Origin of the sequence: Methylobacterium sp. ME121 (genome assembly GCF_000974725.1) — a bacterium.
In the GTDB taxonomy this organism is placed as follows: domain Bacteria; phylum Pseudomonadota; class Alphaproteobacteria; order Rhizobiales; family Beijerinckiaceae; genus Methylobacterium; species Methylobacterium radiotolerans.
In genome coordinates this window covers 1-55,006 of sequence record NZ_BBUX01000037.1, presented here as the reverse complement: position 1 = coordinate 55,006, position 55,006 = coordinate 1, and the positions used below count along the sequence as shown (strand labels likewise).

Here is a 55,006-nt window from a genome sequence, read left to right as displayed (position 1 = left end):
GGGGGAGGCCCATGTCGGGGGCATGCCGAGTCCGGATCCAGCCCGCCCGGCGCGCGAATCGACGGCCACGATTCGGTCCCAGGGCCGGCAAGATCCGGATGGCCCATCCTCGGCCTGATCAATTATGACTGAGTACTGGTCGGACGGTAATTACCGTGCACTTGAGATGCGCCTCCCTCTCGGAGGGCGGGCCGCAGTCGCGGTTTCGGTAAAGCCGTGAGAGCTTCAGACGAGGTGTGGTCGCGAGGGCTGGCCGACTAGTTTTCGTGTGTGGTCAATAGCAAGGAGTTTGAGGTTAGCGTATCAAGTCGCCAAGCTCTTCGATGTCAGACCTACATCCAACGATCGGCCGTCTCGAAGATTTTGGAAGAGTCATAGTCCCCGCTAAGATGTCTCCCGCTACGCCGAGGATTTGGCTAGCTCGATGTAGCCAAACGCGTTCAGGTGTGAGCAGAATACACCGATCATCGTTCGCTAATATTACATGCTCTGGGCGTCTAGATATTAATCTTGATCTGATTGCGAAAGCCCAAGCTCGCGGCGGCGTGACTGTGAGCAGCAGCGCAAATGGATTATCTTCGTTGTAATTGAAAATATGAACTGATTTGATGACATTGTAGGGTATAAATTTTCTTGCATCCTTGGTTAGTGGTGCAAAATTCCAGATCGGGTCATCGGATAAGTTGCAAGCAACAGGTTCAATTTGAATTTTTAATTTAGGGTCGTAAGTCGCCCCATTCTGAAAAGGAAACCGGTTAGGTTTAATTGATCGCCAGATTCGAGTCATTCTGATTTATCCCAAAATATAAATCTTTCAGACCGCCTCAGAAAGATAGTTTCATCATGGCTTTTGCTTTGCGTAAGCGAGATTTTTGGCAGGGACCAGCCTAAAGCGGTGAGTGACTAGCACGCGCTCATACATAGAATGGGGTTAAGACGCCATATGACTCCAGAGCTGAAGCGACGGCTACTGGTCGAATCGTGCAACGCACGTTCACAGACGTATCGGAACGTTAAGTCGAGTTGCTGTGCGGCAACACCTCTGCAAGCGTTCAACGCTCAAGAAGCTTAGTGCCGCGTCCCGGTTTTCTCGCTAAGCATTATGGCAAAGGTCACAACTAGAGCCATGCCCGCTCACGTGGCGACGGCCAAGTTAATTTCGTGCCCGGCGGCAGCGATGCAGATGCTGCACTCATCGACCGTGAACCGAGTGAAGGCCTGCCGGATGGTGTACCACAGCTCGGGGATAGTCCGGGCCACCGCAGTTCGGAGCAGGCCCTTCAACTTAGCGAAGATCTGCTTGATCGAATTGAAGTCCGGCTGTTGGGCGGGAGGTAGAGCAGCCTCGCCCTCACGGCCTCTATGGCCTTCCGCGGAAGACTCACGGGGTTAGCCAGGAACAGCTTCTCTGTTGCGCAGGTCGTTCACGGTGGGTGCCTCTCCACACGCGAACCCGTCCCCATGATGCAGCTTGTCATCCCGGGACGGGATGGCGCCGCAGGAAACCGAGCAGGATCGCGTTGAACCGCGCGGGCTGTCGGAATGCAGTCAGTACGCCCGACGCGATCATCGTCTGCTTACTGGATCTCGCTTGGGCCAACTGAATGGCTGTGATAGGCGCGAAGCCGAACGGCCGATTTTGCAATCATTGTCGACTCGGCATGACGTCGTCGGGCCGAAAGCGGAATGGCTGCTGTTAGGCTCAGATTGCGGGCAAGCGGACGTTCAGCGCGGCTAATTTAATGGGCTCAGAGTGCCGTCCTCAGGACCATCCACATCATACCACTGAAGGTCTGCATCAAGTTGCGAATCGGGCGTGACGCTGCTGATGCTGGCGCAAGCTGACGCCCAGTTTTTGCACCCCGGCGCAATGATGTGCTCTGAGGCGCAAAGTTCTGCTTAGATATATCTCAAGTTAGCCAAGTGGCAACAAATTAAACCTGAAGATATTTCGATTGATCGTCTTCCCTTTTTTGCAACCCGGCTCCCGGACCTGATCATCAAGGACTACGCCGTGCTGGCAGGCCGGTGGCCCGTCGTTTCCGAGGCAAAACCGGCTACCTGCGCGCACGCGCCTTCGGCGCAAGCCTAGGCATCGCTAGGACCCGCAGGCATCGAATGTTTCGAGACTGGCAAGCACCACTCATCGCGCCGCCGCCATCTCGGCAGCCTCGGCCTCACCTCTGCGGCCACCGACAAAAATACAGGTTGCGGCGCCCGGCGGCCTCGCACGAGTCGATATCACGTCGGCACTCCGTTCCGGTCCAAGACCCGCTTCACGGTCGAGCGCGCCGCCTCGATGGCCACTGTGGCGGCGCCGAGCGTCCGCGGTTCGGTCGGCCTATTCAGGGCATGGCGGGCAATGCTCCCGGCGAGGTCGTCCACCTCGCCCGCCATCGCCTCCAGGCGCGCACGGTCGGTCTCGCGGCGCGCCTCCGAACGAAGCTCCAGCAGCCTCCCTATGGCCACCTCGATCCGCTCCCGGCGGATGCGTCCGAGGCGCTGCCGCAGCCACGCGGCGGTCGAACCCAGTCCACCACCGAGGATGGCGACGAGGTAGATCCAGCTCTCGTAGCGCTCGATGAAGGTCTCCTGCTCGCGCTCGTAGTAGTCGATGGCACCCGGATGGCTGGGCAGGCGAGCGCTGGTTGCGTCGGCGGTGTCCTCGTAATCGGGGTGGGTGACGTCCTCGGCCGCCGGCACGGTCTCTGCGAGCGCCGTGCGCATCTCGAACAGGTGCTGGGTCACTTCCGCGGCCACGCTGCGCGACAGGCCGGAACGGGCCATCAGCCGGTAGGACGAGCCCACGGTCGCGACGTCCTCGCCGGGGAGGCGCGGGTTGCCGCCGTACAGGGCCGCAGGGACCGTGACCGCTTGCAGGCGCGGCCACCGGGCCAAAAGGGCGGCGGTGTCGGGAAACCCGATCAGCGCGACCTCGCCGGCTTCACTTGCCTCCCCCACGAGGCCGACGATCCGTCTCGCGGACGGGAGGGTGGGCGTCGTCACCAGCGCCATGGCGTCGATCCGACCGTCGCGGAAGGCGGCCGCGACGTCGGACTTCTCCACGGGAACCAACGCGACGGACTTTCCGCCCACGACACCGGTCGGAGGATTGGTCAGGAGTTCAAGCCCATCGTGGGCGAGGAGATCCCGCAGCAGCGTGCGATCCGCCGTCCGCGCGGCCAGCATGCCCAGCCGCTTCCCCGCGAGGTCCGGGATGGCCTTGATGCCGGACGCTCCGGGAGCCACGACGAAGGCCGCGAGCTCGCGCAGGATGGCGAGCGTGAGGCCGTTCCCCGGCAGCGCGACGTCGGGCCTGACCACCGCGAGGTCGGCCTTGCCGCCCCGCAGTGCCTCGGCGCTTTCCTGCACGCCGCCGAACGCGACGACCTTCAGGCGGACGGCGAGCTTTCGACGGGCGAGTTCGTCGGCGTAGGCCTGCAAGAGGGCTGGCTCGGTTCCGCCGCTCGGGGCGACCGCGATGGTCAGAATCGTGGCCCGGGTCAAGTAGAAGCCAGTGGCGACGAGAAGGATGAGCAAGAGCGCCAAGCCGAGGGGCAGCCATGCCCCGCGACCATCCGGAAACGCTAACTTGCGCACGACTGCCCCCCAACCTCGCCGGGTCGACCGGCAGTAGCGCCCAGTTGGGCGGCGGGCCTCCCGATTTCGAGGGGACGGAAAGTCGGCACCAGAAATCCTAACGACACACTTACGGAATCGACGTCGCTTCCCGCTCGAACCCTAACGCATTCGGGCCCAGCTTAGGGTCGCGGTTCAACGAGGACCGCGCGAACCCCAGACACACGATGTCTCCCACCATCCACGTTGCCGCCATCCATGCCGAGGCCCCCGCCTCGGACGCGGCCCGGTTCATCGTAGGCCAGGACCCGGAAGGGCACTGGGTCGCCATCGAGACCCACGGGCGGGCCGGCGGCATCTTCCGCAGCCGGAAGGCCGCCGTCGACTACGCCGAGGACGAGACCGACCACCGGCCTGACGCGGTGTTCCTGTCCGGGGAACGCGTCGAGTTCCGCATCTGAGAACGTGCCCGGCCCACTGGAGCGGCCGGGCCGCGCTTCCCATATCACTCCCGTAACAGATCCCAGGGGTCACCCGTGTCCACCCGTTCCGTCCGAGCCCGCCACTTCCGGCACCTGGGTTCCGGGCGCCGCAGCGCAGACGCCGTCCGGACATCGGACCTCGTCCTCGCGGTCGCGGGTGTCGCCACGCTCGGCGGCTTCTGCCTCCTGCTCGCCGCCGACGTCCTTGGCGACCTAGTGGGCATCTGACGCCCTTCGAACGGCGGGCGATGCGGTCGGCAGGTCCTTAACGGGATACTGATACAGCGACCCCGTCCGCCTTCTCGAACCCTTATGCGAGAGCGTGCAGGCTCCGGGACCTTCCGTGTTCCCAGAACTTGCCATGCTCGCCCTCCGCACCGCCAGCATCGACCCAGACGCGCAGGGGCGGCGGCTCGCGCAAGCGCGCATCGCAGGCAACCTCGCCGACGTCGACCTTTCGTCCGTGATGACCTTGGAGGATGCCGAGGACGTATCCGACGCGACCGTGAGGGCGCTCGGCTGGGCGCAGATCGGCTACGCCCTCGTCGGCACGCATCCCGCGGTGGCGCGCACTCTCCGGCTGGGCGGGCCGGTCGTCGGACCGCTCCTGCGCGAGGCCATCCTGGACGACGGCGGGACGCTCCGGCTGCCGCGCGGCGCGCTCGGCGCCAGCGTCGGCCTCACCTTCATGATCGGTCGCTCGTTCCCATTCACCGACGAGGAGGCGACGACCGCGCGCAACGCCCTCGGCGCCTGCGCCGCCTGCCGGCTCGACCTGCACATCGTCGGGCGGCGCACCGCGCTGCCGACGGTGCTCGACGAGCGGGCGGCGACAGCGGACCTCGGGCTGGAGGTCGCCCACGTGGCCGGACCATGGATCGACGGCTGGATGAGCGCGGACATCGCCGCCGGAGAGGCGAGCCTCGCCATCGACGGGAACGTGGTCGCCCGTGGCCACGGGCGCGACGTCATGGGCGACCCGCTCAACGCGGTCGCGTGGCTGGCACGCCACCTCGCCGACCGCGGCTCGGGCCTGAACGGCGGCGACCTCGTGTCGGTCGGCAGTTGCTGCGGCCTCGCGCAGGTGTTGCCCGGCCAAATACTGACGGCCAGGCTTGGCGGGCTCGGCCCAATCTCGCTCAGGCTTTGCTGAGCATCCGGTCGCCGACGACGGCGTGCAGCGCGGCGGCGTCGCGGGCGCCGCGCAGGGCCGCCGCGGTCTCAGGGTCCCGCAGCCACCGCGCCACGCAGGCCAGGGCGTTCAGGTGCCGCCCCTCGCTGCCGGCGGGGAGCAGCAGCAGGAAGACGAGGTCGATCGGGCGGTCGTCCACCGCGTCGAACTCCATCGGATCGCGCAGCCGCGCCAGCAGGCCGAACGGTCGGTCGATGCCTTCCAGCCTCGCATGGGGCAGCGCCACGCCGTCCCCTACGCCGGTCGAACCCAGTTCCTCCCGCCTGGCGAGGGGGGCGAGGATCACGTCGACGGCGAGGCCGAGCCGGTCCGCGGCCCGCGCGGCCAGGCTCTCCAGCAGGGCTTTCTTGGATGGGGCGCGCAGGCCCGCCAGGACGTCCTCGGGCGCGAGGATCTCGTCGATGGTCATGGTGCCGGCCGGCGGGGCGTCGAGAGCGGCATCAGTGCGTCGTCTCCGTCGTTCGCGGCCCGGCATCGTTCGCGGCGCGCGGCTTGAGGTTTGGCTCGTCGTCCGGGGCCCGGAGGCGATAGCCGACGCCGGTCTCGGTGAGAAGGATGCGCGGCCGCTCGGGGTCGGCCTCAAGCTTCTGGCGGAGCTGGCGCACGTAGACGCGGAGGTATTGCGGCTCGGACGAGACCGCGACCTCGTGCATGAGTTGCGCGTGGGTGAGCACCTTGCCGGCATGGAGCACGAGCACGCGGAGGAAGTCGTACTCGCGCGGGGTGAGCTTCACCTCGACGTCGTCGACCCTCACAACCCTGCGGACGAGGTCCACGCTCAGGCCGTCAATTCGGAACACCGGACGCTCGCCGCGCTGGGCGAGTTGGTGGCGCAGCGCCGCCCGGAGTCGGGCCAGGAGCTCGGCCATGCCGAACGGCTTGGTCACGTAGTCGTCTGCGCCAAGGTCCAGCGCCTCGACCTTGCCGGCCTCGTCGTCCCGGCTCGACAGGACCACCACCGGCAAGCCGGGATGGCTCGCCCGGATCGTCCGCAGGAGGTCGTGGCCGCGCATGTCCGGCAGGCCGAGGTCGAGCAGGACGAGGTCCACGCCCTCCCGCCCCAGCACGTCCAGGGCGGTCGCCCCGTTCGGCGCCTCCAGGATGGCGTAGCCCTGGGTCGAGAGGCCCATGCGCAGCAGCTTACGGATCGGCGGCTCGTCGTCGATCACGAGGACGGTCGGGCTCATGCGGCGATGTCCTTTGACGACCGAGCGGGGACGGGCAGTGTCACGGTGAAGACCGCGCCCAGCCGGTCGTGCCGGTTGCCCGCGGTGACGGTGCCGCCCATCGCCTCGACGAAGCCGCGCGAGATGGCCAGGCCCAGCCCGGTACCGGCTCGGACGCGGTCGCTCTTGCGCACCCGGTAGAACTTGTCGAACAGGCGCTCGACGTCCGCCTCCGGGATGCCGTTGCCCTCGTCGAGGATCTCGATGCGGACGGACCGTCCGTCCTGGCGGGCCCGCACCGTCACGGTCGTGTCCTCGGGCGCGTACTTCGCGGCGTTGTCGAGGAGGTTCACGAGCACCTGCTCGAACAGGACCGGGTCGAGGCGCAGGGTCGGCAGGTTAGGCGCGAGGTCGACCGCGATCCTATGGCCGCACAGCACCTTCTCGACCCGGCGCAGCGCCGTGTCGACGGTCTCGGCCACATCCTGCGGGGCGAGGTTTGGCGCGACCGCGCCTGCCTCCAGGCGGGTCATGTCGAGGAGGTTCACGATGAAGCGGTTCAACCGCTCCGATTCCTCGATGATCGTACCGAGCAGCTCCGCCTTGGCCGCGCCGTCAAGCGCGGTGTCGAGGTCGCGCAGCGTGCTGGCCGCGCCGAGCACCGACGCCAGCGGCGTGCGCAGGTCGTGGCTGATCGAGGTCAGCAGCGCCTGCCGCAGTCGGTCGGTCTCGGCGGCGCGCTCGGCCCGGTCGAGATCCTCCACGAGGCTCACCCGCTCGATGGCGAGCGCCCCCATGTCGGCGAGGGCATCGAACATGCGGCGGCCCTCCGGCGTGAGGATCGGCCCGGTCCCGTCCGCGTCGAGGCCGACCACACCGACGGTGCCGCGCCCGGTCCGCATCGGCAGGAACAGGCGCTTGGCGCCGGGCAGCGTGTCGGCGCCCCGGCCCGCGGGGCGGTCGTTGTCGAAAGCCCACTGCGCCGCCGCGACGTCGGCCTCGTCCAACATGTCCTCCGGCGGGTAGCCGGCCCGCACCGTCACCGCCTTGCCCTCGGGTAGGAGGAGCACGACGCGCACCTTCAGGATCGCCGCGACCTGGGACGAGGTCGCCCAGAGCACGTCGTCGAGGGTGCCGCAGGCGGCGAGCTTGCGCGAGAATCCGAACAGCCGCTCCGTCGCCCGCGCCCGTCCCTGGCTCACCATGGCGGTCAGCCTCGCCCGGGCGGCGAGGTTGGAGACGAGCACGGCCACCAGGGTGAAGAGCAGGAACGCGGCGACGTTGGTCGGGTCGGCGATGGTGAGGGTGTAGACCGGCGGCAGGAAGAAGAAATTGTAGGCGAGCGAGGCGGCCACCACCGCGGCGAGCGCCGGGCCCAGGCCCCATTTGACCGCGACCCCAACCACGGCGGTGAGCAGGAACAGGTCGGCGTTCTCGACGCCCGCGTAGGGTTGGGCCACGACCGCCGCACCGAGGCCGGCCCCCACCGCGGCCAGAGCAACGAGGTAGGGCCGGGCGTCGAACGCCGTGCGCGGTGCGGCGGTCGCGACGGCGCGACGTGTCGGCTTCTCCGGCTCCACGGCCTCACCGGGCACCACGTGCACGCAGATGTTGCCCCCGTCCCGGACGAGGTCGTGCACCACCGAGCCGTTGACGAGTTCGAACAGGCGGGAGCGCTCCGACTTGCCGACCACGACGTGGTTGACGTTGGCCGAGCGGGCGTAGGCCAGGATGTCGTCGGCGGTCCGGCGGCCGCCGGGGAGCGTGACGGCGTCGCCCCCGAGCTTGTCGGCGAGCCGCAGGGCCTCGGCGATCCGGTCGCGCTGGGCCTCGCTCAAGGAGGCGGCGCGGGTGCCCTCCACGGCGAGCGCGGTCCACGGGGCGTGCAGGCGGTCGGCGAGACGCTTCGTGTAGCGGACGAGGCCGGAGGACCGGGGATCCTCGCTGACGCAGACCAGCACGCGCTCGCCCGCCGCCCAGGGGCCAGCGATGGCGTTGGCCCGCATGTGGCTCAGGAGTTCGTCGTCCACCCGGTCGGCCGTACGCCGCAGCGCCAGTTCCCGCAGGGCCGTCAGGTTGCCCCGGGAGAAGTAGTGCTTCAGCGCGCGCTCGGCGTTGGTCGGGACGTAGACCTTCCCGGCCTTCAGGCGCTCGATCAGGTCGTCGGGGTTAAGGTCCACCACCTCGATGTCGTCGGCCCGGTCCAGGACCCCGTCAGGCACGGTCTCACGCACCCGGATGCGGGTGATCGAGGCGACGACGTCGTTCAGGCTCTCGACGTGCTGGATGTTGAGCGTCGTCAGGACGTCGATGCCGGCATCGAGCAGTTCCTCGACGTCCTGGTAGCGCTTCGGATGGCGGGAGCCCGGCGCGTTGGTGTGGGCGAGCTCGTCGACGAGGGCGAGCGCCGGCCGGCGGGCGAGCAGGGCGTCGAGGTCCATCTCTTCAAGGACGGTGCCGTGATACGGCACGGGCCGCCGGGGGATCACCTCGAAGCCGTCGAGCAGGGCCTCGGTCTCGGCCCTTCCGTGTGTCTCGACGACGCCGATCACCACGTCGGCCCCGGCCTTCAGCCTGGCACGTCCGATCGTCAGCATCTCGTAGGTCTTGCCGACGCCGGGGGCGGCCCCGAGGAAGACCTTGAGTCGGCCGCGGGTCCGTTCCTCCCGGCGCGCCGCTTCGAGCAGCGCGTCGGGCGAGGGGCGGTTCGGGTCGCGGCCGTTCTCGGACATGCTCGTTCCTCAGCGCTTGGCGAGGTCGTCCAGGGCGAGGTTGAGCGCCAGGACGTTGACGCGCGGCTCGCCGAGCAGGCCGAGCGTGCGGCCCTGGATCTGACCGGCGACGAGGTCGCGCAGCTTGTCCTCCGGGACGTTGCGGGCCTTGGCGACGCGCGGCACCTGGAACAGGGCTGCGTCGGGTGAGATGTCCGGGTCGAGGCCGGAGCCGCTGGTCGTCACGAGGTCGACCGGAACGGGCTGGCCGGGGTTCTCGGCCTTCAGCGTGTCGAGGTCGCCCTTGACCCGCTCGGCCAGCGCCGCGCTCGTCGGGCCGAGGTTCGAGCCGGAGGAATTCGCCGCGTTGTAGGGCGCCGGGACGGTCTTGGTGGCGTCGGCCGGGTCCGCCGCCGTGGTCGCCGAGGGGCGGCCGTGGAAGTAGTTGGCCCCGGTGAAGTTCTGGCCGATCAGGCTGGAGCCGACGACCTTGCCGTCGCGCTCGATCAGGCTGCCGGCGGCCTTGGCCGGGAAGATGGCCCCCGCGATGCCGGTCATCGCCAGCGGGTAGGCGAGGCCGGTGACCGCCGTCATGGCGACGAGGAGGACGAGGGCGGGGCGAAGCTGGTTCAACATGGCGAGGGCTTTCGTTGGACGGCTCCCCTCCCCACGAGGGAGAGGGAGAGGACGCAGACGTTACGCGAGGTGCAGGGCGCTGACGGCGAGGTCGATGGCCTTGATGCCGACGAACGGCACCAGGACGCCGCCGAGGCCGTAGATCAGCAGGTTCCGGCGCAGCAGCGCGGCGGCGCCGACGGCCCGGTAGGTGACACCCTTCAGGGCCAGCGGGATCAGCGCCACGATGATGAGCGCGTTGAAGATGATGGCCGACAGGATCGCGCTCTGCGGCGAGGCCAGGTGCATGACGTTCAGCGCCTGGAGCTGCGGGTAGAGCGTCAGGAACATCGCCGGGATGATGGCGAAGTATTTCGCCACGTCGTTGGCGATGGAGAAGGTCGTCAGCGCGCCGCGGGTCATCAGCAACTGCTTGCCGATGCCGACGATCTCGATGAGCTTCGTCGGGTCGCTGTCGAGGTCGACCATGTTCCCGGCCTCGCGGGCGGCCACCGTACCGGTGTTCATGGCGACGCCGACATCGGCCTGGGCGAGCGCCGGGGCGTCGTTGGTGCCGTCGCCACACATGGCGACCAGCTTGCCCTGGGACTGCTCCTTGCGGATCAGCGCGAGCTTGTCCTCCGGGGTGGCCTGGGCGAGGAAGTCGTCCACCCCCGCCTCGGCCGCGATGGCGGCGGCGGTCATCGGGTTGTCGCCGGTGATCATCACCGTGCGGATGCCCATCTGGCGCAGTTCCGCGAAGCGCTCGCGGATGCCGCCCTTCACGATGTCCTTGAGGTAGACGACACCGAGTAGGCGGCCGTCCTTGGACACGGCGAGCGGGGTGCCGCCGGCCTTGGCGATGGTTTCCGCGATGGCACGGATCTCGGTCACGACGCCGGTCTCCGCCTCGGGACGGACGGCCAGGGCCACGTTCGAGCCCCGGCTCGCCATCGGCTGGCCCGAGACCGAGGCGATGACCGCATCGACCGCGCCCTTGCGGATCGACGTGCCCTGCAGGTCCACCCCCGACATCCGCGACTGCGCGGTGAACGGCACGAAGGTGGCGTTCAGGCTCGCCATGTCCCGGGCGCGGATGCCGTACTTCTCCTTCGCGAGGACCACGATGGAGCGGCCCTCCGGCGTCTCGTCCGCGAGCGAGGCGAGTTGCGCCGCGTCGGCCAAGTCCTGCTCGGTGACACCGCGGACGGGACGGAACTCGGTGGCCTGCCGGTTGCCGAGCGTGATCGTGCCGGTCTTGTCCAGCAACAGCGTGTCGACGTCACCCGCCGCCTCGACGGCGCGGCCGGACATGGCGAGCACGTTGAAGCGCACCAGCCGGTCCATGCCGGCGATGCCGATGGCCGAGAGCAGCGCGCCGATGGTCGTGGGGATCAGCGTCACGAACAGGGCGACCAGCACGATCACGGGGATCGACCCGCCCGCGTAGCTGGCGAAGCTCGGGATCGAGGCCACCGCGAAGACGAACACGAGGGTCAATCCGGCGAGCAGGATGTTCAGGGCGATCTCGTTCGGCGTCTTCTGCCGCGACGCACCCTCGACCAGAGCGATCATGCGATCGACGAAAGTCGAGCCGGCGGCCGCGGTGATCCGGACCTTGATCTCGTCGGACAGCACCTGTGTCCCGCCGGTCACCGCAGAGCGGTCACCGCCGGACTCGCGGATCACCGGAGCGGACTCGCCGGTGATGGCGGCTTCGTTGACCGAGGCGACGCCCTCGATCACCTCGCCGTCGGAGGGGATCAGGTCGCCGGCCTCGACGAGCACCACGTCGCCGACCTTCAGCGAGGTGCCGGGCACGCTCTCGTAGCTGCGACCCTGGCCGGTGAGCCGCTTGGCGGTCATCTCGGTGCGGGTGCGCCGCAGGCTGTCGGCCTGGGCCTTGCCGCGGCCTTCCGCCAGCGCCTCCGCGAAGTTAGCGAAGATCAGGGTGAACCACAGCCAGAGGATGATCTGGCCTGAGAAGAGGAGGTCGCTGCCGCCGGTGAGGAGGTCGCGGGCGAACAGGATGGTCGTGAGGACGGCCACGACCTCGACGACGAACATGACCGGGTTCCGGATCATGGCGCGGGGGTCGAGCTTCCTGACGGAGCCGACGAGGGCCGGCCCGACGAGGGCGGCGCTGAACAGGGATGAGGTCTGGCGGGACATGGTCTGAGGTGTCCGGAGAGGGGCGGTGGGGCCCGGCCGCGAGGGCCGGGCCTGCCTTGGTTCAGGGAGCGGTCGCACCGGAGGTCAGGACGAAGGCGGCGGCGAGGGCGAGGCCGCCGAGCATCACGACGCCGAGCAACGCCATCACGAGGTCGGAGGTCCGCAGGGGCTGGGCACCGCCGCGGTCGTGCCGCAGCGGGGGGCGGTGCAGCGCGAGGTGGTGGCGCGGCACACGACGGGCGTGGAGGGCGCGAGGCATGCCTCAGCCCCCCGTCGCGAAGGTCTGGCCGGCCACGGCCGCGAAGTGCTCGACGATGGGTCCGAGCGCCAGGGACGGGAAGAAGGTCAGGCCGCCCATGATCAACACCACGCCGACCAGCAGCCCGATGAACAGGCCGCCATGGGTCGGGAAGGTGCCCGCGGAGGCCGGAACCGTCTTCTTGGCTGCGAGCGAGCCCGCGATGGCGAGCACCGGGATCTTCACGAAGAACCGGCCGACCAGCATGCCGATCGCCAGGGTGCTGTTGTAGAACAGGGTGTTGGCCGTCAGCCCGCCGAAGGCCGAGCCGTTGTTCGCGGCCGCCGACGTGTAGGCATAGAGGATCTCCGAGAACCCGTGCGGGCCGGCATTGGCCGGACCGGCAAGGCCCGCGGACACCACCGTGGCGAGCGCGGTGAAGCCCAGCATCATCAGCGGCAGGCAGAGGATGCCGAGCATCGCCATCTTCACCTCCTTCGCCTCGATCTTCTTGCCGAGGTATTCGGGCGTGCGGCCGACCATCAGGCCCGCCACAAAGATCGCCACGATCACGAAGATCAGCATGCCGTAGAGACCGGCGCCGACACCGCCGATAATGACTTCGCCGAGCTGCATGTTGATGAGCGGGATCAGGCCGCCGAGCGCCGTGAACGAGTCGTGCATGGCGTTGACGGCGCCGCATGAGGCCGCGGTGGTGATCACCGCGAACAGTGCCGAGGCCGCGATGCCGAAGCGGGTCTCCTTGCCCTCCATGTTGCCGCCCGTGAGCCCGAGCTGGGACAGGACGCCGGTCGCGTTGGCTTCCGCCCAGTAGGTGACGGCGACGCCGGCCACGAAGAGCAGGCCCATCGCCGCGAGGATAGCCCAGCCCTGGCGCTCATCCCCGACCATGCGGCCGAAGACGTTGGTGAGCGCCGCCCCGATCACGAAGATCGAGATCATCTGGAGGTAGTTCGACAGGGCGGTGGGGTTCTCGAAGGGATGCGCGGCGTTGGCGTTGAAGAAGCCGCCGCCGTTGGTGCCGAGCGACTTGATCGCCACCTGGCTCGCCACCGGACCGACCGCAATGGTCTGCTTGGCGCCCTCCAGCGTCGTGGCGTCCACATAGCCGCCGAGGGTCTGCGGCATGCCCTGCGAGACCAGGAACAGCGTGAAGACGATGCAGATCGGCAGCAGCACGTAGAGGGTGGCGCGGGTCATATCGACCCAGAAAGAGCCCAGCGTCTTTGTGGAGGCACGGGCGAACCCGCGGATCAGCGCCACGGCGACCGCGATGCCGGAGGCCGCCGACACGAAATTCTGGTGCGTCAGCCCAAGCATCTGGGAGAGGTACGAGAGCGTGGTCTCGCCGCCGTAGGACTGCCAGTTCGTGTTGGTGACGAAGCTGGTCGAGGTGTTGAACGCGAGGTCCGGGGCGACCGCCGACTGTTCCGCCGGGTTGTACGGCAGCACCGCCTGCAGCCGGAGGATCGCGTACAGCAGCACGAAGCCGAGCAGGTTGAAGACGATCATCCCCCCGGCGTAGCCGAGCCAGGTCTGTTCCTGGCGGGCGTCGATGCCAGCCACGCGGTAGAGCCCGCGCTCGATGGGAGCGAGCACGGGCGAGAGGAAGGTGCGCTCGCCGTTGAAGACCCGGGTCATGTAGGCCCCGAGCGGCTTCACGAGCGCCAGAACGACCGCGCAGTACAGCGCGATCTGGATCCAGCCGTTGGTTGTCATGGGGGGAGGTCCGTCTGGCCGCTCAGAACCGCTCGGGGCGGACGAGGGCGTAGGTGAGGTAGACGAGGAGGCCGGCGGTCACGAGGGCGCCGAGGGCGAGGTCGAGGGTCATGGCGGCGTGCCTCAGAGGCGATCGCAGAGCGCGGTGTAGCCGGCGGTGAGCGCGAAGAAGGCGAGGCCTCCGGCGATGAAGACGATGTCGAGCATGGGGGTCGTGTCCGGTTCGGCGGGCCGGAAGCGGGGACGCCGCGACCGGTCTTTGCCGACCCTGAATGTGGACCGGAACCGCGTTAGGGTTCGAGACGGAGCCAGGGGCGATCTTATAAGGAAGCCGTTAGGATCGCTCCGATTCCGATCTACCCGCGCTTGCCGGACCAGCGCCTGGACGCCACGCGGCGCGCAATTCGTGGCAGGCTCCGGGCACGTCGATGTGCGCCGACCGATGGCATGCCGCGCGCCACAGGGCCCGGTCGACGCGGACCACGCCGGTGTCTCCGCCGGCGAAGCCGCTGAAGGGGATGCCGCAGGCGGTACAGCGACCGTCGATATGTCGGAGCACGACGGCGTCGGACGCGGTCCCCACCTCCGGCATCGGGGAGGCGGAGGGGAACCTGGGGATCGGGCACGGCAACCGGCCGCGCAGGCCTGGGCGGGAACCGGCGCTCAAGATGGGGGCAACACGTCGATGACGTTCAGGGCAAGCAGCCCGAAGCAGAAGGCCGTCCACGAACCGAGGACCAGGACCATCAGAGCGAAGACGCGGTCGTCCCTGCATTCCGCGGCGATGTGCCGAAAGACGATCATCTGGATGCTCCACGCGGGCGAAGGCCCGGTGGTGCGAGAGGTCTCGCTTACGCCGTTAGGGAACAAGACGGAGGCGGGCGCCGCGGTATAGGTAAGTCATAAGGCGCCGCGGTCGGGTTCCGGGACAGGTCCCTTGGCTCAGCGCTTACCCGCGAGGCGGTGGTCCCTGATCGCGCGCCGGGTCGCACGGCTCGTGCACAGCCGCCGGAATGCGTGCTGCGCCTCTTGCTCGGACGGCACGGCGGCGCGGGCCCGCAGCGTGGCGGCCAGGGCCTCCTCGCCGCGACAGGCATCGAGGGCGCCGAAATCCCTGTCGTCGTTCAGGTGATGGGTCATGTCCGCGCTCCGGTGATGAGGGTCATCCCAGGTGAGCACGGGACCGCGTAAGGATGCGAGATGCCTCGGATGGCATCTCCATCAGGGTTTCATCAGGAGTGCGGGTGCCGATCCTGTCCCGGGAATCAGCTTCCCCGCGGCGCGAAGATGATCAGGCCGCTGCCGAGCAGGCATATCATTCCCCCGACGACGTCCCACCTATCCGGCCGGTGACCCTCGAAGCCCCATAGCCAGAGGATGGCCGCGACGACGTAGATCCCGCCGTAGGCTGCGTAGGCGCGACCGGCGGCCTTGCTCTCCACGAGGGTCAGCAAGTAGGCGAACAGCGCCAGCGAGGCCATGCCTGGGATGAGCCACAGCGGTGACCTGTCGAGGCGGAGCCAAGCCCAGAATGCGAAGCAGCCGGCGATCTCGGCCAGGGCGGCCGCTGCGAAGGCGGGGTAGGTGAGCATGGCCGCGTGTTCGCACGGGCGGGCAACACAACCAAGCCGGGGCGCCGGGCCCCTGTCCTGATGACTTCCTAATCCTGCGAGCCCGCTTGGCGTCTCGTTCCCTTATGCGGGTCGCCTTATCGTCGACGCCAAGGCTTACCGCCCCCCCACCTCACCGCGGCCTGGCCGATCCCGAGGTTCTTCATGTCCCTATCCCGCCTCGACCGGGCCGAGCCGTCCGATGCCGCCAACGCCGGAGCGGACCGGTTCGGGGGCTCGCTGACGGCCCTGGTGACGCCGTTCGCCGACGGAGGACGGAGGCTCGACGAGCGCGCCTTCGCCGGGCTCGTCGAATGGCAGGTCGCGGAGGGCACCGAAGGCCTGGTGGTCGCCGGCACCACTGGCGAGGCGCCCACGCTGACGGCGGGCGAGCACGACCGGCTGCTCCGCATCGCCGTAGAGGCCGCCGCCGGGCGCGTTCCGGTCATCGCCGGCACCGGCACGAACTGCACCCGCAGCAGCATCGAGCTCACGCGGGCCGCCCAAGCCGCGGGCGCCGATGCCGCGCTCGTGGTCACGCCCTACTACAACAAGCCGATGCAGGAGGGGCTCTACCGCCACTTCGCCGCCATCGCCGGCTCGGTCGACCTCCCGATCCTGCTGTACACCGTGCCGTGCCGGACGGGCGTCGACATCGCCGCCGACACGCTCGCGCGGCTGGCGGCGATCCCGAACGTCGTCGGGATCAAGGACGCGACGGGCGACTTGGCACGGCCGACGGCGACCGCCCGGTCGATTGGGACCGTCTTCCTTCAGCTCTCGGGCCACGACGCGACCGCCGCCGCCTTCAACCTCGCTGGCGGACGGGGCTGCATCTCCGTGGTGTCCAACGTCGCGCCGCGGCTGTGCGCCGACCTGCAGCGCGCCTGCCGGGATGGCGACTTCCGGGCCGCGGCGGCCATCCAGGCCCGGCTCGCGCCCCTGGTCTTGGCGCTGGAGCGCGAGACCAACCCGGGGCCGGTCAAGCTGGCCCTCTCCCTCCTGCAGGCGGACGTGTCCCCGGACATGCGCCTGCCGCTGGTCGCGCCCTCGACCGGGACGGCCGTGGCGGTCGCCGAGGCCCTCGAAGCGGTCCTCGGTTCGAGGCCGGAAGCCTCCGGCCTCGAACCCGAGCCGACGTCCCGCGCGGCCTGACGGCGCGCGTCCACCCTCGGCAGGTCGCCCATCCGTGAAGACTGCCCGCTTGCGGGCGAGGTGTCGCCGCCCGAGATCCACCTTGGCCGTGCCGATGACCGGTCCGTTGTCCGCCAGGGCTCGCCACCATGGACGCAGATGCTGGCCTCACCTCCTGAACCTTCCCGGACGCAGACGCCTGGCGTCGTCATGGCTGTCAACACGGTCGGTTCCCTCGGGCGCCCCTACGAGCGGAGACGCGGGGTCCGGTAGCATCGGCGTCTCGGTGGCTACGCCGGCCGGCGGGCGCCGCCGCCCGGGGACTGTCCCATCCGCGCCGCCCGGGCTGGCCGGCTCGATCAACCTGTTTGGGGAGGACGTCGAATGAGCGCCGATAGCGACAGCCTTATCGCCGCGGGTGCTGGCTCGGGGAACCTCTCGTCCGACGACCTTCGTCGGCGGATGCGATCAAAGCTGCCTGATCGAGACCTGAGGGGGCTGACCCGGCTCGACAAGCTCGAAGACGTCTATGTCGAATGCAGCCGCGACAGGATCCTGGAGGATACCTTCGCTCAATTCATGAAGTACCACCTCACCGAGAAGCGCCTGCGCCTCAAGGAGGCTGAGGTCTTCTTCATGATCGGTCCCAGCGGGGCGGGGAAGAGCCTCGCGATGGATCGGGTGTTGCGCGCACACCCGTCCCTTCAGGCGGAACGGCGGTCCTTCGGCGTCGTGCGGCCCCGCATCTCCATTTCCCTGAGCGGATACGTCCACCCCAGGATCCTCGCCGAAATGATCCTCGACGAGGCCGGAGCGCGCGTCGGCAAGATCGGGCGCGGCGACATCTGGTACAGGCTGCCGGAGGAGCTCCTGAAGCGGGAGGTCAGCGTCGTCCATATCGACGAGTTCAGCCATCTCATCCGGAAGGGCAAGACGCCCGAGATCGAGGAACTCGCGGATGCGATCAAGGGGGCATCGATCTCGCGGACCCATCCGGTCGCCTTCGTCCTGTCGGGGCTACCCAAGATCACGAGGCTTCCCATCAAGGACGAGTAGGTAGAACGGCGTAACTGGATCGTTGAGTTCCCCGATCTCCAGATGGAGAGCGAAAGGGTGCTCGTCGTGAAAATCCTCAATACGATGGCCAAGGCGGTCGAGATGAAGATCGGAGCCATGGCGAAGACGGACATGCCCGAACGGATTGCGCACGCCGCACGCTATCGTTTCGCCCGCATCTGCCAGGTCGTCGCCGCCGCGATCCATCAGGCCCTGCACGCCAAACCCGACGCGAAGGAACTCACGCGGGAACACTTCGCCCTCGCTTATGCGAACCGATCCCTCGCCCGTGGCCGCAACGATCGGAACCCTTTCCTCGTGGACGACTGGGATGCGCTGCAGCCCGGGTCGTTCCTCGGGGATACCAAGAACAAGGAGGACGACGACGAGGACGAGCGATGACCCGGGTCGCGGACGTCGAACCTCTGCAATGGGCTCTGCGGGTGCATCCGGGGGAGGTAGCTATCGGCTACGCCTCGCGCCTCGCCGCCCTCAACGGGTATGACCTTCCCACCCTCATGCGCGGCACCGGCGTGGATGTTCGAAGGCTCCACGTTGGCGACGAGGCGGCCGTCCGCCATGTTGCGGCGCTCGGTGCGCTCGATCCGGCCGAGACGGATGGCCTGGTTCGTACGACCCCTCGCAGAAACGGACCTTCGGATTCCAGGATTGGGAGCGAGAGACTCGCGCGGCGCTCACTGCTCACGGGGTTCGTTCGGTTCTGCCCCCACTGCATCGCCGGGGACATTTGCGACGGTCCTGGGGACGTGACGCCCACGGCGCTGACATGGCTGCGTGTCGAGTGGATGGTCGAGCAGATCCACTCTTGCCACGTGCACGCGATCCAGCTCGTCGAAACAGATCTCGTCGCAGGCTTTCCACTTGTGGACTTTTCGAGTGCTATTGCGACAGAGGTGCTGCCTCGGCTCGAACGATTGCGTGTCGAGGCCGTGCCCTCCAAGCCGAGCGACTTCGAGAAGTGGGTGCTCCGGCGCCTTTCCGGCATCATGAACCCGGATGACTGGCTCGACCGGATGCCCCTCTACGCCGCAGTCGATATCTGCGAGGCCCTTGGGATCGAGACGGTCGATAAGGAAGCACACCCTTACGAGTGTCTCGATCCAGCGGAAAGGGCGGCCGTCTCCCTCGCCGGCTTTCGGGTCGCGCAGGGGGCGGAGCCCGGCATCGAGCGCTTCCTCGATGGCCTCGTCTCACGGGCCAACCAGGCTGGCTACGTGGGGAGCAACAAGGTCTACGGGCAAATTTGGAGATCCGTCGGGCGGAACTCGGATCCTGCGTTCGACCCTTTCCGGGACATCGTGCGGCGGCATGCCCTCGACAACGTGCCGTTCGCGGCTGGCACCGTGGTGCTCGGGCAGGTCCTGGAGGCCCGGCGGCTGCACACCATGTCCTCCGCCGCGAGGGAGTCGCGGGTGTGCAACCAGACCCTACGCGGCATGTTTGCAAGACCCGGCGTGGCGCCGGCGCTTCCCGCCTCGGAGCGGACGCGGCTGATGATCGGCGCGGCCGAGTTCGAGGAGCGACTGCGCGAGTTCGGGGTTGCCCTGCCCGTCGCCGCGGTCGTGGCATCGACCGGCATCATCCATAGGCACTTGCTCGAACTCATCGTCCAGGGGGTGATCCCCGTGTTGTTCGGATCGCGCGACGTGGCCAACGCGCGTCACCGCATCGCCCGTGCGGACTTGGAAAGCTTCATCGGCCGCCTGGGCGAGGGAGCCGTGCCTGTCGAGCAGCCGACCCGCTTGCAGGTCAACCTGGGTCATGCGTGCCTGGTCGCATCGACCAACATCGTGGAACTCGTGAGCTTGGTCCTCGCAGGACGGCTCACGTGGAAGGGCCGCCTGGGTGGCGGTGCTCGATACACGGACCTGCTGGTGGACGCCGGCGAGGTGTTGAACGTCCTCAGGCAGGACAGGCCGCCCCCGACGCACATGACCAAGTTCGACGTGGGCGCCGAGATGCGGGGGATGAGCCATCAGCTGGTCGGCCGGATGATCCGGGCGGGCCACCTGAAGGTCGAGAAGGCATTCTGCCCGAGGGTCCGGCGGCGTATCCCCTTGATCACGCGCGAGAGCTTCGAGACGTTCCGCGGCAGGTACGTGACCCTCACGGAGCTCGGGCATACTCAGGACTTGCACTGGCGTATCGTGAGGCGGCACCTCGATACGTCCGGGTGCATGCCGACATATTCTTGGGACGGGCGGGGCAACGCCATCTACGCGTTGTCGAAAGACTTGGAGAAGGCATTGGCCACGCTCCCCGGCGGCGGTGCGCCGAAGGCGCCCTAGTGCATCGGGACCGGAGCCTCGGCCTCGTAGTCCGCCCAGGCAACATCCACGAACGAGAACTGCGTCCGGCCAAGTGCCATGGCGACCTCGCAGGCCACGGCGAGGCTCTCTCGGTCCTTCGCTGACGCCGCGGCGACCTTGTCCGCCGTGACCGGGCCGTCGCCGGAAATGATCCGGCGGAGCCGGGCAAGCTGCCGGCAGGCCTGTTCCACGGTGAAGCCGTCATCGGCGAGGCGCGCGGCCACCCCGGGTAGATAATCCGGGTCGACCGGAACCTCGACCTCGTCGAACACGAACCACCGCATGGCCGTGTCGAAGCTGGCCAAGTAATGCTTCTCTCGCTCCGCGCAGACCGACAGCTGCCTGATTGCGCTCTCCAACGCCGCCCTGCGCGTCGCGCACGGAACGGCGTTCCCGGTCACCACCGGCACGCCGAGCGGAAGGTTCTCGAACACCAAGTCGGCATTCCATCCGCCGTCCGCCTCGTAGACGTGAACGCCGGCGACGTTGGACAGCCGCCAGTGCGGGGATGCAGTCGCGGCCTGCATCGTCATGGTCGTTTCGACGGCCTCGCTTGCGTCGACCAGCCTTCCCTTGAGGTGCTCAAGCAGAGATGCGGCCAGGCGCCGGTTTGGCCGACTCCCATGAACGTAGGCCATCGGAAGATCCCCGGGCGGCTTTCCATCGGGCCGCTGCGGCGAATGTCGAGTGGACCGGTGCAAGCCACAAACCGAGATCGAACGTCGGGTGCCGCAATCATTCGCAGAGAGAGCAGAACTTTGCGGCGCTCAAGACCACAACTTTGCGCCGTTAGTGGTCCGCTACAGAGGGAACGGGGAGCAGATCATTGCACCGGAGCGCAGTTTTTGCGCTCCGGACCAATGATATGTTTTGCAACTCAAAGTTATTCTTAAAGCAGATCCAACTTAACCGGAGGATACGATCGTCAACCTGAGGCTGATTTAGGTCTTGCGTGCGCTGGATTTGATCGCCTTGACCTCCCCAAGGGCATCCTTGGCGAAGTCCCGCCCTGTGGCGGTAACCACCAAGCCGGCCCTAGCCGCGCGTGCCGTCAGATGGCGAACTCGACGTCCGGCACCACCGCGAGCCGCTCGGGCAACGGCGCCTCGAGCGTGAACCGCACCCAGCCGGGCGGTAGTCGATCCCGGCCTTGCCGCCCATCTCGGACGCGAGCGCCCGCTCGATCAGGCGTAAGCCCAACCCGGCGGTCGTCTCTCTGATCGAGGCCTCGGCCGGAAGTCTGTGACGCGCAGGGTCGCCGATCCGCATCGCGCCCGGCAGACGCACCCGTACCCGCATCATGCGCCGTTGCACAAAGGGCCCGAATTCCGCTCCTTGGTCATCCGGACGACCAAGCTTCGACCTTCCGCGGCAGGATCCCGTGCACGTCCGTCCCGCAGCCTTTTGAAGCTTGCAACTTGCGCGGACCTATATATGTACGTGTGAGCATATATGGGGACGGTGACGATGCTGGCTGAGGGGTCAATCGGCGCTCGACGGACGTCGCGGCAGGCATTCCTGTTCCCCGGGGCGGCGCTGTTCCTCGGCCAGGCCACCGATCAGCGGCTGCATCGCCACAGGGCGTTCGAGGTCGCCATCCCGCTGGAAGGCCATCTGCGCATCGAGACGGCGCGCGCCCCGGGCATCGGTCCCGAGGCAGGCGTCCTCGCGCCACTCGAACATCATCGCGTCATCGCGACCGGCAGGACCGCCTTCCTGTGGGTGGATCCTGAAACCCGTGCGGCCCGCGCCTTGGCGCAGGTCCGCCCCTCCGTGGACGGCAAGGGGCACGAGCGGTTGGTGTCACTGCTGCGCGAGATGGACCGTTCGGAGCCGACCCATGACGAGGCATGGGCGCTGCTCGACCTCTGGCGTTCGATCTGGCTCGACGGACTGCCGCAGTTGCCGCGGCTGGACCGCCGCGTGTCAGAGGTTGTCGATCTCATCGATTCCGCGCCGGTACCGCTGGCCAACCGCTACGAGGCTGCCGACCAGGTCGCCCTCTCTCCGAGTCGGTTCTCGGCGCTCTTCACCCAACAGGTCGGCATGCCGCTCAGGAAGTACCTCCTCTGGCGGCGCCTGCTCTTTGGCATTCGCCGCCTCGGCAACGGGGCTTCGGTGACGTCGGCCGCGGTCGAGGCCGGCTTCGCCGACGGCGCGCATTTCAGCCGGGTTTTCCGGGCGACCTTCGGATGCAAGCCCTCGTCGCTCGCGAACATGAGGGTCGTCGCGAGCGAAGCCCACCCGATCTCGCCGCGACCCCGACCGAGCTAGGACGCGGCCCCGTCTCGCGGGACCGTCGTATCGTTCAAGGAATTCCCGTCGCCCGGCCCAGATGTAGGTGCAACCAGCGCAAGACCGGGTCGAGGGCGAAAGCCCCCACGTCAGGTATCCGCATTTGCGCGGAGCTCTTGCAGAAACATGGAGATCATCGATGAGAGCCGTAGGCCCCCGTAAAAAGCACCTTCCCACCGCGCTCGTCGGACTGGTGCTGACGTGCCTCGTCGGATCGGTCATGCAGGTCGAGGCACAGGAGTTTCACGACACCCCGTCGGAGACGATCCGCGACCGCCAGGCATGCACCTCTGACGTCATGAATCTCTGCCGGGCCTTCATCCCGAACCGGACCGCCATCACCAACTGCCTGGTCGAGAACATCGACCATCTCAGTCCGGCCTGCCGCACCGTGATCGCGAGCCGTCGATGACCGCGGCACCACTCGACCAGCCCCTGGCCGGCGACGGGGTGGGCGGCGAGGCCGGTCACGGTCATCCGCCCTCGGTGGGCCGCCGCGTCTGCTTGCAGCGTCGACGCCCGACGTTATATGTACGAAAGGACACTTATTCGGCGGGTGGGATGGTTTCTCGACCCAGAGGGCCGGCCGAGGCGGGAACCCGTCCGCGCGGCCGCAGGACCAAAGACATGCCGGACGGTCGGCAGGCCCTTCTCCGTGCGGCGACCCTCGCGTTCTCCAACGACGGCTTCGACGGAGCCGACATCCGGAGCATTTCCATCGCTGCGGGGGTCAGCCCGAACCTGGTTCGCATCCATTTCGGCAGCAAGGCGGAGCTCTGGGAAGCCTGCCTCGACTTAATCGTGACGGCGACGACGCCTGTCATCGACGAGGTCGGAAAGCTTTCCAGGCAATCGGATAGGCCCCTTTACGAACGTCTGAGCAATCTCATCACCACGGTCGCGAACTTCTACGCGGTCCATCCGGAGGTAAGGGATTTCGTCTTCCACCACGGGTCGGACGCCCCCGAGCGAGCGGTGATGGTGACGGAGCGCCTCCTCAGGCCGGCCTACGAGGCCTGCCGTTCGTTGTTCGCAGCCGGCATCGAGGCCGGGATCGTGCGCAGCAGCCATCCGGCCCTGTTCTTCTCGCTGCTCAACGGTGCCGTGGGCCAGCCGCCCGCCTTCCCGGCGATGCTGAATCGGCTCGCGCCCGACATCGACGTCGAAGAGGCGCGCAGGCGCATGGCCAAGACCGTGGTCGCATCGCTGCTTCACCGGGCCGCCTGACCCGACCAGCCTTCTCCCGACGTCGATGGCGCCGGACCGAGCGACGGGACGCCGGCATCACCAGCCGGGTCCCGGCTGGCCAGCGGTCCCGGGCACGATGGTGAAGATTGAGAGAGCCGCCATGCCGCTCACCTTCGTTCGACGTCCATCCTCTCACGGAGGCCGACCACGCCTCCGCATAGGACGCTGGGCCTTCGGCTTCGCCCCCTCGCCGGAAGTCCAGCCAGCAGGCCGCGCGGGCAATAAGCCCGATCCCCGCGCGGCCTCCGACCTCGCCGACTTCCGGGGGGCGGTCCGCGGCAAGGAAAGCCTTCGCCGGTGCCGGTGGACCGAAATCCAGCCGCGGCAGGATCATCGGCTACCCCCGTGCCGAAGCCATCACTTGTTCGAAGAACTTCGAACCCATCGCCTTAAGCCGCGGTGGAGAACTTCGTCTCGGCTGCCGCCAGCGACGGCAAGTCAGTCGTATCGTTCAAGCGTTCAGGGCCGCCTGCCCGTAGCGTCCCTGCTCCGGCCCGAGGGCCGAAGCACCATCGGCCGGGGGGCTCAGTGAATGTGCCGGCTTCCCGGACGATGGCAGTGATGCAAGCCGCGGCACCGACCTTCAGCCTCTTCGGGGCCTTCTTCCCTGCGTGGCTCGTCTGCGCGGTCGCGGGGATCGTCGGCGCGTTGTCGCTCAGGGTGGCATTCTCCGTCATCCAACTCGACGACGGCATCCCGTTCAAGCTGCTGACCTACACCTGTGCGGCCTTGGCCATCGACTGTGGCCTCTGGCTGCTGCTGTTCGGCCCGTGAGCGATATGCGGCCGCATGGTTAAGGCACTCCTCGGCAGGCTCGTCGCCCTCGCGATCATCCTCACGGCGGTCGGCGTAGGCTGGAGCTACTACCGCGCGACGCAGCACAACCCGACCTCCGACGATGCGTCCATCGATGCGGACGTGGTCCACATGGCCGCCTCGGTCGGGGGACGGATCGTCGAGTTGCCGGTGCAGGAGAACCAACTGGTCCGGAAGGACGAGGTGGTGTTCCGCATCGACCCGGAGCCCTACCGCCTGCGCCTGGAGGCGGCCCTGGCCGAGGTGAAGGCCGGCGAGGGCCTGCTCGCGAGCCAGACCCGGGCCGTCGCCACCGAGCGGGCGAACGTGGAGATCGCCGATCAGCAGGTCGTGCGCGCCCGTTCAAACCTCGAACTGGCCACGAACACCCTGGCGCGGATCAAGCCGCTGCATCCGAAGGGGTACGTGTCGGATCAGCAGGTGGACGATGCCGCCACGGCCAAACGCAACGCCGAGACAAGCCTGACCCAGGCGATGCAGCAGGCCGCCGCCGCCCGCGGCGCGGTCGGTGACACGGAATCGGCGAAGGCCAACCTGGAGACCCGCAAGGCCACGGCGGCCCTGGCGGCGCGTGACCTCGCGAACACGGTCGTCAAGGCGCCCCACGAAGGCCGCGTCACCGGCCTCACCGTCAAGTCGGGGGAATTCGTCGCCCCCGGCCAGTCGCTCTTCACCCTGATCGTCACCGACGAGTGGTTCGCCGTCGCCAACTTCCGCGAGACCGAACTCAACCGCATCCGGGGCGGCGGGTGCGCGGTCGTGTACTCGATGATCGACCGGACTGTGCCCATCAAGGGACGCGTCGACAGCATCGGCTACGGCGTCTCGGGACAGGACCGGGTGAACCTGCCGCGTTCGGTCCCCATCGTCGTCCGTTCCGTCGACTGGGTCCACGTCGCCCAGCGGTTCCCCGTGCGCGTGAAGCTGGAGAACCCGCCGGAGGATCTCGCCCGGCTGGGCGCCAGCGCCATCGTCAGGATACCCCGCGATGGCGACTGCTGAAGCACGCGGCCCGTCGCCCCTCCTCGCCGAGTTGGCGCCTTTCCCAGGCCGCACCGGGATGGCCCTGCGGGTGACCGCGGTGTCCGTGCTCGTCGTCCTGGCATCGATGACCTTCAAGGTCCCCGAGACCGCGGTCAGCGTCTTCCTCGTCCTCTTCCTGCAGAAGCCCGACAGCGCGACCACCGTCCTGATGTGCATCGCCCTCTCGGTGCTGCTGCCCATCATCGTGGGGATCATCTTCGCCGTCGCGATCCTGACCCTGGACTTCCCCCAGGCGCGGGTCGCCGCGATGGTCCTGCTGTCGTTCGGCATCCTTTGGTTAGCCTCGGCGAGCAAGCTCGGCGCCCTGGGCAACACGATAGGCCTCGTCCTCGCCTACGGCATCGACCTGCTCGGCAAGGGCGCCAACGGCGAGCTCGTGACCCGGGGCCTGCTTTATGCCCTGCAGTTCTCGATGATGCCGCTCGCGGTGTTGATCGCCTTCAACCTGCCCTTCGGCCGGCATCCGGAGCGGCTCGCGAGGGAGGCGCTGGCGGAACGCCTCAGGCTCGCTGCCGCGTGCTTCGAGGACCCGGGCCGCGCGGATGCCATTCGCGTCGTGGACCTGGACGATGGCGCGATCCGGAAGCTGGTACGTCTGGCCGGTCTCCTGGGCCGTCTGAAGCGGACGTCGGCGGCGCGGCTGGGCGCCCTGATGCCCGTCAGTCGGGCGCTCCTGATCAGGCTTGCCGCCGGTGGGGGCGCCGGACAGCCCACGGACCGTCCCGACCTCGGCGCCCGGTGCCGGGACCTGGCGCAGACGGTCGAACACGGGCGACCGACGACAGGGGGCGCAAGGCCGGCCGTCCAGCCGGGAGACGCCCTCGGGGATCTGGTCACGGAAGCGGAGGAGGCTTTCGCGAGCGGCCGGGCCGCAGCGAAGCCGAAGGTCGCGAAATCGGGATTCCTCAAACCCGACGCGTTCTCGAACCCCGACCACGTCCGCTACGCGCTGAAGACGACGTTGGCGGCGATGGCCTGCTACCTCACCTACGCCATCCTCGACTGGCCGGGCATCCACACCTGCATGATCACGTGCTTCGTGGGGTCGCTGCTCACGGTCGGCGAGACCAACCGGAAGCTGGTCCTGCGCCTATCCGGCTGCCTGATCGGCGCGACGCTCGGCCTCGCGACCCTCGTGTACGTCCTGCCGCACATCGACGGCATCACCGGCCTGCTCGTCGTCGTCGCCGCCGTCGTCCTGCCGAGCGCGTGGGTCGTCGTCGGCAGCGAGCGGATTTCGTACATGGGCATCCAGATCGCCTTCGCGTTCTGCCTGTGCGTGCTGCAGGGCTTCGCGCTGAAGACGGATCTGACCGTCGCCCGCGACAGGATCATCGGCATCGTCTTCGGCGACCTCGTGATCTTCCTGGTGGCGACCCGGCTCTACCCCGTTTCGATCCTGCCGGAGGTGGAGGCGACGGTGCGCCGCTTCCTCGCCGGCATCCGCGGCCTCGTGGCGAGGGAGGAGACCGGTCCCGTCGGCCAGCGTTCCGACCCCGGCGCGCTGGAAGCCCTGGAGCGCCTGCGGGACCAGATCGACGCCCTGGCCTACGAGCCGGGCGACGGCCCCGAACGGGCGCGGCCCGCCACCGACATGCTCGACGCCGGGGAGCGTCTCTACGAGCGCGCGGCCCGCATCGGATCGCTCGCCGCGGAGCACCGCCCCCCCGCCATGGCCGGTGCCCGAGCCATGGCGGCTGCCGTGGACGGGGCGATGCACGAGGCGGACGACCCCGAAGCGCCCGCAAGGGGCGCCCCGGACGTGGCCGGGTTCGCCGAGGCGTGGCGGACGCTCCGTTCGGACGCAGCGAGGCGTCACGCACATGCTTAGGATACTCCGTCGCGCCTTCGGTCTGGCGACCGTCCTCCTCACGGCGGGATGCGCGACGTCGTCCCTGGACCTCGCCCCGGCGACGCCCGGCACGCCCTTCGTGCCGCCGGGCGCACCGGCGCCCATCGAGATGAGCGAGGTCGATTTCGGTCTCCCGGCCAGGCCTGCGCTCGCGGTCGTTCAACCGCCGCCGGCCACAGACCCCGTCCGGGTCCACACCTTGCCGGAACTCATCGACATCGCGCAGACCACGAACCCGACGACCCGCATCGCATGGGAGCAGGCCCGGCAGGCGGCTTTGGCGGTCGGCATCGTCAAGGCGAGCTACCTGCCGGTCGTCACCGCCACGGTCCTCGGCGGGTATCAGTATACCTCGTCGAGCCAGACGCTGCCGCTCACCGGCCGGACCGGCAACCTCGGGACCGAGGCTACCGGCACGGTCTCGACGGCAGCCTTGCAGTGGCTCCTGTTCGATTTCGGGCAGCGTGACGCGCTGGCGAAGGCGGCCGGCAAGCTGTCGCTCGCCTCGAACATCTCGTTCAACGCCGTCCACCAGAAGATCATCTATGACGTCGGGCGGCAGTTCTACGAGTTCGGCGCCGCCCGCGAGCGCGTCCGCATCGCGGGTGCGTCGCAGCGTGACGCGCGGGCCGTCCTCGACGCCGCCGAGAGCCGCCTGCACCAGGGCGTCGGGACCACCGTCGAGGTCGCGCAGGCCAAGCAGATGCTCGCCCAGGCCGACTTCGACCTGGTCCAGGGCCGGAACGCCGAGCGGGATTCCTACAACGGCCTCATCGGCGCGATGGGCGTGTCGCCGGTCACGCGGATCCGCGTCGAGGACGCTTCCGTCCATCCTCTGCCCCCATTGGTCGGTGCCCCCCTGGAAACGCTCGTCGGAACGGCCCTGCGCCACAGGCCGGACCTGCAGGTCGCGGTCGCGACCGCACAGGCCAGCCGCGCCGGCGTCGCCGCGGCGGAAGCCGACTTCCTGCCGAAGGTCTTCACGTCGGTCTCGGGGAACTCCGTGAACGGCCGGCTGAGCGTGACGTCGTTGCCCATCGTGGGGAACGTCGGGAGCTCCGCCCTTGGCACGTCGCCAGGAAGCAGCAACGTCACCGTGCTCGGCGGCGTTTCCGTGCCGATCTTCGACGGAGGCGTGCGGGCCGCGCGCCTCGAAGAGGCGAGGTCCCGGACCGCGCAGGCCGAGGACACGTTCATCCGCCTACAGCAGGACGCGGCGCGGGAAGTGGTCGTGTCGGTCGACGCGCTGAAGAGCGCGCTCGCCGCGTTCCGCGCCGCTACCACGCTCGTGGCAGCGTCCGCGGTCAGTTACGACGCGACCCTGTCTGCCTATCGCAGCGGCGCGGGGACGATCACGGCGGCGCTGGAGGCGCAGAGGGCTCTCTTGGCGGCCCGGAATGCGCGGGGCCAGGCCCATGGCACGGCGCAGATCGCCGCCGCCACGCTGGCTTTCGCCATGGGTAGCGCGACCAACGCCCGGGCTTTCTCACGATGACCGCGGCGCCGCCGTCCCGACGACGATCTGCACTTGGCGTGCCGCCGGGACCTGCTTACTGAATGAGCCTCTAGCTTTAAGCTTTAGCGATCTCGGATCGCAGCTCCGGGACGACCTGGAACAGATCGCCAACGAGGCCGTAATCGGCAACTTGGAAGATTGGCGCGTCCTCATCCTTGTTGATCGCGACGATGATCTTCGAGTCCTTCATGCCGGCCAGATGCTGGATCGCGCCGGAGATGCCGACCGCTACGTAGAGGTCCGGGGCCACGACCTTGCCGGTCTGGCCGACCTGCCAGTCGTTCGGCGCGTAGCCGGCATCCACGGCTGCGCGCGAGGCACCCACCGCCGCGCCGAGGCTGTCAGCTAGGGGCTCGATCAACTCATGGAACTTGTCCGACGATCCTAGCGAGCGGCCACCCGATACGATGATCCGCGCGGAGGCCAGCTCCGGGCGGTCGGACTTGGCGATCTCCTCGCCCTTGAAGCTCGAACGGGCCGCGTCAGGCGCGGCGGCGGAGACCGGCTCGATCGGGGCCGCGGCTCCACTTTCCTCGGCGGCCTTGAAGGCCGCGGTGCGCACCGTGATCACACGCTTGCCGGTCGGCGTCTGCACGGTCTGGATCGCATTGCCGGCGTAGATCGGCCGCTCGAAGGTGTCGGGTGCGATGACCTTGATGATGTCCGACACCTGCGCCACGTCGAGCAGGGCGGCCACGCGCGGCAGCACGTTCTTGCCCGTGGTCGAGGCCGAGGCGATGACCGTCTCGTAGGGGTCGGCGATCGACGCTATCAAAGCCCCGACCGGCTCGGCGAGATCGTGATCGTAGACCGCATCCTCGGCAACGAGCACCTTCTCGACGCCGTCGAGCTTGGCGGCCGCTTCCGCCACGGATTTCGATCCGGAACCGAGCACGAGGGCGTGGATCGGTGCGCCGATAGTCTTGGCGGCGGTCAGCGCCTTGAGCGTGCCGTCCTTGATCCGGCCGTTGCCGTGCTCGACGAAGAGAAGTGTGGTCATGTGCGTGCGAACCCCTGTGTGTGCGGGCCGCGCTCGACCGTAGCGGGAGCGCGGCCACGGTTGCGTAGACTTATATGACGCCGGCCTCGACCTTGAGTTTCTGTACCAGCTCGGCCGCGGAGCTGACTTTGACGCCGGCTGACCGGCCCGGCGGCTCAGCAGTCTTGAGCACCGTGAGCTTCGGCGTCACATCGACACCGAGCGCGTCGGGCGCGAGTTCTTCGAGCGGCTTCTTCTTCGCCTTCATGATGTTTGGCAGGGAGGCGTAGCGCGGCTCGTTCAGGCGTAGATCCGTCGTGACGATCGCCGGAAGCGTCAGTGTCACGGTCTGCAGGCCGCCATCGACCTCGCGGGTCACGTCGAGGCTGCCCTCGCCGAACTCGATCTTGTACGCGAAGGTGCCCTGCGGCCAGCCGAGCAGGGCGCCGAGCATCTGCCCGGTTTGGTTTGAATCGTCGTCGATCGCCTGTTTGCCGAGGATGACGAGTTCGGGATTCTCCTTTTCCACGACCCCCTTCAGGAGCTTGGCGACCGCGAGCGGCTCGCAGTTGACGTCGGTCTTCACCAGAATAGCCCGGTCGGCGCCCATGGCGAGCGCGGTGCGCAGAGTCTCCTGCGCAGCCTGCGGGCCGATCGAGATGGCCACGATCTCGGTGACCTGGCCTTTCTCCTTGAGCCGGATCGCCTCCTCGACGGCGATCTCGTCGAAGGGGTTCATCGACATCTTGACGTTAGCGAGTTCGACCCCGGAGCCGTCGGCCTTTACGCGGATCTTGACGTTGTAGTCTACAACCCGCTTGACGGGCACAAGAACCTTCATCCTGTCTCTCCTGAAGATCTTCGATGGCTGCACGCGCAGACCGGCGTCACCTCCAGCGCACGCATCACTGATCGAGAAGACCGGCGAGCTTCATCGCCACGCCCTGCGAGCCCTGGACCTTGAGGCGGCCGGTAGAGAATGCGATCGTCGGGCTCAGCTTGCCCCGCACCAGCTTAAGAAGGTTGTCGGAACTCAGCTTCATCACCGTATCGGCCTCGCCGCCCTCGCCGGTGGAGACGTTCACGCCGCCGCCGGTCGCGTCCACGAGGATGCTGCCGCCATCGGTGAGATCGAACCGGACCCGGTAGCCGAGGGCACTGAGCGCCTCCGACCGTTGCTCGATGCAATCGACCAGTTGCCCGAGATCCGCCATTGCTCTTCTCCGCATCGCCTCGAATGAATGCCCCCGCCCGGTTTTCGGCCGAGGAAGCTTCCCGTCAGAACATCGCCTCGTCGAGCGCCATCATCGCGCCCTTGCCGGACTTCACCGCCGCCAGCAGGCCCGCGACCTGGGGCAGGATGCGCTCCATGTAGAAGCGGGCCGTCGCGAGCTTAGCCTCGTAGAAGTCGCGCTCGTCCGTCCCGGCCTCGAGCGCGGTGTGGGAGACCTTGGCCGTGCGCAGCCACATGTAGCCCAACGCCACCAACCCGAAGAGACGCAGGTACTCGGTGGCGGCGGCACCCGCCTCCTCCGGATCCTTGAGGCCCCGCTGGGCGATGTGAGCGGTGGCGAGTTGTAGGGCGCCGAAGGCCTTCGACAGGGGCTGGGCGAGGGGGGCGAGGTCGTCGTCCTCGATCGCCTCGTCCAGGGCAGCGAGCACCGGGTGGAAGAAGCTGCGCAGGTAGCGGCCGGCATGGGCCGGGAGTTTGCGGCCGACGAGGTCGAGGGCCTGGATGCCGTTTGTGCCCTCGTAGATCATCGAGATCCGGGCGTCGCGGACGTACTGCTCCATGCCGTGGTCGCGGATGAAGCCGTGGCCGCCGTAGACCTGCATGCCGATGCTCGCCGATTCGAAGCCGAGATCGGTGAACAGCGCCTTCACGATGGGGGTCATCAGGGCGGAGAAATCCTCAGCCCGCCGCCGCTCGGCCGGATCGGGATGGTGCTCCATCACGTCGAGGCTTCGGGCGACCCAGGCGCCGAGCGCCCGGCAGCCCTCGTTGTACGCGCGGATCGTCATCAGCATCCGCCGCACGTCCGGGTGGACGAGGATCGGGTCGGCGGGCAGGTCCGGCCGCTTGGCGCCCGAGAGCGCGCGGCCCTGGAGGCGCTCCTTCGCGTAGGCGATGGCGCCCTGGTAGGCGGCCTCGCCCGCGCCGAGCCCCTGGATGCCGACCGACAGGCGCTCGCTGTTCATCATCGTGAACATCGCGCGCATGCCCTTGTGCGGCTCGCCCACGAGCCAACCCGTGGCGTCGTCGAACGACATCTGGCAGGTGGCCGAGGCCTTGATGCCCATCTTGTGCTCAAGGGCGCTACAGGTCACGCCATTGCGCTCGCCCGGCGAACCGTCCGCCCGCGGCAGGAACTTCGGCACGAGGAACAGGCTGATACCCTTCACGCCCTTGGGCGCGTCGGGGATCTTGGCCAGCACCAAGTGGATGATGTTCTCGGTGAGGTCGTGGTCGCCCGCCGAGATGAAGATCTTCGAGCCGGTGACGCGAAAGGACCCGTCGTCCTGCGGCACGGCCTTGGTCCGCAGGAGGCCGAGATCGGTGCCGCAATGGGGTTCGGTCAGGCACATCGTGCCGGACCACGTGCCGTCCACGAGCTTCGGCAGGTAGGCCGCCTTCAGCTCCTCCGAGGCGTGGCCCTCGATCGCCTGATAGGCCCCGTGGCTGAGGCCGGGATAGAGGCCGAAGGACAGGTTCGTGGAGCAGATCATCTCCTCGACGAGCTTGTTGATGCCCGCCGGCAGGCCCTGGCCGCCATAGGCGGGGTCCGCGCCCATGGCGGTCCAGCCGCCCTCCCGGAACGCCTTGTACGCCTCGGGAAAGCCCTTCGGCGTACGGACGACGCCGTTCTCCAGGCAGCAGCCCTCCTCGTCGCCGGAGGCGTTCAGCGGCAGCAGGCGCTCCGTGCAGAACTTGCCGGCCTCCTCCAGGATGGCGTCGGCGACGTCGGGGGTGAAGTCTTCCAGGCCCGGCAGGGGCTGGGCGTCGGCGTGCAACTCGTGCAGCACGAAGCGCATGTCGCGCAAGGGAGCCTTGTAGGTCTGCATCGGGTCAGTTCCTCACCGGCCGGCCGGTTTCGATCACGCTCTCGAACCGGTCGAGGGTCGCCTCCGTCCGCACGAGGCGCATGAAGCTGTCACGTTCGAGTTCGAGGATTGCATCCTCGTCCAGCGCATCCAGGATGTCGGCCTCGCCCCCGGAGAGCACTGAGGCCAGTTCCCCCGCCACGACGAGGTCGTGCTTGGTGGCGATGCCGCGACGGGCGAAGCCCTCCGCCGCCATGCGCATGGCGACCCCGCCCGCGGGGCCGGGCAGCGTCACAGTGACGGGCTTGGGTGCCTCGTAGCCCTCGATGAGCGACAGGGCCTTGGCCTTGGCGTCGGCGAGCAGCCGGTCGCGGTTCATGGTGATCCCGTCGCTCTCGCGCAGGAACAGGAGGTCGCGGGCCTCCTCCGCCGACTTGGCGACCGTGGCGGTCGAGATCGTCTCGAACACCTTGGCGGCGGCGGGCATCGGCCCCCTCGGCAGCTTCGGCGACGATTGCCAGCGGGCCAGCATCTCCTTGCAGCCGCCCCAGGCCGGCACGAGCCCGACGCCCGCCTCCACGAGGCCGATATAGCTCTCGGCATGGGCCTGCACGGCATCGCTGTGCAGAAGGATCTCGCAGCCGCCGCCAAGCGCCATGCCGGCGGGGGCGCTCACCACCGGGAAGGGCGCGTATTTCAGCTGACCGTAGGTCTGCTGACCGAGGCTGACCAGCTTCTCGATCTCGCCCCAGGCGGCGATGTTGGCGGCGAACAGGGCCAGCCCGAGATTCGCGCCGACCGAGAAGTTCGAGCCTTCGTTGTAGACGACGAGCGCCTTGTACTTATCCTTGATCAGCTTGATGGTCTTGCCGAGCAAGACCATGATCTGCTCGTCCAGCGCGTTCGACTGCGAGATGAACTCGAAGCAGACCACGCCGTCGCCGATATCCCACAGGGCGGCGGAGCCGTTCTTGAGGAGTGGCTTGGCGGACAGTTTGATGTCCTCCAACCGCAGAACGCCCTCGGGGCGGACGACATCCTTGTAGCCGCCCTCGGCCTGCAGCACCTGCCGACGGCCGTTCTCGACCCGGTAGAAGGTCTGGCCGTTGAGCCCGGCGAGGATCGGCGGGACGGCATGGCCGTCCTTCGCCAGCCGCTCGGCCACGTAGGCACCGCCGATCCTGTCGGTCAGCTCGAACGGCCCCCACTTCCAGTTGTAGCCCAGGCGCATGGCCTCATCGATGGCGGCGACCTCGTCGCTCGCCTCGCCGACGAGCCCGGCGGCATAGGCCAACGTCGGGCCGATCACCTTCCAGGCGTAGTCGCCGGCGCGGCCCTTCAGGTCGAGCACCGCGCGCGGGCCCTTGGCCTCCTTCAGCGCCGGCAAGTCGGCCTTCGCGGAGGGCCTGTACTCACCGGTCTTTAGGTCGATGGCTTCCTTGGTCTTCTGCCCGTCCTTCCGGTTCAGGCGGTAGAAGCCGCCCTTGCCCTTGCGGCCGGTGAAGCCCTCCGCGATCAGCTTCGTGACCACCGGCATCTCGCGATAGGTGGCGTGGAATGCGTCCTCCGGCGGCAGGGCCGCCCGCAGGCTCTTCGTGGTGTGCGGGATCAGGTCGAGCCCGACGAGATCGACGAGGCCGAACACGCCGGTCTTCGGGATGCCGAAGGGGCGGCCCATCACCGCGTCCGCCTCCTCCACCGGCACGTCGAGGTCGTCGGCCGCCGCGATGGCGTTCTGGATCCAGAAGATCCCGAGCCGGTTGGCGATGAAACCCGGCCGGTCCTTGCAGCGGACGATGCTCTTGCCGAGCTTGCGGTCGGCGAAGTCCGCCACGGTCTGGGCGAGCGCCGGATCGGTCTTCGGCCCCGTCACGATCTCCAGAAGCCGCATGTAGCGCGGCGGGTTGAAGAAGTGGGTGATGAGGAAGTCTCGCTGGAATGCCTCGGGCATCCCTTCGACCAGCGCGTCCAGCGGAATGGTCGAGGTGTTCGACGAGACCGCCGTGCCGGGCCGGCGCACGGCGTCGATCCGCTTGTAGAGCGCCTGTTTCGCGTCAAGCCGCTCGATCACCACCTCGATGATCCAATCGACCTCGCCGAGGCGGTCGAGATGGTCCTCGACGTTGAGCGTCTCCACGAGCTTGGCGGCCCGCGGGGACATGAAGGCGGCGGGCTCGGTCTTGAGCAGCTTCGCGATGGCGCCCTCGGCCAGCGCGTTCCGGCCGGCGGCGCCCTCGGGGACGATGTCCATGAGGAGCACCGGCATGCCGGCATTGGCGACATGGGCGGCGATGCCGGCGCCCATGACTCCGGCGCCGATGACGGCGACTTTGCGGATCCCGGTCATCAGATGCGCTCCAGAACGGTGGCGATGCCCTGGCCGCCGCCGATGCACTGGGTGGCCAGCGCGAAGCGACCGCCCTCGCGGGACAGGAGCGAGGCCGCCTTGCCGACGATGCGGGCCCCTGTGGCGCCGAGCGGATGGCCGAGCGCGATGGCGCCGCCGTCGATGTTGACGATCTTTTCGTCGAGGCCGAGGTCGCGCATGCAGGCGAGCGCCTGGGAGGCGAAGGCCTCGTTCAGCTCGACCACGCTTAGGGCGTCGGCGGCGATGCCCGCCCGGGCCAAGGCCTTGCGCGAGGCGACGACGGGACCCATGCCCATGATCTCCGGCTCGCAGCCCGCGACCGCGACCGAGGCGACCCGCGCCAGCGGCTTCAGCCCGTGACGGTTCGCGAAGCCTGCGCTGCACACCAGCACCGCCGAGGCGCCATCGGTCAGCGGCGAGGACGTGCCGGCGGTGACTGAGCCGTCCTGCTGGAAGGCGGGCTTGAGGCTGGCGAGACCTTCGGCGCTGGCATCCGCCCGGATGCAGCCGTCCGTCTCGACCGTGCCGCCCTTGGTGGCGATCGGGACGATCTCGGCGGCAAGCCGCCCTTCTCCCTGCGCCTTGGCCGCCTTGTGGTGGCTCGCCACCGCGAAGGCCTCCTGATCCGCACGGGAGATCTCCCAGCGGCGGGCGACGTTCTCGGCGGTGTCGCCCATGCCCATGTAGGCGCCGGGGCGCTTCTCATGGAGAGCCGGGTTCGGCATCGGGTTGAAGCCCATCATCGGCACGCGGCTCATGCTCTCCACACCCGCGCAGACGAAGGCCACGCCCGCGCCGAGGGCGATCTGCCCCGCCGCCATGTGGACCGACTGCATCGACGAGCCGCAGAAGCGGTTCACCGTGACGCCGCCGACGCCGAGGTCGAGATCGGCCATCAGGCCGATCAGGCGGGCGATGTTGAAGCCCTGCTCGCCCTCGGGGAAGGCGCAGCCGACGATCAGGTCCTCGATGTCCTTCGAGGGGATCCCGATGTCGGCGACCAGCTTGCGCACCACCTGCGCGGCGAGGTCGTCGGGACGGACCCGGGCGAGCGCTCCCTTCTTCGCGGGTGTGAAGGGCGAGCGGGCATAGCCCGCGATGACGATGTCGGTCATGTTTACCTCCCGGAAAGACTACGATGAGAGAGCGCCGGCGACGTCGCGGCTGCGGGCAGCCGCATCGCCTCCGCGAAGCCCTGGGCGCATGGGCTTGTGAAGTGCGGCCCGACCCACGCCTCCAGGGCGGGATGCAGTCCCGGGGATGCGGCCGGAAAGCCTGCCGGCGCCCGGCGGTGGCATCCCGCGGGCAGGCCGGCGCTGCGTCCGACTGAATCCTCGGTGCGCAGCAGTTCTTCGTCGCGAGACCGGCGACGGTTCTTGCGAGCCCTTGCTAGCGCGCGCGCCGCGTCTTGTCGGGCTCCGCGTCGTCGAGGCCGGCCAGAGCGTAAAGCCTGAGCTTCTCCAGTTCGCCGAGCGTCTCGATGAGCGCCTTCTGCTGATCGACGAGTTGATCGATCCGGCCCTGAACCTTCTTCAGAAGGTCGCGCCACTGCTCTCTCTGGGTCGGATCGGCCGCGTAGAGGTCGAGATATTCCTTGATCTCGCGGAGCGAGAAGCCCAACCGCTTGCCCCGTAGGATGAGGATCAACCGGACCTTGTCGCGATGGGCGAAGATGCGGGTATTCCCGGCGCGCTGCGGGGTCAGCAGCCCCTTGTCCTCGTAGAAGCGCACCGTCCTCGCCGTAACCCCCAATTCCGTGGCGAGTTGGGTCACGGTGTACAGCGTTTCGGACACAGACGGCCTTTTCGTGAAGAACGTCATCGTATGCCCCGAGGGTCCTTAGGGTCAACATCATGCCGAAGCCCGCCTGTTCATGGCCGCCAGCCCGGCCCGTTCGCGCTCCTCCGCGATCAGTTCCTTCTTCGACAGCTTGCCGACCGCGGTCTTCGGCAGGCTTGTCCGGATCTCGATTTCCCTGGGCATCTCGATCTTCGAGATACGCTCGGAGAGGAAGGCGCGAAGCTCATCGGGCGTCGTCGGGAACCCGGCGCGCAGCTTCACGAACGCCTTGGGACTTTCGCCGCGGTACGCATCCGGGATGCCGATCGCGACCACCTCTTCGACGGCCTCGTGCTCGTACAGTGCATCCTCGATCTGGCGCGGATAGACGTTGTATCCGCCACAGATGATGAGATCCTTGATCCTATCGACGAGGAACAGGAATCCCTCCGGATCGCGGTAGCCCACGTCCCCGGTCCTGAGCGCCCCGTCGACCAGAACCTCAGAGGAGTCGGCCGGACGGCGCCAGTAACCCGCCATGATCTGCGGGCCCCGGATGTAGACTTCGCCCTTTGCGCCAGCCGGCATCAGCCGATCGGGGCAGTTCGGATCCCGGATCTCGATGGTCGTGTCCACCAGTGGCAGGCCGACCGAACCCGCGCGACGCCGGGCGTCGAACGGATTGACGCTGACGACGGGCGAACTCTCCGTCAGCCCATAGCCTTCCGACAGCCGGCATCCCGTCAGCGCCTCGAAACGGGCCCCGACCTCGGCGGGCAGCGGCGCGCCGCCCGAGATGCACAGACGGATGGAGCGGAGATCGACGTCGGCCGTTTCCGCCGCCTTGTTGATCGCCGCGAAGATCGTCGGGACGGCCGGGAAGAACGTGGGCTTTGTTCGTGCGATCGTGGCGAGGAGTTCCTCGATCTTGAATTGCGGAACGAGGACGATCTGGGCGCCCATATCGAGGGCCAGATTCATCGCGACGGTCATCGCGAAGACGTGGAACAGCGGGATCACGGCGAGCGCTCGCTCTTGTCCGTCGCGCAGCCCTCCGCCCTGCATCAGGGGCGACAACTGACGAACGTTTCCGGCGAGATTGGCGTGGGTCAGCATCGCACCTTTGGGCACGCCGGTCGTCCCGCCGGTGTACTGCAGCAGCGCGACATCGTCCGGACGCGGTGCGGGACGTCGCTGGGTAGCGCTGCGGCCGGACAGCAGCTTCGAGAAGGAAACGTGCCGCGCATCGTCATGAACGCGGGCCTTTTCCGTCCGCTTGAACAGCCGATAGAGAACGCCGCGGCCGAAGGGCAAAGCATCCGCAAACGGACAGACGACCAGATGGCGAAGACCGGCCTCATCCGCCACGGCGGCGACGGGGCCATAGACCCGTTCTATGTCGGGCAAGACCATGATCGTCGTGTCCGAATCGAGGATCTGCGCTAGGCACTCCCGCGGGGTATAGAGTGGATTGTAGTTGACGACGGTTCCGCCGGACTTGAGAATGGCGAAGTAGAACACCACCGAATACGGCGAGTTCGGCAAGCACAGACCGACCTTAACGCCGTGTCCGACGCCGAGGCGGATGAGGCCCTCGGCCACGCGATCGGTCAGCTCGCCGACGTCACGATAGGTCCACTTCCGCCCGAAAAAATCGAGCGCCGGCCTGTCCGCGAAACGACGCACGGCCCGGTCGAATACCTCCGGCAACGTGTTCGGCTCACTGGCGGACAGACGTGGTGCCGAGGGTGCGGCTGCTTGCCTGCAACCGCCATCATCGTGGGTGGCCGACATGTTCCCCCCTTCCTGCGTCGCTCTCTTCGGAAGCGCTTCGTTCGAGCAGGTCTGGATTGACGTATACGTTAGTCTATATCCGCATAGGTAAACCAAACGCAAGCCCCCACCCCGGCATTCGATCGCGGCGGTGTCCGGTCGAACTTGGGTTCTGCCGCGCCCGACGGATGACGGGACGCCGGTGGTCGACCTTCGAGATCTCGCTGCCGACGAGGATCCGAGGCGCGGCCCGCCGTTCCGTGCCGAGATCGGCGGCCCTCACACCGCGCGCGCGAATATTTGCGCAACACGTCGTTGTGCGCTGCAGCGAGAGCGCCGTTGGTGCCCAAAGGCCACATCCATTGGCGATTACATTCGGCCGATCGAATTTCGGTGAGAAAGGGGCAATCCGTGCTTGCAACTTTTTGCAGCATTAGTCAGCATCATGACGTATAGGTTATGTTAGTGCCACAAGCCGGCGCGATGAGTCGGTCTCGGCACCTCGGCATCCGATCTTGCCAGCCGCCGTTTCTCCCGCCCGTGCCTGCTAAGCCTGGGCGCTCCGGAACGGACTCAAAATTCGAAATCCGCATCGGCTCAATCAGCGGATTCGTGTGGGGGAAACCATGAATTCACGCCTTCGCATCGGCTCGATTGCCGTCCTCACCGCGCTCTGCGCCGTTACGGAAGCATCTGCGGGCGCATTCGGCCTGCGGGAGCAGAGCACGCAGGCCCAGGGCCTGGGATTCGCGGGTGCGGCGGCCGGCTCCGGCGGCGTGTCGTCGATGTTCTGGAACCCGGCCGTCATCACGATGCGGCCTGGCTTCGTCACCGAGCAGAACCTCACGTATCTCGGTCCCTCTGCGACCATCACCCCGTCCACCGGCACCAACCCGGCCTTCGGGGGCCTCGGCGGCTCGGGCGATATCGGCCAGGGCGCGGTGCTCCCGGCGGGTGCAAGCTCTTACCAAATCAACGACCGCCTCTGGCTCGGCATCTCCACCGGCGCGCCGTTCGGCCTGACTACCAAGCCGAACGAGGTCTGGGCCGGCGAGGTCTACGGTCGCTCTTCGCGAATCTTCTCGCTGGTCTTCAACCCGGTCGTCGGCTTCAAGGTGAACGAGTGGCTCTCGGTCGCCGCCGGTCCGAACATCGAGTATTTCCGCCTAACCCTGCGCCAGGCCCTGCCGCTTCCCGGCCTGCCCCCGACGGCCTATCCCAGCTCCTTCCTGAAGGGTGAGTCCTGGGGTGTGGGCTTCACCGCGGGCGTGAACATCACGCCCTGGGAAGGGACGGCGCTCGGCATCGGCTACCGCTCCTCGGTGCATCACGACATCGACGGCTCGATCGGCGTGCCGATCCTCGCCCTGGCGCCGCTGGCCGGACAGGTGCGCGCAAACTTCAACACGCCGGAGAAGCTCAGCGTGGGCCTGACCCAGGCGGTGAGCCCGATCGCCCGCGTGTCCCTCGGCTTCGAGTGGGACAACTGGTCGAGGCTCGGCACCGTCGGCATCGTGTCGAAGACGCTGGGCGTACCGGTGAACTCCCTGCCGCTGAACTACAAGGACGGGTATTACTACTCGATCGGCGGTGAGTACGACGTGAACGCCGCCCTGACGGTGCGCGCCGGCTTCGGCTACGAGACTTCGCCGATCGACTTCAGCAACCGCTCGGTCCGCCTGCCGGACGGCGACCGCTACAGCCTGAACGTCGGTGCGAGCTACCGCTGGAACAATCAGCTGACGCTGAACGCCGCCTATTCTCACCTCTTCCTGGACCGCTCGCGTATCCTCGCGGGCATCGGGCGGGACTACAACGTTGGCAACATCGCCTTCGCGGGTGTGGTCGATTCGAGCGTCGACATCGTCTCGGTCGGCTTCCGCTACGCCTTCGGCGCCCCGCCGCCGCCGGCGCCCGTCCCGCTGGTCCGGAAGAACTGATCAGGTTTCCGCCCAGCATTTGTCTTGACGGTAAATCGCAGCCTTCCAGGCAGATCGTACGGGATTGTCCGCCGCAACGACCAGGATCTCGTCCAGCCGGGTCGTGTAGCGCGGCGAGCGCATCTCGAACTTGGTCGACCATGCCCGCGCCGGGGTGAACCCGGCCGCGGCTGGGACGACCGCCCCGCGCCCGAAGCGCCGGTTGCAGGCATCGAGCGCCGCCATCAGCGCGGCCCCCGCTCGCGGTCGAGCTGGCCGAGGCCGGGTATCGCTCGCTGGGAGGCGTGGAGAGGCAGGAGGTCCGTCGTGACCACTCCGGCCTTCGAATAACAAAAGCCGTCCCGCCAGGTCTTGCGGACGCCATGCAGTGCGGCCTTCACCAGCACCAAAGTGTCGTTCGACGATTCCGGCAGGGTCACCACCGTCGAGACCGACCGCTGCAGCCGAGTCCGGTCGTGCTCGGAGGTGCGGAAGAAGACCGTGACGTGGTCGGTTCCGAACCCCTCCCGGCGGAGCTTTTCCCCGAGCCGGGTCGCGTTGGCGGCGACCGCCTGCTCCATCGTTGCGTGATCCTCGACCCGGTCGGAGAAGCTCCGGTTCACGGCGCAGCCCTTCCGAGTCGCGGCGACCTCCTCCAGGTCGAGACAGGCCTCGCCGCGTAGCTGCCGCAACAGCCGCTCGCCGACCACTGTCATGGCCTTGCGCACCGCCCGGGGGTCGAGATCGCGCACGTCGGCGGCGCTCTCGCACCCCAGCGCCCCAAGCTTGCGGGCGTTCACCGGGCCAACGCCCCAGATGTCCTGCGTCAAGTTCTGGGCCATCCAGTGGTCGTGGGCGGGTCGGTCCGGTCGTAGCCCGAACGGCTCTGTCAACAAGTGGAGCGGGAATACGGGTATCGGCACCCGCCATGTCTGCTTTGGAGATGCCATCGAACCCCTGCGAACGACTGGCTTGGGCGCACAGCCGAACGACCGCTTTTGCGCCTGTCGGCTATCCGGCATGGCGTAATCTGGCCGAAAGCGGTCTGGCAGCTTTCGGTCGCGCGAGGCGCTAAACCGGACACCGCAGCGTTCTCGCTGCCGGCTACCGACGGATACCTTTTCTCGACATTTGAATTTCCGACGCAGTATTCCAAGAGAATCCGGCAGCCTCGGCGGGCGCAACACATGCATAGACCGCGTTTGTTGAAAAACTTTCCTTTTATCTGCATCGCTGAGCGCGCTACCTATCGTTGAATTCCGATTGGGCAAGCAATGTGGAACAGCGCAGCTAGAACTCATCCTTGCCGGTCAGCTCACAGAGAGAAGCTGGAACTGTCCGTCCGCTACAGATGCGCCTTCAGACAACAATCGCCGGCATCTTCTCCTGACACCGACCGAAGACAGAGATATGATTTTGTATAATAATTCTGCATATGTTTAACCGATACTATTATTTATTTTTGCACCAGGCCAGAAACATTCTGACACCTTCTCTTACTTGAGCTTCAATTTCGATTGAAGAAGGACGCTCACCTAGAAGCATTCGCTCTCGGATCTGTCCTGTCGTCACGGACACAAACAACTGAACGGCGGTCGAGACATCCTTGATCACGAGCACACGTCGAGCGACTTGATCGGTGAGATACGCCGTCACGACTTCACGGAACGCGTCGGTGCTCTCTCGATAAAGCGTTACGAGGTGGGGGAAGCGACCGGCTTCCGTGATGACAAGCCTGTAGAGTCCGAACTCACGCTCCGATGTCCAATGGTAGGCGGTGGTCAGGGCAAAGGTCGTCAGACCTTGCTCGGGGCTGATTGAGCCATCCATCAGCTCCTGTGCCAGTCCTTCGCGCGAGGCCTCCGTTAGGTGAACCACGACTGCCAGCAGCAACTCGTCCTTTGTGGCGTAGCGCGCGTAGATCGTCTTGGGCGAAACTCCTGCGGTACGGGCTACACGCGCGATATTTGCCCCCTCATAGCCGTATGTCAGAAACTCGGCAGTGACGATGTCCATCAGCCGATCCTGACGTGCCTGGATCGTTGCCGCGCGCGGGCGTCCGGGGCTGAGGGCACGCTTCCGCGACGCCAACGGCGACGCCTCTTTCTGGCTTGTCGTCACTGCATACCTCCCCGTGACATTCCTACTTGAAAAGGAACTTATTATTTCCTTTATGGTTCTACGACGGGGCGCATCCAGAGAGCCGCATCATGTCGCGTTTGACACTCCTAATCCTATTCCTCGTCGTCGGTACCAGTCTCAACGGCGCCGCTGCCGAGACAAGTATCACGGAAGCGACCTTGGCGTGTCGCAGCGACGTCCTGCGCCTGTGCGCTGAGGACGTGCCCAACCGTCCGGCGATCATCGCCTGCATGCATCAACACCGCGAGCAGTTGAGTGCTCGGTGCGGTGCCGTGTTCGATGAGGGGACGAGCGCGCCATCCTCCGCCGGGAGGTCACACGACTGACGCTCCGCGTCCTCCAGTGACTGCCGCCACCGGCGCTTGCCCCTTCGACGGAGTGTCATCCATGAAGGTCGTCGTCGACCTCAACCGCTGCCAAGCTTACGCGCAGTGCATCTACGCCGCTCCCGACCACTTCGCCCTGCATGGTGCAGAAGCGTTGGTCTACGACACGGCACCCGACGAAGCCGCTCGAGCCGAGATTGAGCGCGCGGTGCAGGCCTGCCCGGTGCGTGCCATTACTGCGACGAGCGACGTTCCGGCCCTTATGCCGCATAAAGTGGGCGACCGATGACAGCGCCCACCGAAGCTCCTCGCCAGATCGTCATCGTCGGCGCCTCGCTCGCGGGCCTGTCCGCGGCGCACGCACTGCGTGACGTGGGCTACGAAGGCAGGATTGTTCTGATCGGTGACGAGAACGAGCCGCCCTACGATCGTCCGCCGCTGTCGAAGCAGGTGCTCCGCGGCCTGTACAGCGCGGAAACATCCCTGCCGCAACGGGCCGATCTGAACGCCACGTTCCGCCTCGGGGTCGGTGCATTGGGGCTCGATACGCTCGCACATCGTATCTACCTCTCGGACGGCACACAGATCGTATACGACCGGCTGCTTATCGCGACCGGGACTCGGGCACGCCCGTGGCCGAACGGTGCGGAAGCAGCTTCCTCGAACGTGTACACGCTTCGCGGCCACGCGGACGCAGAGCATCTTGCGCGTGGCCTCGCCGGGAAACCGCGCCGCGTGCTCATCATCGGTGGCGGGTTTATCGGCTGTGAGATCGCGTCGTGCTGCCGCGATCTCGGCCTCGACGTGACCCTGGCGGTGCGCGGTGCGCTCCCGTTGGTTCATGCCCTGGGTTCCGTCACGGCCGCTTTCATGCGGGACGTAATCCGCGACCGCGGCGTGGACCTCCGACTGGAGACAGAAGTCGCGCGATTTCAACCCGACGCGGATAGCCGGGTCGTCGCGGCCATCCTGCGCAACGGCCAACGGATCGAGGCCGATTGCGTCGTCGCTGCCCTCGGCGCCCTGCGCAACACTGAGTGGCTGGCCGGTGCAGGCTTGGCGGTTTCGCCTAAAGGCGTCCGGGTGGACACCCACTGCCGCGTCCTCACCGCCACTCGGGCAGTTGTGCCGGATGTCTTCGCGGCCGGCGATATCGCTCACTGGCCGAGCGCCATCTACGGCAACCGCCTCCTCGCCGTCGAGCATTGGGGCAACGCGGTCGCTCAAGCGGAGACGGCAGCCCGGAACATGGTCGCCGGTGAAGCGGGACTAATCCCCTACGACCACCTGCCGGACTTCTGGTCGCAGCAGTTCGGCCTCAACATCAAGCTCGTTGGCCTGCCGACCGGGGCCAACCAATTCGCCGTCGTGCAGGGTTCGTTGCGGGATCGCCGGTTCATCGGCGTGTACGGCGCGCAGGGGCGAACTGTGGCCGCTGTCTCCGTAGACAGCGCCCGCTGGCTGCCCGCCTACCGGGCGGCGGTGGCGGAGGCGACGCCTTTCCCACCGATCGTCGGCGCTCTCGACCAAGCCGACATCCGGCCTCAACCGCTGGCCCGGGCCGTGTCCTGACCGCATCCCGCACCACCGTCCGACAGGAGCTCACCGTGAACGGCACGCTGTTCCAGCAGATCCTCGATCCGGCCAACCGCGCCGACCCGTACCCGCTCTACGCCGAGATGCGCCGGACGCCCGTGAGCCGCCAGGACGACGGCAGTTACGTCGTGAGCACTCACGCGGAACTCTACCGCCTCCTGCACGATCCGCGCATCAGCTCGGAGGATCTGCCCGATCCGCCTCTATTCCGCTGGACCGGGCATCCACTGAGCGATCTGTTCGTGCGCCCGGTCCGCAGCCGGATCACCGCGCGCCATCGTCCCTTCATCTTCCGCGATCCGCCAGACCACGACCTCCTGCGCCGGCAGGTCATGCGCGAGTTCGCACCTGCTCGCGTGCGGGCGATGCACCGTAAGGCGGAGCAGCTCACCCACGCCCTCCTCGACGGGCTGCGGGACCGGACCGACCTCGATCTGGTCGACGATTTCTCCTACCCCCTGCCAGTCACGGTGATCTGCGAGCTGCTCGGCGTCCCGCGCGAGGACGAGCCCCGGTTCCAAGGATGGGCGACTCAGCTCGCCACCGCCCTCGAACCGGACCGGCGTACGGACCGCGAGAACGCCGGCAGGACTGAGGAAGCGTTCACGGCGATCACCGACTACCTGCAGGGATTGATCAAAGAGAAGCGCCGGGCGCCGCAGGACGACCTGCTCTCCGGGCTCGCAGCCGAGCACGACGGCGAGCGGATGAACGACCACGACCTCGTGGCCACGGCCGTCCTCCTCCTGGTCGCGGGTCACGAGACGACCGTGAACTTGATTACCAACGGCGTCCTTACGCTGCTCCGCTTCCCCGAGCACCTGGAACGCCTGCGCCGAGAGCCGGAAGTCGCGCCGCGGCTGATCGAGGAGTTGCTGCGCTACGAGCCGCCCGTCCACTATCGCACGCGGCTGGCGCGCGCCGACATCGCGATCGGTGGAACCACGATCCCGGAAGGGGCGCCGGTGGTGCTCCTGCTCGCCTCCGGCAGCCGCGACCCGCTGCGCTTCGCTGATCCGGACCGCTTCGTTCCCGACCGCGCGAACAACCAGCACTTCGGGTTCGGCGGCAGCCTGCACTACTGCGTGGGCGCGCCGCTCGCGCGGATCGAGGCGGAGGTCGCACTCGTGGCATTGGCCCAGCGGCTGCAAGCGCCGCGGCTTCTCGCCGACCCACCGCCATACCGCCCCGGCGCCTCGCTGCGAGGCCCACGGCACTTGCTTTTGGCCATCGACGCCGTCACACCGAGCGCATCGGCGGAGCTCGCGGCATGAGTACGCTCGACGGGAGTTCTCACCGCGACGCCGGAAGGCCCTATCTTCGCTACACGCCGGATGTCGAGGTTCAACAACCCGATGAGGCGGCCCTGACGGCCGAAATCCTCGACGTCATGGCGCGCTCGAACCATGTGGCGTTCGAGCGGCATCGTCACGCGGTTCGCGACGCCCACGCGAAGAGCCACGGCATCCTCACGGGCGAGCTTGTCATATCTGACGGGCTGCCGGCATACCTGCAGCAGGGGATCTTCGCACGACCCGCCGTCTATCCCGTCGTCGTGCGCCTGTCCTCCGCGCCCGGCGACATCCACTCCGATACAATCCCGGCTCCGCGCGGCATGGCGATCAAGGTGCTCGGGGTCAAGGGCGAACGCCTTCTGCATGAGGATGCGGGAGGCAACCAAGACTTCCTGCTGGTCAACATCCCCGTACTCAGCTTCGGTACCATCCAGGCCTACAGGCAGCTCGTCGATCTCCTGGAAAAGAACGCCCGAAATCCAGCCTTCCTGCAGCGGGCGCTCGCCGGCGCCGCGCGCGGGATCGAGTCGGCGGCCGAAGCGATCGGTCTCACGCCCGGCGCGACCCTGCGCGGGTTGGCCCGGGACAACGCGCACCTGCTCGGCGAGACCTACCACTCCATGGCGGCGCTCCGCTTCGGCGACCACGTCGCCAAGATCAGCGCCGCGCCGTTGTCCGCGAACGTGAGGGCGCTGGCGGGCAAGGAAGTCGGCCCGGTCGACGATGGGACTATGCGCAATCTCGTAGTCGAGCACTTCCGGACGGCAGGGGCCGAGTATCAGCTGCGTGCCCAGCTCTGCACCGATCTCGCGGCGATGCCAGTCGAGGATGCGTCGGTGCTCTGGCCGGACGATCTCTCCCCGCATCAGCCGATTGCGACCCTGCGGTTCCCACCGCAGGATGCCTACTCTCCGACCCGGCGTGTCTACGGCGACGACGTGCTCTCGTTCAATCCTTGGCACGGCATCCAGGAGCACCGGCCACTCGGCTCGATCATGCGCGTGCGCATCGCCGCCTACGAACGGTCGAGCGCACGTCGACACATGCTGAACGCACAGCCACGCGTCGAGCCGACGTCGATCGAGCAGATACCTGACTGAAGGGATCTCGAACCCCAGACGCGACAGGAGCCACCGATGACCGACAGCCACGACGCCCCGCAGATCGACGAGACCCGTCTCCGGGCGATCCGCCGCCGGATCGAGGAGGTTGCGGGCGACGCGCCGCAGCTCGCCAAGCTTGCGCTCGAACAGATGATGACCAAGCACAATCCCGACTTGAAGGGCTCCGCGGGCTCGGCCGGGCGGATCGGTGCACAGTCCGGCAACGTCTCGGAGCTGACGGCGATCGCCAGGCTGAAGCCTGGAGGCGCCGAACGGCTGCGGCGCATCTTCGGCCTGGTCAACGGCAACTTCGACGGCGCGCAGAAGGTCGGCACACTCCACGACATGCGCTTCGCCTTCTTCGACGATGACACGCGCATCCTGTTCGCCACCACCTACGACGGCGACTGGGACACGTACATCAACGACTTCGCCACCAAGATCCCGGATCTGATGGATCTGCTGTTCCAGTCGGTTGAGGGCTGGCCGGGGATCAAGAGCCCGAAAGTCAAGGACTTCATCGCCGGACATCAGATCACCGCGGCCGGCTGGTTCGTGGCCAACCCACAGGTCACGGTCGTCGACGTGCGCCGGCTCCAGCGCTTGGAGCGCGCGTTCAACGAATTCCTGGACAAGGTGGGTTGAAGCATGTCGATCATCGAACGACTCGCATCGCGCTTCCGCAGAGACACCGTCTCGCTGGAGCTCGACGACATCCAGGCGCTGATCCTGCGCAGCCGTCCCGAGCCGTACGTCGGCATCCACGCCATGCTCCACTTCGACGACGCGGAGGGTGCGCGCGACCTGCTCGGACGCCTTGCTCCCCACATCGCGTCGGCCGACACGTGGACCGACGAACTCGATCACTGGATCGGCGTGGCCATCAGCTACGAAGGGTTGAAGGCCCTTGGTCTGCCTGAGGCCCAGCTCAAGACCTTCCCGCTGCCCTTCCAGCAGGGCATGGCCGCACGCGCGCCGCAGCTGCGCGATCAGGGGCTCAACGCGCCGGAGAACTGGGACGCGGTGTTCACGCCCGGCCGGTGCCACCTCGCGCTGACCATCTATGCGGTCGACGATGCCGCCCTCGATAGAGCACTCGCGAGCGCCCGCGCGGAGCTCGACCGTGCTGTGGGGGTGACACTTCTCGGAGAGCACCGCTTCGGCGCGCCCGAGGGCGCGAAGAACCCGTTCGGCTTCCGAGACTCAATCTCGCAGCCAGCGATCGAGGGCAGCGGCGTCGCCCCGCTGCTCGGCGAGGCACGGCCGATCAAGGCTGGCGAGTTCATCCTAGGCTACCCGAGCGAGACCGGCGTGCCACTCGCGATGCCTGTGCCAGCCGTCTTGGGGCGGAACGGCACCTTTGTGGTGCTGCGCAAATACCAGAGCCGCGTCGGCTGCTTCAACGCCTTCCTGAAGGCCAACGGCGAGACGACGGAGGCGCGTGAGCGCCTCGCCGCCAAAATGTTCGGGCGCTGGCGCTCAGGCGCACCCCTTACCCTTGCGCCCGACACTGACGATCCCGAACTCGGCGCTGATCCGCGCCGCAACAACGACTTCGCCTACGCGGACGACCCGAGAGGGCGTCTCGTCCCGCTCGGCTGCCATATGCGCCGGCTCAACCCACGCGACGCCGAGCTGACACTGCTCACCGACGTCAATATCCACCGCATCATCCGCCGCTCCAGCACCTTCGGGCCTGTCTACTCCGAGGACGTGGTACCGGCGGACGATGCCAAGGGCGAGCGGGGCATCTTCTTCATCTTCGTCAGCGCGCGCGCTTACGATACGATCGAGTTCATGCAGCAGGAGTGGATCAACCGCGGCAACTTCATCGACCTCGGGGAGGAGCGAGATCCGGTCGTGGGGTTGCACGAGGGTGAGCAACGCTTCACGATCCCGCAGGCTCCGGCACGCAAGCGCATCGACGGCGTGCAAACCTTCAACGTCATGAAAGGTGGCGAGTACCTATTCATGCCGAGCCTCTCGGCGCTGAACTGGCTAGCCAAAGCCGGATGGCGCAATGCTTCCAAACACGACTGACATAATTGGTCCCAGTGCGGTATGTCGAAACTAAATCGGTCAGATAATGGGCCGAGAAGAATCATTCAATTTGAATCGAAATCCCCGAGTCTCATCTGTTGCAGCGAGCCGCGCGAACACAAACCTGTTGCGATGATCAGCCGATCGCAGGGAAGAATACCGACTGTCTCGCGAGCGGTGCTCGTCGTACTGCTATTTCGTAAGCTGCCCTTACGCGAATGGCCTATCGAGCCGGTAGCGTCCGCTTACGGGACGTCGGCAGGACCTTCTGAATGACCGGGACGGGCGCGCAGCCGAATGTCAGGTCCTGCGCGCGCCGGCAATTCGGCGTGACGAAGTATGGCCACAAGCGGCCTGTCCTGTGTGGATGGCTCCCGCATTGCAAGTGGCGAATTGAGCTTCTGACGCGTTGGTCGGGTGCAGTCTTGTGTCCGGCCTGTCGATGCAGTCGTTCATGTTGACCGCTGGCCCTGATGGTATCCGCGAGCTGGGTCCCACTCTGCTTCGCGGGCTATGACGCCCTGGACAGGCGGCGGGGTGTCCCGGCTCCCGGTCTGACCGGTTCGCCATCAACTCTCATCGTCCTCGCAACCTGGAAACGTCTCCTTCGCGTGCTGTCAGGCGGCCGTGGCCGCCGGTGCGCGGTAGGTGCCGCCGCGGGTCATGATCGCCCAGGCGACCCGCGCCGTGCGATTGGCCGCCGCCACGGTCACCACGCGCACCGGCTTACGCTGCAGCAGCGCCGGCAGCCGCGGGTCGACCGAGGTCGGTGTCGTCTTCGCACGCCGGATCAGAGAGGTCATGCCGACCACGAGCAGCCGGCGCAGGTAGCGGTCGCCCATGCGCGAGATCCGGCCCAGGCGCTCTTTGCCGCCACTGCAGTTCTGCAGCGGTGTCAGGCCCAACGAGGCCGCGAACTGCCGACCGGAGCGGAAGCGTTCGGGCTCGCTCACCGAGGCGGCCAACGCGGTTGCCGACACGATGCCGACACCCGGGATCGTCGCCAGGCGCTGCGACAGGTCGCTGTCCCGATGCCAGGCGAGCAACTCCTTCTCCAGTCGGGTGAGTTGGATCTGCAAGGCACCGATCTGATCGGCCAACCCGGTCACCACGCGCTGGGCTAACGGCGGCACCTCGGCCGCGTCGCCGGCCGAGAGTCGGGCCGCCAGTTCGAGCGCGTGCCGCAGGCCCCGCGCCATCTCGATCCCAAACTCAGCGAGCAGGCCGCGGATCATGTTCACCAGCTGCGTGCGTTGCTTGACCAGCAGGTCGCGCGTCCGGTGCAGCGCCAGCGCCGCCTGCTGCTCGGTCGACTTCACGGGCACGAAGCGCATGCTCGGGCGCGTCACCGCCTCACAGATGGCTGCGGCATCGTTCGCATCGGTTTTGCCGCGCTTGACGTACGGCTTCACGTAAGCCGGCGGCATCAGCCGCACGTCGTGGCCGAGGCTCATGAGCTCCCGGGCCCAGTGGTGCGCTGTGCCGCACGCCTCCATGCCGACCAGGCATCGCGGCAGCTTGGCGAAGAACGGCACGACCTGCGCCCGCCTCAAGGCCTTGCGCACGACGACGTGCCCAACTGCATCGACGGCGTGAACCTGAAAGATGCTCTTGGCCAGATCGATGCCGACGGTGGTGATCTCCATGGGGATGGCTCCTGCATGAGCGTGGCTGCTGCTTTGACAGCAACCACATCTTGGCATCGAGACGCCGTCAGTCGGAGCGGGAGCCATCCACCCCATCTGCTTCGGAGCAGGTCCGCTTGAAAATTCGACAGCCTCCTATCGACCCGACCCGGCCGCGCGGACGGCCGCCTGCGTCTCCCGTAAGCAGCCATCTGTCGGTAGTCCCGCAACTCGGCTCGGGAAGGAAACCGGACCTCAGTTTGCAGACACCGCGATCCGATAGGGCGATACCTCAAATGGGCTGACGCGGATGTGCGCGCCGTCGTCCTTGAAGACCGCCAGCTCGTGCAGCCGCCCGCCAACGACGTGAAGCAGGAGGTTGACCGCCGGGCCAGACAGCTCATCGCCATCCCGGTAACGGCCTTCTACCGGGACCCGCCGGGCGACCGCGACGGGCTCGCCCTCAACCCGGAACCTCAGGCTGCCCTCGTCGTCAATCCGACGCACTAGGGCGGTCCGAGCTTGTTCGGCGAGCCCGTCCCTGCCGGGGAAGTCGGCGGCAAAAAGGCGGTCGAGCACGGCCCGCTCGCGCGGCGCCGGTACACGCCAATCAACGACTGCACTCCAAGGTACGGCCAGCGACGCCGCGGCCGCGAGATCGCTCTCGCGCAGCCACGCGATCACGGCATGCGCCTCTCGCTCGGCGGCTGCGGCCGAGTCGAACAGACCGGACCAGCCAAAACCAGCGCCATCCCACCGCGACCACGAGCCATTCTCATCGTCCTCGTGGCGGAGGATGCCCTCCCCATAGGCGTATTGGCTGCCGGGGGTCTTGAAGACCCAGACGCAACGCAGGCCGTCCGGGCTCGACCACTGCCCAACGAGATTGCCCGCCCCATGCAGGTGCGCATCGCGCAGGCCGAGGAGCGCGCGGGCCGCTCGCGTTCGGTTGGCAGGCGGCAGCGACAGATGCATTGCCTCGATTTCGATCCGCACGAGGTGTGCGATGAGCACGTCCTCGAACACTGCTGTGTCTCGCACCAGGATGACGAAGTCGGGAACGTAGGCATCGTACTCGTCCGCTGGTCCGGCCGTCCCGAGGCCGATTGGATCCCAAACCCAGCGCAGCACCTCGGCAACGTGCGACGCCAGTTCCCCGTTGTCGCCTTCATCAGGCATCGCACCCTCTCGGCATCCTGTTCATTTGCCATGCGGCTCATTCGGCCATCGACACCGAGAGCCCGCAAGGGGTCGAGAGCGGGCATGGCGACGATGTCCGCTTCCCGACCTTGTCGTCCGGAAGGGGACCGGCAGAAATCCACCCATCTGAGACGTTCGTCCGGGCACTGGGCGGCGGCAGATGCTGGCCGTAAGCCGAAAGGCCGCTTCGGAGCAGGGCCACCGCAAAAGCGGACAGCCTTCTGCCGATCCGTCCCGGCCATCCAACGAGACGCTAGCGCTTCTCCAGAGTTATCATTCGCAGGGACAGCTGCGGTGTGGTTGCAGTAAGGAGGCTGGTGAGCCTCATTCTCCGGCCGATCTCATTCTTTAGCCCTGGCAATCTCGGACTGAAGCTCCGGCACGACCTGGAACAGGTCACCGACCAAGCCGTAATCGGCGATCTGGAAGATGGGGGCGTCCTCGTCCTTGTTGATTGCGACGATGACCTTCGAGTCCTTCATGCCGGCGAGGTGCTGGATGGCCCCGGAGATCCCGACCGCCACGTAGAGATCCGGCGCGACCACCTTGCCCGTCTGGCCTACTTGCCAGTCGTTGGGGGCGTAGCCCGCATCCACCGCCGCCCGCGAGGCGCCCACGGCGGCACCGAGCGTGTCGGCCAGCGGCTCGATCAGTTCGTGAAACTTGTCCGACGAGCCGAGGGAGCGGCCACCGGAGACGATGATCCGCGCCGAGGCCAGCTCCGGCCGGTCGGACTTGGCAATCTCCTCGCCCTTGAATGTCGAGCCGCCGGCCTCCGGGGTTGCGGCGGATACGAGCTCAATCGGGGCGACGCCGCCGCCCTCGGCCGCCGCCGCGAAGGCCGCCGTGCGCACGGTGATCACCCGCTTTCCATTGGGAGCCTGCACGGTCTGGATCGCGTTCCCGGCGTAGATCGGCCGCTCGAACGTGTCAGACGAGACCACCTTAATGATATCAGAGACCTGCGGGACATCCAGCAGCGCGGCCACCCGTGGCAGGACGTTTTTACCGGTGGTCGAGGCGGAGGCGATGATCGTCGTGTACGGCTCGGCGAGCGACGCGATCAGCGCGCCCACCGGCTCGGCGAGGTCGTAATCGTAGGTGCCGTCCTCGGCGTTCAGGACCTTTTCGATGCCGTCGAGCCTGGCCGCTGCCTCCGCGACGGGCCTGGAGCCGGCGCCCAGGACCAGAGCATGGATCGAGGCGCCGATCGTCCTGGCGGCGGTGAGCGCCTTCAGCGTCCCATCCTTGATCTGGCCGTTGCCGTGCTCAACGAAGAGGAGTGTCGTCATGGTTGTCTGCGCTCTTTAGGGTGGTGGCGCAAGGCTCGATCTGGGAGGCGAGCCTCGCCTGCGGATCAGATGACGCCGGCTTCGACCTTGAGCTTCTGGACGAGCTCGGCCACCGACGCGACCTTGACGCCGGCGGAGCGGCCCGGCGGCTCGGCGGTCTTCAACACGGTCAGCTTCGGGGTCACGTCGACGCCGAGGGTGTCGGGCGCCAGTTCCTCCAGGGGCTTCTTCTTGGCCTTCATGATGTTGGGCAGCGAAGCGTAGCGCGGCTCGTTGAGGCGCAAGTCCGTCGTCACGATCGCCGGCAGCGTCAGGCTGAGGGTCTGAAGGCCGCCGTCCACCTCTCGGGTCACGTCGAGGCTGCCCTCGTGGGGCTCGATCCTGTAGGCGAAGGTGCCCTGCGGCCAGCCCAGTAGCGCCCCGAGCATCTGCCCGGTCTGGTTCGAATCGTCGTCGATCGCCTGCTTGCCGAGGATGACGAGCTGCGGGCTCTCCTTCTCGACGACGGCCTTCAGAAGCTTGGCGACGACCAGGGGCTCGCAGGCGACGTCGGTCTTGATGAGGATCGCCCGGTCGGCGCCCATCGCGAGCGCCGTGCGCAGCGTCTCCTGCGCCTGCTGCGGGCCGATCGACACCGCGACGATCTCGCTGGCCTTGCCCTTCTCCTTCATCCGGATCGCCTCCTCGACGGCGATCTCATCGAAGGGGTTCATCGCCATCTTGACATTGGCGAGTTCGACGCCGGATCCATCCGGCTTCACCCGGATCTTCACGTTGTAGTCGACCACCCGCTTGACGGGCACCAGAATCTTCATGGCGAACGCGATCCTTCCGAATTCTTCTCCGGGCGTGGGCGATTGCTTCTCAGAAGAACGCCTGTAGACCCGTCTGCGCCCGTCCCAGGATCAGGGCGTGGACGTCGTGGGTGCCCTCGTAGGTGTTCACCGTCTCGAGGTTCTGGGCGTGCCGCATCACGTGGTACTCGCCCATGATGCCATTGCCGCCGTGCATGTCCCGGGCGACCCGGGCGATGTCCAGCGCCTTGCCGCAATTGTTGCGCTTGATCAGACTGATCATCTCCGGCGCCATCTTGCCCTCGTCCATCAGCCGCCCGACCCGCAGCGAGGCCTGGAGGCCCAGCGTGATCTCGGTCTGCATGTCCGCGAGCTTCTTCTGGACGAGCTGCGTCTGCGCCAGCGGTCGGCCGAACTGCTTGCGCTCCAGCGTGTAGTCCCGCGCCCGGCGCCAGCAATCCTCCGCCGCGCCCATGGCGCCCCAGGAGATGCCGTAGCGCGCCCGGTTCAGACAGCCGAACGGGCCCTTAAGGCCCGAGACGTTCGGGAGCAGCGCGTCCTCGCCGACCTCCACATCCTCCATCACGATCTCGCCCGTGGTGGAGGCGCGCAGGGACAGCTTGCCCTTGATGGTCGGGGTCGAGATCCCCTTCATGCTGCGCTCCAGGACGAAGCCGCGGATCGCATTGTCATGCGCCTCCGACTTTGCCCAGACGACGAACACGTCGGCGAAGGGCGCGTTCGAGATCCACATCTTGGCGCCCGACAGGCGGTACCCGCCCGCCGTCTTGACCGCCTTGGTCTTCATGCCCGCCGGGTCCGAACCCGCATCCGGCTCGGTGAGGCCGAAGCAGCCGATCCATTCGCCCGAGGCGAGCTTCGGCAGGTACTTCCGGCGCTGCTCCTCCGAGCCGTAAGCATGGATCGGGTACATCAC

The 55,006-nt window shown here is 67.4% G+C and carries 48 protein-coding genes and 2 pseudogenes; 21 read left to right on the top strand and 29 right to left on the bottom strand.

Annotated elements, in window-relative coordinates; all coding sequences use genetic code 11:
• Positions 1–1,134 precede the first annotated feature (1,134 nt).
• Positions 1,135–1,370, bottom strand: a pseudogene (locus tag ME121_RS20745) (IS630 family transposase); the annotation flags it as partial.
• Positions 1,371–2,241: 871 nt separating this feature from the next.
• Positions 2,242–3,549 (bottom strand): TAXI family TRAP transporter solute-binding subunit, encoded by a 1,308-nt coding sequence (locus ME121_RS20740; protein ID WP_202130960.1) that lies wholly within the window; start codon positions 3,547–3,549, stop codon positions 2,242–2,244.
• A gap of 257 nt (positions 3,550–3,806) precedes the next feature.
• Between ME121_RS20740 and ME121_RS20735 the strand changes: the two genes are divergently transcribed.
• The 3 genes from ME121_RS20735 (at position 3,807) to ME121_RS20730 (ending at position 5,214) form a co-directional block, all read left to right on the top strand.
• Complete coding sequence (locus ME121_RS20735) at positions 3,807–4,040, top strand: hypothetical protein (RefSeq protein ID WP_043074418.1); 234 nt, start codon at positions 3,807–3,809, stop codon at positions 4,038–4,040.
• A 75-nt stretch (positions 4,041–4,115) separates the two neighbouring features.
• Positions 4,116–4,289, top strand: a complete 174-nt coding sequence (locus tag ME121_RS33900) for a hypothetical protein (RefSeq protein WP_179239941.1) — start codon at positions 4,116–4,118, stop codon at positions 4,287–4,289.
• Between the two features lie 133 nt (positions 4,290–4,422).
• Entirely contained in the window at positions 4,423–5,214 is a 792-nt protein-coding gene (locus tag ME121_RS20730; protein WP_043074417.1) for a 2-keto-4-pentenoate hydratase, read from the top strand.
• Here ME121_RS20730 and ME121_RS20725 read toward each other — a convergent pair.
• From ME121_RS20725 to ME121_RS20680, 11 genes are all read right to left on the bottom strand, one after another.
• Complete coding sequence (locus ME121_RS20725; RefSeq protein WP_059409527.1) at positions 5,201–5,662, bottom strand: PTS sugar transporter subunit IIA; 462 nt, start codon at positions 5,660–5,662, stop codon at positions 5,201–5,203. The two genes, ME121_RS20730 and ME121_RS20725, sit on opposite strands and share 14 nt — an antisense overlap.
• A gap of 31 nt (positions 5,663–5,693) precedes the next feature.
• The gene (locus ME121_RS20720; protein WP_043074416.1) at positions 5,694–6,440 is read right to left on the bottom strand and encodes a response regulator transcription factor; all 747 of its coding nucleotides are present in this window, start codon (positions 6,438–6,440) and stop codon (positions 5,694–5,696) included.
• Positions 6,437–9,151: an ATP-binding protein gene (locus ME121_RS20715; RefSeq protein ID WP_059409526.1), complete on the bottom strand. Its 2,715-nt coding sequence runs from the start codon at positions 9,149–9,151 to the stop codon at positions 6,437–6,439. The genes ME121_RS20720 and ME121_RS20715 overlap by 4 nt, the downstream gene beginning before the upstream one ends.
• Before the next feature lie 9 nt (positions 9,152–9,160).
• Positions 9,161–9,766 (bottom strand): K(+)-transporting ATPase subunit C, encoded by a 606-nt coding sequence (locus tag ME121_RS20710; protein ID WP_043074415.1) that lies wholly within the window; start codon positions 9,764–9,766, stop codon positions 9,161–9,163.
• 60 nt (positions 9,767–9,826) lie between these two features.
• On the bottom strand, positions 9,827–11,917 hold the full coding sequence (gene kdpB / locus ME121_RS20705; RefSeq protein ID WP_043074414.1) for a potassium-transporting ATPase subunit KdpB: 2,091 nt from the start codon (positions 11,915–11,917) through the stop codon (positions 9,827–9,829).
• Between the two features lie 61 nt (positions 11,918–11,978).
• Positions 11,979–12,176 (bottom strand): hypothetical protein, encoded by a 198-nt coding sequence (locus ME121_RS20700; protein WP_043074413.1) that lies wholly within the window; start codon positions 12,174–12,176, stop codon positions 11,979–11,981.
• Positions 12,177–12,179: 3 nt separating this feature from the next.
• Positions 12,180–13,895 carry a potassium-transporting ATPase subunit KdpA gene (gene kdpA, locus ME121_RS20695; protein ID WP_059409525.1) on the bottom strand — a complete coding sequence of 572 codons (1,716 nt, stop codon included), beginning with the start codon at positions 13,893–13,895 and terminating at the stop codon, positions 12,180–12,182.
• A 22-nt stretch (positions 13,896–13,917) separates the two neighbouring features.
• On the bottom strand, positions 13,918–14,007 hold the full coding sequence (locus tag ME121_RS20690) for a K(+)-transporting ATPase subunit F (RefSeq protein ID WP_017484418.1): 90 nt from the start codon (positions 14,005–14,007) through the stop codon (positions 13,918–13,920).
• A gap of 551 nt (positions 14,008–14,558) precedes the next feature.
• Positions 14,559–14,699: a hypothetical protein gene (locus ME121_RS33895; protein WP_179239942.1), complete on the bottom strand. Its 141-nt coding sequence runs from the start codon at positions 14,697–14,699 to the stop codon at positions 14,559–14,561.
• Positions 14,700–14,837: 138 nt separating this feature from the next.
• Positions 14,838–15,035 carry a hypothetical protein gene (locus tag ME121_RS20685; RefSeq protein WP_043074411.1) on the bottom strand — a complete coding sequence of 66 codons (198 nt, stop codon included), beginning with the start codon at positions 15,033–15,035 and terminating at the stop codon, positions 14,838–14,840.
• Positions 15,036–15,160: 125 nt separating this feature from the next.
• Positions 15,161–15,487 carry a YnfA family protein gene (locus ME121_RS20680; RefSeq protein ID WP_043074410.1) on the bottom strand — a complete coding sequence of 109 codons (327 nt, stop codon included), beginning with the start codon at positions 15,485–15,487 and terminating at the stop codon, positions 15,161–15,163.
• 183 nt (positions 15,488–15,670) lie between these two features.
• On the opposite strand from ME121_RS20680, the gene dapA reads away from it, so the two are divergent.
• From dapA to ME121_RS20660, 4 genes are all read left to right on the top strand, one after another.
• The gene (gene dapA, locus ME121_RS20675; RefSeq protein WP_059409524.1) at positions 15,671–16,660 is read left to right on the top strand and encodes a 4-hydroxy-tetrahydrodipicolinate synthase; all 990 of its coding nucleotides are present in this window, start codon (positions 15,671–15,673) and stop codon (positions 16,658–16,660) included.
• 441 nt (positions 16,661–17,101) lie between these two features.
• On the top strand, positions 17,102–17,695 hold the full coding sequence (locus tag ME121_RS20670; RefSeq protein WP_179239943.1) for an AAA family ATPase: 594 nt from the start codon (positions 17,102–17,104) through the stop codon (positions 17,693–17,695).
• 57 nt (positions 17,696–17,752) lie between these two features.
• Positions 17,753–18,097 carry a hypothetical protein gene (locus tag ME121_RS20665; RefSeq protein WP_143739238.1) on the top strand — a complete coding sequence of 115 codons (345 nt, stop codon included), beginning with the start codon at positions 17,753–17,755 and terminating at the stop codon, positions 18,095–18,097.
• Positions 18,094–20,004 (top strand): TniQ family protein, encoded by a 1,911-nt coding sequence (locus tag ME121_RS20660; RefSeq protein WP_043074407.1) that lies wholly within the window; start codon positions 18,094–18,096, stop codon positions 20,002–20,004. Before ME121_RS20665 ends, ME121_RS20660 begins: the two co-directional genes overlap by 4 nt.
• On the opposite strand, the gene ME121_RS20655 is transcribed toward ME121_RS20660, so the two are convergent.
• Positions 20,001–20,663, bottom strand: a complete 663-nt coding sequence (locus ME121_RS20655; RefSeq protein WP_043074406.1) for a hypothetical protein — start codon at positions 20,661–20,663, stop codon at positions 20,001–20,003. The two genes, ME121_RS20660 and ME121_RS20655, sit on opposite strands and share 4 nt — an antisense overlap.
• A gap of 829 nt (positions 20,664–21,492) precedes the next feature.
• On the opposite strand from ME121_RS20655, the gene ME121_RS20650 reads away from it, so the two are divergent.
• From ME121_RS20650 to ME121_RS20620, 7 genes are all read left to right on the top strand, one after another.
• Entirely contained in the window at positions 21,493–22,299 is an 807-nt protein-coding gene (locus ME121_RS20650) for an AraC family transcriptional regulator (protein ID WP_179239944.1), read from the top strand.
• 160 nt (positions 22,300–22,459) lie between these two features.
• Positions 22,460–22,732: a hypothetical protein gene (locus tag ME121_RS20645; protein ID WP_244573433.1), complete on the top strand. Its 273-nt coding sequence runs from the start codon at positions 22,460–22,462 to the stop codon at positions 22,730–22,732.
• A gap of 215 nt (positions 22,733–22,947) precedes the next feature.
• Positions 22,948–23,547 carry a TetR/AcrR family transcriptional regulator gene (locus ME121_RS20640; protein ID WP_043074404.1) on the top strand — a complete coding sequence of 200 codons (600 nt, stop codon included), beginning with the start codon at positions 22,948–22,950 and terminating at the stop codon, positions 23,545–23,547.
• A 582-nt stretch (positions 23,548–24,129) separates the two neighbouring features.
• Entirely contained in the window at positions 24,130–24,342 is a 213-nt protein-coding gene (locus ME121_RS20635) for a YtcA family lipoprotein (protein WP_052516914.1), read from the top strand.
• Between the two features lie 15 nt (positions 24,343–24,357).
• Positions 24,358–25,386, top strand: coding sequence for a multidrug transporter subunit MdtN (gene mdtN, locus ME121_RS20630; RefSeq protein WP_043074402.1), 1,029 nt, complete (start codon positions 24,358–24,360; stop codon positions 25,384–25,386).
• The gene (locus tag ME121_RS20625; protein ID WP_083461035.1) at positions 25,373–27,259 is read left to right on the top strand and encodes an FUSC family protein; all 1,887 of its coding nucleotides are present in this window, start codon (positions 25,373–25,375) and stop codon (positions 27,257–27,259) included. The genes mdtN and ME121_RS20625 overlap by 14 nt, the downstream gene beginning before the upstream one ends.
• Positions 27,252–28,775: a TolC family protein gene (locus ME121_RS20620; RefSeq protein ID WP_244573431.1), complete on the top strand. Its 1,524-nt coding sequence runs from the start codon at positions 27,252–27,254 to the stop codon at positions 28,773–28,775. The genes ME121_RS20625 and ME121_RS20620 overlap by 8 nt, the downstream gene beginning before the upstream one ends.
• Before the next feature lie 76 nt (positions 28,776–28,851).
• Here the strand turns inward: ME121_RS20620 and ME121_RS20615 are convergent, their stop codons facing one another.
• The 8 genes from ME121_RS20615 to ME121_RS20580 all read right to left on the bottom strand — a co-directional run bounded on the left by ME121_RS20615 (position 28,852) and on the right by ME121_RS20580 (position 38,758).
• Positions 28,852–29,796 (bottom strand): electron transfer flavoprotein subunit alpha/FixB family protein, encoded by a 945-nt coding sequence (locus ME121_RS20615; protein WP_043074428.1) that lies wholly within the window; start codon positions 29,794–29,796, stop codon positions 28,852–28,854.
• A gap of 70 nt (positions 29,797–29,866) precedes the next feature.
• Positions 29,867–30,616, bottom strand: a complete 750-nt coding sequence (locus ME121_RS20610; protein WP_059409523.1) for an electron transfer flavoprotein subunit beta/FixA family protein — start codon at positions 30,614–30,616, stop codon at positions 29,867–29,869.
• Positions 30,617–30,680: 64 nt separating this feature from the next.
• Positions 30,681–30,989 carry an SCP2 sterol-binding domain-containing protein gene (locus ME121_RS20605; RefSeq protein WP_043074401.1) on the bottom strand — a complete coding sequence of 103 codons (309 nt, stop codon included), beginning with the start codon at positions 30,987–30,989 and terminating at the stop codon, positions 30,681–30,683.
• Between the two features lie 64 nt (positions 30,990–31,053).
• Positions 31,054–32,838, bottom strand: coding sequence for an acyl-CoA dehydrogenase C-terminal domain-containing protein (locus tag ME121_RS20600; protein WP_059409522.1), 1,785 nt, complete (start codon positions 32,836–32,838; stop codon positions 31,054–31,056).
• Between the two features lie 4 nt (positions 32,839–32,842).
• A complete protein-coding gene (locus ME121_RS20595) occupies positions 32,843–35,164 on the bottom strand; it encodes a 3-hydroxyacyl-CoA dehydrogenase/enoyl-CoA hydratase family protein (protein ID WP_043074400.1) in 2,322 nt (773 codons plus the stop codon).
• Positions 35,164–36,300, bottom strand: coding sequence for a thiolase family protein (locus tag ME121_RS20590; RefSeq protein ID WP_059409521.1), 1,137 nt, complete (start codon positions 36,298–36,300; stop codon positions 35,164–35,166). The genes ME121_RS20595 and ME121_RS20590 overlap by 1 nt, the downstream gene beginning before the upstream one ends.
• Positions 36,301–36,574: 274 nt before the next feature.
• Positions 36,575–37,006: a MerR family transcriptional regulator gene (locus tag ME121_RS20585; protein WP_043074399.1), complete on the bottom strand. Its 432-nt coding sequence runs from the start codon at positions 37,004–37,006 to the stop codon at positions 36,575–36,577.
• A 30-nt stretch (positions 37,007–37,036) separates the two neighbouring features.
• Positions 37,037–38,758: a long-chain-fatty-acid--CoA ligase gene (locus tag ME121_RS20580; protein ID WP_089231099.1), complete on the bottom strand. Its 1,722-nt coding sequence runs from the start codon at positions 38,756–38,758 to the stop codon at positions 37,037–37,039.
• A gap of 605 nt (positions 38,759–39,363) precedes the next feature.
• Between ME121_RS20580 and ME121_RS20575 the strand changes: the two genes are divergently transcribed.
• Positions 39,364–40,677: an OmpP1/FadL family transporter gene (locus ME121_RS20575; protein WP_043074398.1), complete on the top strand. Its 1,314-nt coding sequence runs from the start codon at positions 39,364–39,366 to the stop codon at positions 40,675–40,677.
• Here ME121_RS20575 and ME121_RS20570 read toward each other — a convergent pair.
• Positions 40,678–41,522 (bottom strand): annotated as a pseudogene (locus ME121_RS20570) (DUF4113 domain-containing protein); the annotation flags it as partial.
• Positions 41,523–42,108: 586 nt separating this feature from the next.
• A complete protein-coding gene (locus tag ME121_RS20565) occupies positions 42,109–42,672 on the bottom strand; it encodes a TetR/AcrR family transcriptional regulator (RefSeq protein ID WP_053621836.1) in 564 nt (187 codons plus the stop codon).
• Positions 42,673–43,185: 513 nt separating this feature from the next.
• Between ME121_RS20565 and ME121_RS20555 the strand changes: the two genes are divergently transcribed.
• Genes ME121_RS20555 through ME121_RS20530 form a run of 6 tightly spaced genes read left to right on the top strand, consistent with a single transcriptional unit; the run spans position 43,186 to position 49,158 of the window.
• Positions 43,186–43,413 carry a ferredoxin gene (locus tag ME121_RS20555; protein WP_043074396.1) on the top strand — a complete coding sequence of 76 codons (228 nt, stop codon included), beginning with the start codon at positions 43,186–43,188 and terminating at the stop codon, positions 43,411–43,413.
• Positions 43,410–44,696 (top strand): NAD(P)/FAD-dependent oxidoreductase, encoded by a 1,287-nt coding sequence (locus ME121_RS20550; RefSeq protein ID WP_043074395.1) that lies wholly within the window; start codon positions 43,410–43,412, stop codon positions 44,694–44,696. Before ME121_RS20555 ends, ME121_RS20550 begins: the two co-directional genes overlap by 4 nt.
• Positions 44,697–44,731: 35 nt before the next feature.
• Positions 44,732–45,994 carry a cytochrome P450 gene (locus ME121_RS20545; RefSeq protein WP_043074394.1) on the top strand — a complete coding sequence of 421 codons (1,263 nt, stop codon included), beginning with the start codon at positions 44,732–44,734 and terminating at the stop codon, positions 45,992–45,994.
• On the top strand, positions 45,991–47,115 hold the full coding sequence (locus ME121_RS20540; RefSeq protein ID WP_179239945.1) for a catalase family protein: 1,125 nt from the start codon (positions 45,991–45,993) through the stop codon (positions 47,113–47,115). Before ME121_RS20545 ends, ME121_RS20540 begins: the two co-directional genes overlap by 4 nt.
• Positions 47,116–47,151: 36 nt before the next feature.
• Positions 47,152–47,763, top strand: a complete 612-nt coding sequence (locus ME121_RS20535; protein WP_043074392.1) for a hypothetical protein — start codon at positions 47,152–47,154, stop codon at positions 47,761–47,763.
• Between the two features lie 3 nt (positions 47,764–47,766).
• Positions 47,767–49,158: a Dyp-type peroxidase gene (locus ME121_RS20530; protein ID WP_043074391.1), complete on the top strand. Its 1,392-nt coding sequence runs from the start codon at positions 47,767–47,769 to the stop codon at positions 49,156–49,158.
• 617 nt (positions 49,159–49,775) lie between these two features.
• Here ME121_RS20530 and ME121_RS20525 read toward each other — a convergent pair.
• From ME121_RS20525 to ME121_RS20505, 5 genes are all read right to left on the bottom strand, one after another.
• Entirely contained in the window at positions 49,776–50,804 is a 1,029-nt protein-coding gene (locus ME121_RS20525; RefSeq protein WP_043074390.1) for an IS110 family RNA-guided transposase, read from the bottom strand.
• Positions 50,805–51,038: 234 nt separating this feature from the next.
• A complete protein-coding gene (locus ME121_RS33890; RefSeq protein ID WP_245337774.1) occupies positions 51,039–51,962 on the bottom strand; it encodes a hypothetical protein in 924 nt (307 codons plus the stop codon).
• Positions 51,963–52,324: 362 nt separating this feature from the next.
• Complete coding sequence (locus ME121_RS20515) at positions 52,325–53,275, bottom strand: electron transfer flavoprotein subunit alpha/FixB family protein (protein ID WP_043074389.1); 951 nt, start codon at positions 53,273–53,275, stop codon at positions 52,325–52,327.
• A gap of 65 nt (positions 53,276–53,340) precedes the next feature.
• Complete coding sequence (locus ME121_RS20510; RefSeq protein WP_043074388.1) at positions 53,341–54,090, bottom strand: electron transfer flavoprotein subunit beta/FixA family protein; 750 nt, start codon at positions 54,088–54,090, stop codon at positions 53,341–53,343.
• Between the two features lie 49 nt (positions 54,091–54,139).
• A partial coding sequence (locus ME121_RS20505) for an acyl-CoA dehydrogenase family protein (protein WP_059409520.1) occupies positions 54,140–55,006 on the bottom strand: 867 nt, incomplete at its 5' end.

Coding starts and splice junctions, on each gene's coding strand:
- ME121_RS20735 (WP_043074418.1), top strand. CDS start 3,807: ATGTCTCCCACCATCCACGTTGCCGCCATCCATGCCGAGGCCCCCGCC.
- ME121_RS20730 (WP_043074417.1), top strand. CDS start 4,423: ATGCTCGCCCTCCGCACCGCCAGCATCGACCCAGACGCGCAGGGGCGG.
- ME121_RS20725 (WP_059409527.1), bottom strand. CDS start 5,662: ATGACCATCGACGAGATCCTCGCGCCCGAGGACGTCCTGGCGGGCCTG.
- ME121_RS20720 (WP_043074416.1), bottom strand. CDS start 6,440: ATGAGCCCGACCGTCCTCGTGATCGACGACGAGCCGCCGATCCGTAAG.
- ME121_RS20715 (WP_059409526.1), bottom strand. CDS start 9,151: ATGTCCGAGAACGGCCGCGACCCGAACCGCCCCTCGCCCGACGCGCTG.
- ME121_RS20710 (WP_043074415.1), bottom strand. CDS start 9,766: ATGTTGAACCAGCTTCGCCCCGCCCTCGTCCTCCTCGTCGCCATGACG.
- kdpB (WP_043074414.1), bottom strand. CDS start 11,917: ATGTCCCGCCAGACCTCATCCCTGTTCAGCGCCGCCCTCGTCGGGCCG.
- ME121_RS20700 (WP_043074413.1), bottom strand. CDS start 12,176: ATGCCTCGCGCCCTCCACGCCCGTCGTGTGCCGCGCCACCACCTCGCG.
- kdpA (WP_059409525.1), bottom strand. CDS start 13,895: ATGACAACCAACGGCTGGATCCAGATCGCGCTGTACTGCGCGGTCGTT.
- ME121_RS20690 (WP_017484418.1), bottom strand. CDS start 14,007: ATGACCCTCGACCTCGCCCTCGGCGCCCTCGTGACCGCCGGCCTCCTC.
- ME121_RS33895 (WP_179239942.1), bottom strand. CDS start 14,699: ATGATCGTCTTTCGGCACATCGCCGCGGAATGCAGGGACGACCGCGTC.
- ME121_RS20685 (WP_043074411.1), bottom strand. CDS start 15,035: ATGACCCATCACCTGAACGACGACAGGGATTTCGGCGCCCTCGATGCC.
- ME121_RS20680 (WP_043074410.1), bottom strand. CDS start 15,487: ATGCTCACCTACCCCGCCTTCGCAGCGGCCGCCCTGGCCGAGATCGCC.
- dapA (WP_059409524.1), top strand. CDS start 15,671: ATGTCCCTATCCCGCCTCGACCGGGCCGAGCCGTCCGATGCCGCCAAC.
- ME121_RS20670 (WP_179239943.1), top strand. CDS start 17,102: ATGCGATCAAAGCTGCCTGATCGAGACCTGAGGGGGCTGACCCGGCTC.
- ME121_RS20660 (WP_043074407.1), top strand. CDS start 18,094: ATGACCCGGGTCGCGGACGTCGAACCTCTGCAATGGGCTCTGCGGGTG.
- ME121_RS20655 (WP_043074406.1), bottom strand. CDS start 20,663: ATGGCCTACGTTCATGGGAGTCGGCCAAACCGGCGCCTGGCCGCATCT.
- ME121_RS20650 (WP_179239944.1), top strand. CDS start 21,493: ATGCTGGCTGAGGGGTCAATCGGCGCTCGACGGACGTCGCGGCAGGCA.
- ME121_RS20645 (WP_244573433.1), top strand. CDS start 22,460: ATGAGAGCCGTAGGCCCCCGTAAAAAGCACCTTCCCACCGCGCTCGTC.
- ME121_RS20640 (WP_043074404.1), top strand. CDS start 22,948: ATGCCGGACGGTCGGCAGGCCCTTCTCCGTGCGGCGACCCTCGCGTTC.
- ME121_RS20635 (WP_052516914.1), top strand. CDS start 24,130: ATGCAAGCCGCGGCACCGACCTTCAGCCTCTTCGGGGCCTTCTTCCCT.
- mdtN (WP_043074402.1), top strand. CDS start 24,358: ATGGTTAAGGCACTCCTCGGCAGGCTCGTCGCCCTCGCGATCATCCTC.
- ME121_RS20625 (WP_083461035.1), top strand. CDS start 25,373: ATGGCGACTGCTGAAGCACGCGGCCCGTCGCCCCTCCTCGCCGAGTTG.
- ME121_RS20620 (WP_244573431.1), top strand. CDS start 27,252: ATGCTTAGGATACTCCGTCGCGCCTTCGGTCTGGCGACCGTCCTCCTC.
- ME121_RS20615 (WP_043074428.1), bottom strand. CDS start 29,796: ATGACCACACTTCTCTTCGTCGAGCACGGCAACGGCCGGATCAAGGAC.
- ME121_RS20610 (WP_059409523.1), bottom strand. CDS start 30,616: ATGAAGGTTCTTGTGCCCGTCAAGCGGGTTGTAGACTACAACGTCAAG.
- ME121_RS20605 (WP_043074401.1), bottom strand. CDS start 30,989: ATGGCGGATCTCGGGCAACTGGTCGATTGCATCGAGCAACGGTCGGAG.
- ME121_RS20600 (WP_059409522.1), bottom strand. CDS start 32,838: ATGCAGACCTACAAGGCTCCCTTGCGCGACATGCGCTTCGTGCTGCAC.
- ME121_RS20595 (WP_043074400.1), bottom strand. CDS start 35,164: ATGACCGGGATCCGCAAAGTCGCCGTCATCGGCGCCGGAGTCATGGGC.
- ME121_RS20590 (WP_059409521.1), bottom strand. CDS start 36,300: ATGACCGACATCGTCATCGCGGGCTATGCCCGCTCGCCCTTCACACCC.
- ME121_RS20585 (WP_043074399.1), bottom strand. CDS start 37,006: ATGACGTTCTTCACGAAAAGGCCGTCTGTGTCCGAAACGCTGTACACC.
- ME121_RS20580 (WP_089231099.1), bottom strand. CDS start 38,758: ATGTCGGCCACCCACGATGATGGCGGTTGCAGGCAAGCAGCCGCACCC.
- ME121_RS20575 (WP_043074398.1), top strand. CDS start 39,364: ATGAATTCACGCCTTCGCATCGGCTCGATTGCCGTCCTCACCGCGCTC.
- ME121_RS20565 (WP_053621836.1), bottom strand. CDS start 42,672: ATGGACATCGTCACTGCCGAGTTTCTGACATACGGCTATGAGGGGGCA.
- ME121_RS20555 (WP_043074396.1), top strand. CDS start 43,186: ATGAAGGTCGTCGTCGACCTCAACCGCTGCCAAGCTTACGCGCAGTGC.
- ME121_RS20550 (WP_043074395.1), top strand. CDS start 43,410: ATGACAGCGCCCACCGAAGCTCCTCGCCAGATCGTCATCGTCGGCGCC.
- ME121_RS20540 (WP_179239945.1), top strand. CDS start 45,991: ATGAGTACGCTCGACGGGAGTTCTCACCGCGACGCCGGAAGGCCCTAT.
- ME121_RS20535 (WP_043074392.1), top strand. CDS start 47,152: ATGACCGACAGCCACGACGCCCCGCAGATCGACGAGACCCGTCTCCGG.
- ME121_RS20530 (WP_043074391.1), top strand. CDS start 47,767: ATGTCGATCATCGAACGACTCGCATCGCGCTTCCGCAGAGACACCGTC.
- ME121_RS20525 (WP_043074390.1), bottom strand. CDS start 50,804: ATGGAGATCACCACCGTCGGCATCGATCTGGCCAAGAGCATCTTTCAG.
- ME121_RS33890 (WP_245337774.1), bottom strand. CDS start 51,962: ATGCCTGATGAAGGCGACAACGGGGAACTGGCGTCGCACGTTGCCGAG.
- ME121_RS20515 (WP_043074389.1), bottom strand. CDS start 53,275: ATGACGACACTCCTCTTCGTTGAGCACGGCAACGGCCAGATCAAGGAT.
- ME121_RS20510 (WP_043074388.1), bottom strand. CDS start 54,090: ATGAAGATTCTGGTGCCCGTCAAGCGGGTGGTCGACTACAACGTGAAG.